We start from the raw sequence: 57671 nt of genomic DNA on the forward strand, positions 1-57671 counted from the left end.
CGGCGAGGAAACGGTCGACACGGTTGGCCGCGTAGCGGCCCGCCCAGCCCACCGCCTCGTTGACGAGCTGCTCCTTGCCGCCCGGGAAGTAGTGCTGGAGCGATCCGCGCGGCGCCTCCGCGTGCGCGGCGACCTCGCGCATCCCCGTCGAGCCGACCCCCTCGCGCCGGATGAGCTGGGCCGCGCTGAAGACCATCCGCTCCCGGGGCCCTCGTTCGGACACCGTCATTCCGACCTCCCGTGACTTCTCCGCGCCCTCAGCCTATGACCGGCGTCATAGCGGCGGCTACTATGACGGTGGTCATAGGTCCGGGTGCCGCGTGAGCGCGGCGGGAACGGTGGTGTGTCGTGCGTGTGGGCTTCATCGGACTCGGGGTCATGGGCCGGCCCATGGCGCTCAACCTCGCCCGTGCCGGAACACCCCTGGTCGTCTGGAACCGCACCCCCGCCCGGTGCGCGCCCCTGCGCGACGCCGGAGCCGAGGTCGCCGGGGGCCCGGACGAGGTGTTCGAGCGGGCCGGCACCGTGATCCTCATGCTGGCCGACGAGACGGCCGTCGACACGGTGCTGGGGCGCGGTACCCCGGACTTCGCCGCCCGCGTCGCCGGACGCACCGTCGTCCACATGGGCACGACGGCGCCGGAGTACTCCGCCGCGCTGGAGGACGCCGTCCGCGCCGCGGGCGGCGCCTACGCCGAGGTCCCGGTCTCCGGCTCCCGGGTCCCAGCGGAGCAGGGGCAACTGGTCGCGATGCTGGCGGGCGACGCCGCCGCCCTCGAGGCCGTACGGCCCCTGCTCGCCCCGATGTGCCGCCAGACGTTCGACTGCGGTGCGGTGCCCGGCGCGCTGCTGATGAAGCTCGCGGTGAACCTGTTCCTGATCACCCAGGTCACCGGACTGACCGAGGCCTTCCACTTCGCCGACCGGCACGGGCTCGACCGGCGCCGCTTCCTCGACGTCCTGGACGCGGGCCCGATGGCCAGCGCCGTCTCCCGCATGAAGGCGCCCAAACTGCTCGACCGAGACTTCGCGGTCCAGGCCGCGGCCGCGGACGTACTGAAGAACAACCGCCTGATCGCGGAGGCCGCCCGCAAGGCAGCTCTGGCCTCCCCGCTCCTCGACGTCTGCCACGCCCTCTTCGACGAGACGGTGGCCGACGGTCACGGCGGCGAGGACATGGTGGCCGTCCTGCACGCCCTGGAGGCCCGCACCGACGGCCGCTGACCCGGCGCCCTTACGCTCTCGGCGTCACCCGCACCCCCAGGAGCCGCCGAACGCCCGGCCCGCCGCCCTGACCAGGGAGAACTCCCAGCCCATCGCCTCGCGCCGCCCTTCCCGCGAACCACGGAACCCCGATGTCGGTGCCACCTGCCACACTTCTGTGGCGTGCGGGGGAGCGATTCGGGTAGTCGCGCGGTGTGATCGGTGAGTGAAGGCGGACCGGATGGAACGAGTTCCAGACGACGACGGGGGCACGGTGCCCGGCGCACCGGGGCTGCGGGCTTCGTACGCCCTGGACGACGACGGCACCTGGATAGCGCAGGCACGCCATCTCGCCGCCGCGTTCCTGACCCGGGCGCGCACGGAGGACGGCCTGCCGGTGTCGACGCGCGCGGTGGAGATCACCCAGCTCGTGGTCAGCGAGCTGGTCACCAACGCCCGCAAGTACGCTCCGGGGCCCGTCGGCCTCGATCTCCGGGTCGCCGACGACACCGTCGAGGTGATCGTCCGGGACGCCAACCCCGAGCCACCGGTGGCCAGGGACGCCGACCCGGGCCGCGTCGGCCAGCACGGCCTCGAGATCGTGATGGCCGTCGCCCAGGCCCTGGACGTACGCCAGGAACCGGCCGGCAAGAGCATCACGGCCCGCATCTCCCTCGCCTGAACCCACCCGGACCCGCGGCTCGCACCCCGCCCTCCGGCGGTGGCGGCGGGGCCGGAACAATGGTGCTCCCGGTGCGGTTCTCACTGGTGGACGCCGCAGGACACGTGGGAGAAGGGCGAGACGAGATGACGAGGAACGAGGAGAGGGCGCTGCTCGCGGGCGGCTGCTTCTGGGGCATGCAGGAGCTGATCCGCACGTTCCCGGGAGTGCTGGACACGCGCGTCGGCTACAGCGGCGGTGACGTCCCCAACGCGACCTACCGCGACCACGGCACCCACGCCGAGTCGATCGAGATCACCTTCGACCCCGCCGTCACCGACTACCGCACGATCCTGGAGTACTTCTTCCAGATCCACGACCCGACCACCAGGAACCGGCAGGGCAACGACATCGGGACGAGCTACCGCTCGGCGATCTTCTACCTCGACGACGAGCAGAAGCGCGTCGCCGAGGACACCATCGCCGATGTCGACGCCTCGGGGCTGTGGCCGGGCCCGGTGGTGACCGAGGTCTCGCCGGCCGGCCCGTTCTGGGAGGCCGAGCCGGAGCACCAGGACTACCTCCAGCGCTACCCGGACGGCTACACCTGCCACTTCGTGCGCCCCGGCTGGCGCCTGCCCAAGCGGGCGGAGGCCTGAGCCGAACGCCGGCCGCCCCGGGTGGGGCGGCCGGTCCGCGGGTCAGCCGAACTGGCCGGGCCGGTAGTCGCCGGCCGGCTGGCGGTTGATGACGTTGATGCGGTTGTAGGCGTTGATGACGGCGATCATCGAGATCAGGGCGACCAACTGCTCCTCGTCGTAGTGCTTGACGGCGTCCGCCCAGGCCGCGTCGTCGACCCCGCCCGCCGCGTCGGCGAGGCGGGTGCCCTGCTCCGTCAGCTCCAGTGCGGCGCGCTCCGCCTCGGTGAAGACCGTGGCCTCCCGCCAGGCGGCGATCAGATTGAGCCGGACCGAGGTCTCCCCGGCGGCAGCGGCGTCCTTGGTGTGCATGTCGGTGCAGAAGCCGCAGCCGTTGATCTGGCTGGCACGGATCTTCACCAGCTCCAGGGTGGCGGCCGGCAGTCCGGAGTCCGCCACCACCTTCCCCGCCGAGTTGATGTGCTTCAGCACCTTGGCCGCGAGGGGGTTGGTGAAGAAGTCGACACGCGCTTCCATGGTGATCTCCTTGGTGAGCTCTTCCCGGTTACGCAGCACTGACGGACGGGCTCCCCCCTGTGTGACCGGAACGCGAGTGTGACCTACGTCTCTCCCTCGGGCGGCCCGGCGCCGCACGCCGTCCTCGGGGCACCGGACGACCGATAGCCTGGCCCGATGAACGGGGAGCGGAGCGTCGGTGAGTGAGCGTCGGGAACGCGACTGGGCGGACATGACGCCCGGGGACTTCGACCGCGACGCTCCGCTGTGCCTCAATGTGGGAACCGGCCCCGTCGTGGTGCCGGCCGAGCCGGACGAGTACGGCACGGAGCCGCTGTTCGGCGAGGAGACCCCGGTGCGCCGCCCCGCCTCCCGCCGTGCCCCGCGCCGGACCGCCCCCGCCGAGCAGGGGCAGTTGTTCTGACTCCGGCGCGGGACACCGTCACCCTCAGGGGAACTGGGTGACCTTGGACGGGATGGTGTCCGTCCCCGACGTGGGCGAGCCCGTGTCGTTGATGACGTGGCGGTACTGGCCCTTGCCGCCGAGCGAGATCACCTGAAGGTGCCGCATCCTGATGCCGGGCTTCACCGGAACCTGGAATCCGTGGTGCTGCACGATGGTGTCGTCGGACGTGTAGTTGCAGTAGCTGCCGAGCGCCCAGGCCTCGTGCTCGTTCACCGAGTCGGCGACCTTGTAGGCCGCGTATCCGACGATGCCGTCATGGGTGATGGCGGCCTCGTTCGGGGCGTCGTACGCCTTCTCGTTCTGGAAGAAGATCGTGCGGCCGCGCTCGCCGTTCCAGACCACGTCGTACTTGTTGAAGTGCTCGACGAACAGGCCCGTGGTGAGGACGTCGTCGCCGTTGACGCGCAGTCCGTAGTCGGCGCGGTTGGTCTCCCAGCCGACGCCCTCGCCGTGGTCGGCGCGCCAGATCCAGGTGTGGTCGATCAGTACGTCGTCGCTGTTGACCACGACGGAGTCGGTGGCCCGGCCGGGACCGGCGCCGCCGATGCGGATGAACACGTCCTGCACGGTGGTCGGGTTGGCGGAGTGGTCCGCCGAGGAGCCCTCCCCGCCGATCCGCAGCAGCGCGTCCGAGTTGACCGGGCCCGCGTCGATCAGGAAGCCGGCCAGCCGGACGCCGTCGACGTCCGCCACGTGCATGGCGTCGATGCCGTTGTCCGGGATGATCGTCGCCAGGCCGAGACCGAGCACGATCGTGTTGGCGCGGTCGACCTCGATGGTCCGGTCGATGTGGTAAACGCCCGGCGTGAACAGGAGGTTGAGGCCCTGGTCGAGCGCGGCGTTGATGGTCGCGGCGGTCGCGCCGGGCTTGACCACGTAGAACCGGTCGAGCGGCAGCGAGGTGCCGCCCGCGTTGGCCGGCCAGGACACACCGCGCGCGTTGGTGCGCTTGGCGGGCACGAACACCCGGTACTCGTTGCCGTCGAGGTACAGGAACGGCTTCTCGCGGGAGATCGGAGTGGTGTCGAACGTGGTGTACGGGCCGGTCTCGAAGTTGCTCGCCGGGGCGCCCTGGACACCCGTGAACGTCATGTTCCACACGCCGTTGGTCCAGCCGCCGACGGAGCTGTCCCGCGTGTACCACTGCTGCTGGGAGTACGGTCCGACGGTGCCGTCGATCTTCGAGTCGGCGATGTAGCCGCCGGACGCCCAGCCGTAGCCGTTCGGGGCGAGGTTGAGACCGCCCTTGACGTGGATCCGGCGGAACGGCGCGGCCTGGGCGACCGCCCACCGGTTGGTGCCGTTGGCGGGGCTGATGGCGAGGTTCTCCGCCGAACGCCAGAAGTTCTGCGTGGCGTTGCCGTTGAACCAGCCGGCGTCGACGGTGATGTCGCCGTTGATCTGCACGTCGTCGGGGTTGAGGCCGAGCCCCGAGACCGAGGTGTAGAAGCCGAGTTGGGCGTTGATGTTGTTGTAGGTGCCCGGCTTCAGCAGGAACTGGTAGCGCCCGCTGCCGAACTGGCTCTCCTCCTGCTGGGCGAAGACCTGGTCGAACTTCTGCTGGAGGTTCGGCGTCGACGGGTCCACGACGATGACGTTCGGCCCCAGGTCGCCGCCGCCCTCGATCGGGCCGCCGCCGCCGTCCGAGGCGGTGTGCACGGCGACCTCCCACAGGGAGTAGCCGTAGCCGGTGGCGCGGGCGGTGCCGAGGACGCGGACATAGCGGCCGGAGCCGCTCACGTCGTAGGCGGCCCGGCCGCCGGTGGCCCCGGTGACGGACTTGAGCGTGGTCCAGTTCTGCCCGTCGGCGGAGGCCTCGATCCGGAAGTCCTTGGCGTACGCGGCCTCCCAGTTCAGGTCCACCTTGCACAGGTCGCGCACCGCGCCCAGGTCGACCCGCACCCACTGCGGGTCGGAGGCCTGGCTCGACCAGCGGGTGCCGGCGTCACCGTCGAAGGCGGCGGAGGCGGGGGTGCCCGCGTTCTCCGTGGAGGAGGCGGAAGCGGGCCTGCCCTGGGCGGCGTTGGCCGTCCCGCAGGACCCGGGCGGGGTGGTGCCGGTGGTGCCGAAGACCTGGAACTCCCACAGGGAGTAGCCCCAGGCCGTGGCCCGGTCCAGGCCCTGCATACGGACGTAGCGGGCCTGCCCCGACACATCCACGGTGTCGGTGCCGCCGTCGCCTCCGGTCACCGTCCTGACGTCGGCCCAGCTGCTGCCGTCCTGCGAGAACTGGATCTTGTAGTCCCTGCCGTAGGCGGCCTCCCAGTCGAGGACGACCCGGGTGACGGACGCCGTGGCGCCGAGGTCGACCTGGAGCCACTGGTCGTCGCTCGCGGCCGACGACCAGCGGGTGCCCGGGTCGCCGTCCACCGCGCCGCTCGCGGGCGTGCCGGCGTTCTCGGTGGAGGAGGCGGTGGCCGTCCTGCCCTGGGACAGCGGGGTCTCGGCCGCGGCGGCCGGGGTCTGGGCGGCGGGCAGCGTGAGGAGTGCCGCCGTGGCGACGAGCGCCGCACCGAGGGCTCCGCGTCTCAGGCGGCTCGGTTGCTTCATGTGTCTCATGCGTCAGCCTTCTGCTGGTGCGATGTGGGGATGCGGGCGAGCCCGCGTGCGCGCAGGCCGAGCAGTCCGGGCGGCGGATGGTGCGGTGACGCGGCTCTCGGGTGTGCGAGGGCATGCCGGAGGACGAACACGGCTGCGCGGCCGCTTAGTTCAGGGTTTGATTTAAGTGGTGAGACATCGGGCGGGCAAGACCCCGGACGCGAATTGGTGAGCGGGTGCGGACGGTTGGGCGGCACTCCGGGCCATATCCCCATGCCTTGACCTCCGGGTCGTGGGTACGCGGGCGGAGCGGTCGGATCCGGCGGGGGAGAGCGGAGAGGGGTGTACGGGTGCGGTGGGGCGGCGCCGCGAGGCGGGATGTTCACCCCATCGGCGGGTGCCCGCTGCGGCGCCGTGCCCGACGTGAGACGTTGGCGGCACCCGATGCCCTTTTCGAGCCTTTCGTCCCATCGGGTCGCCCGCAGTCGGCAACTGAACGCACGGCCACCCGTCCGTGGCCGGTCTGAAGCGGAGGAGTGTCACCCCATGAGCGAGGCCAACCCCGTCAAGCGGGCAGCGAAGAAGATCACCGACAGCCTGCTGGACGACGGATCGGCCCCGGCCGACGGGATTCCCGGACGGCCGGCCCCCCAGCCGCCGACCGTGGAGGAGCCGACCGAGCCCCGCGAGCCGCTGCCGCCGAAGCCGGACCAGAGCGGCCCGGCCACCGTCTCGCCCACCGGCCAGCCCACCGGTGCCGACCAGGCGAGGGTGGCCCAGTCCGGGAGCTATCTGACCAACGCGCAGGGCACACGGCTGTACGACACCGACCACTCGCTCAAGGCGGGCCCGCGCGGCCCCGTACTGCTCCAGGACCACCATCTGCGCGAGAAGGTCATGCACTTCGACCACGAGCGCATCCCCGAGCGCGTGGTCCACGCCCGTGGCGCCGGCGCGCACGGGGTCTTCCAGAGCTACGGCACGGCGTCCTCCGTGACCAAGGCGGGGTTCCTCGCACCGGACGTCGAGACGCCGGTGTTCGTCCGGTTCTCCACCGTGGTCGGTTCGCGGGGGTCCGCGGACACCGTGCGGGACACCCGCGGGTTCGCGACGAAGTTCTACACCAGCGAGGGCGTCTTCGACCTGGTCGGCAACAACATCCCGGTCTTCTTCATCCAGGACGCCATCAAGTTCCCCGACGTCATCCACGCCGCGAAGCCGCACCCCGACAGGGAGATCCCGCAGGCGCAGAGCGCGCACGACACCTTCTGGGACTTCGTCTCCCTGCACACCGAGGCGACCCACCACACCATCTTCTTCATGGGCGACCGCGGCATCCCGCGCTCGTTCCGGATGATGGAGGGCTTCGGCGTCCACACCTTCCGGCTGGTCGACGCCGAGGGCGGGACCACACTGGTGAAGTTCCACTGGAAGCCCAAACTGGGCGTGCACTCCCTGATGTGGGACGAGGCGCTGACCATCAACGGCGTCGACCCGGACTTCCACCGCCGGGACCTCGCCGACGCCATCGAGGCGGGCGCCTACCCGCAGTGGGAGCTGGGCATCCAGACCTTCCCCGACACCCCCGAGCAGACCTTCGAGGGCATCGACCTGCTGGACCCGACGAACATCGTTCCCGAGGAACTCGCCCCGGTGCAGCCGATCGGGCTGATGACCCTCAACCGGAACCCGTCCAACTTCTTCGCCGAGACGGAGCAGGTGGCCTTCCACGTCGGCCATCTCGTCCCCGGCATCGACATCACCGACGACCCGCTGCTCGCGGGGCGGCTGTTCTCGTACCTGGACACGCAGATCACCCGTCTGGGCGGACCCAACTTCCCGCAGCTGCCCATCAACCGGCCGCAGGCGCCGGTCAACGACATGCTGCGCGACGGCATGCACCAGACGGCCGTGCACCGGGGCGTGGCGCCCTACCGGCCCAACTCCCTCGACGGCGGCTGCCCGTTCACCGCGGGCGCGGACACTAGCGCGTTCATCGAGGCGCCGGTGCGCATCCCGGAGGCGTCCAAGGTGCGCGAGGCGCCGGAGTCGTTCGCCGACCACTTCAGCCAGCCCCGCCGGTTCTGGCTGAGCATGAGCCCCGTGGAGCGCCAGCACATCATCGGCGCCTACACCTTCGAACTGGGCAAATGCTACGAACAGGCCATCAGGGAACGAACGCTCCAGGTGCTGGCCAACATCGACCCCGACCTGTGCGCCGGTGTCGCCGACGGACTCGGCCTGCCCGCGCCCAAACCCACCGTGCCGCTCGCCGACGTCGAGCCCAGCCCGGCCCTCTCGCAGATCGGGCGGACCTGGCCCGTGGACGGCCGCGTCATCGGCATCGTCGCCGGCCCGGACGGCGACCTCGACGGTGTCCACGCGGTCCGTGACGCGGTGCTCGAGGCGGGCATGGTCCCGCTGGTCGTGGCGCCGACCGGCGGCACGCTCGGCTCGGGCGACTCGGCCCTGACGGTGCAGCGCAGCTACGTCACCGTGCGGTCCGTGGAGTTCGACGCCGTACTGCTGGCCGGGCCGCAGGCCATGGGCGACGACACGGCCGGGGCGCGCGACGGCAAGGGCGTCCCCTCCGCCGCGCGGCCGGCGACCGATCCGCGGGTCGAGCTGCTGCTGACCGAGGCGTTCCGGCACGGCAAGGCGATCGGCGCGTGGGCGGGCGGTGAAGCCGCCCTCGAAGCGGCCGGCGTCCCCACCGACGCCCCCGGCGTCGTGGTCACCGACTCCGGTACCGCCGCCCTCGGCCGGATCAGCGAACTCCTCGCCTCGCACCGGGTCTGGGAGCGCTTCATGCCCCAGAGCTGACACCCCGGCCCCAGGGAGCCCCAACTGCCGTGGAACCGTGGCCGGATATGGCGTACGCCCGCCGACGGACCAGGCCGGAGCCCGGTTCTGCCTTCACGCAGGTCACCCCCTGATAACGGGAATTAAGGGTAGGCTAACCTTGCCATGTGATCCCTGCTGAAGAGGGGCCCCTGGGCCCGCGTGGCCACCAACTCTCGGCCACCGACGTGACCGTGGCGTACGACGGCGCCGACGTCGTGCACGACGCCGCGCTGACCCTGCGGCCCGGAGAAGTGACCGCCCTGGTGGGGCCGAACGGCAGCGGCAAGTCGACCCTGCTGCGCACCGTCGCCCGGCTGCAACGGCCGCGGCGCGCGACCCTCACGCTCGACGCCGCCACCGACGCGCTGGCGCTCGGCCCCCGGGAGTTCTCCCGCCGCGTCGCCCTGCTGCTGCAAGGACGCCCCACGCCCAGCGGGCTGAGCGTGCGGGACGTCGTCGAGTTCGGCCGCTACCCGCACCGGGGCCGCTGGGGCGGCACGGACCCCGGCGGCCGCGCCGCGGTGGACCGCGCGCTCGCCCTCACCGGCGTCGCCGAACTCGCCGACCGCGGAGCCGAACACCTCTCCGGAGGACAGCTCCAGCGCGTATGGCTGGCAGGCTGCCTCGCCCAGGAGACCGGCGTCCTGCTCCTCGACGAACCCACCACCTACCTCGACCTGCGCTACCAGGTCGAACTCCTCGACCTCATGCGCGACCTGGCCGACGAGCACGGCATCGCCGTCGGCGTCGTCCTGCACGACCTCGACCAGGCCGCGGCCGTCGCCGACCGGATCGTCCTCCTCGCCGCCGGACGCGTCGTCGCCGAGGGCCGTCCCGAGGACGTCCTCACCCCGGAACGGCTGACCGAGGTCTACGGCATCCGCATCGAGGTCGACACAGACCCCCTCACCGGCCGGCTGCGCACCCGCGCCCTCGGCCGCCACCACACCCGAAGCGAAAGGCTCGGCACCACCTCATGAGACGTCTCCTGCTCACCGCGCCCCTGGCCACCGCCGCCGCGCTCCTGCTGGCCGCCTGCGGCACCACCGAACCCGCCGCCGACGACGCCAAGGAGTCCAAGGAGGCCATCACCCTCACCGACGCCTCCGGCGCGAAGGTGGAACTCGACGGCCCCGCCAAGAAGGTCGTCGGCACCGAGTGGAACGTCGTCGAGCACCTGGTCTCCCTCGGTGTCGACCCGGTGGGCGTCGCCGACGTCAAGGGCTACAAGACCTGGGACACCGCGGTGCCGCTGAAGAACGAGCCCAAGGACATCGGCACCCGGGGCGAGCCCAGCATGGACACCATCGCCTCGCTCAAGCCCGACCTCATCGTCGCCACCACCGACCTCCAGCCGAACGCGGTCAAGCAGCTGCGCAAGGTCGCCCCGGTCCTGGAGGTGAAGTCCGCCGACGCCGCCGACCCGATCGGGCAGATGCTGAAGAACCTCGACCTCATAGCCGAGGCCACCGGCACCACCGAGCGCGCCGCCACCCTGAAGAAGGACTTCGACGCCAAGCTCGCCGAGGGCGGCAAGGCCCTCGCCGACGCCGGCCTGGACGGCGCCGAGATCGCCTTCGCCGACGGCTACGTCGCCTCCAACCAGGTCTCCGTCCGCCCCTACACCTCCGGTTCGCTCATCGGCGCCGTCAACGAACGGCTCGGACTGAAGAACGCCTGGAAGCTGAAGGGCGACGAGGCCTACGGCCTGGCCGCCACCGACGTCGAGGGACTGACCGACCTGGGGAAGGTCCAGTTCGTCTACATCGGCAACGACGACGACGCCAGCAGCGACCCCTACGGCAAGGAGCTCGCCGACAACTCCGTATGGAAGTCGCTGCCGTTCGTGAAGTCCGGTGACGTCCACCGGCTGGACGACGGCATCTGGATGTTCGGCGGCACCGGCTCGATGGAGGCGTACACCGACGCCCTCGTCGCCTCGCTGACGAAGTAGCGCGATGGCCGTCACCGCCACCACTCCCACCGCCCGTCCGGCGACGGTGTCGTCCCGGACGGGCGCGGCCGCGGTGACGACCGCGCTCGTGCTCCTGGTCGCGGCCCTCGCCGTCGTCGACATCACCCAGGGCACCGCCGCGGTCGGCCCGGCCGAGGTCCTCAAGGCCCTCACCGGACGGGCCGACCCGGCCGACGCGTCCGTCGTCATCGCCTCGCGGCTGCCCCGGATGACCGCCGGGCTCCTCGTCGGCGCGGCCCTCGGCATGGCGGGCGTCGCCCTCCAGGCCGTCAGCCGCAACGTCCTGGCCTCCCCGGACACCCTCGCCGTCAACGCGGGCTCCTACTTCGCCCTCGGCCTCGCCGCCGTCACCGGGGTGTCGCTGCCGCTGCTCGCCTCCTCGGGCGTCGCCTTCGCCGGCGGTCTCGCGGCGGCGGCCGTCGTCCTCGGACTGTCGGGGCTCGGCGCGGGCACCGTACGGCTCGTGCTCGCCGGCACCGCGCTCGCCCTCGGACTCACCGCCGTCACCGAGGGGCTGCTCCTGCTGTTCCCGCAGCAGACCGAGGGCCTCTACCAGTGGAACCAGGGCAACATCGGCCAGAACGGCTTCGACGGTGTCCTTCAGATGCTGCCCGCCGCCGTCGTCGGACTCGTCGGCCTGCTGCTCATCGCCCGCCGGGTCGACGCCCTCGCCCTCGGCGACGACGCCGCCCGCGGACTCGGCGTCCCCGTGCGGACCACCCGCGTCACCGCCGTCGTACTGGCGACGCTGCTCTCCGCGGCGGCCGTCACCCTGGCCGGTCCCATCGGCTTCGTCGGCCTGTGCGCCCCGGCCCTCGCCCGTCCGCTCGCCCGCTGGTTCCGGGGGCTGCGGCGGCTGCGGACGGCCGTGCCGGTCGCGGGCCTCGTCGGCGCCGCGCTGGTGCTCGGGGCGGACGTGCTGCTGCGTGCGCTCGTCGACGCGGACACCGCGGTCGCCGTCCCCACCGGTGTCGTCACCAGCCTCGTCGGCGCGGTGTTCCTGGTCGTGATGGCGGCCCGGCTCCGCGACACCGCCGGCGCCGCCGCACCGGACAAGCTGCGCATCCGCAGCCGGGCGGTCTTCCTCACCACCGTCACCGTGCTCTCCCTCGCCCTCGTCGGCATCACCGTCGCCGCCGTGCTGCTGGGCGACAGCAAGCTCCTGCTGGGCGACGTGGTCAACTGGGCGCAGGGCAGGGCCGGTCGCACGGTCTCCTTCGTCCTGGACACCCGGACCCCCCGGGTCCTCGCCGCGCTCCTCGCCGGGGCGGCGCTCGCCCTGGCCGGAACGCTGGTGCAGGCGGTCACCCGCAATCCGCTGGCGGAGCCCGCCGTCCTGGGCGTCTCCGGCGGTGGCGCGCTCGGCGCCGTGATCCTCGTGACGACGGTCCCCGCCGCCGGGGCGTGGGGTGTGGCCGGGGCCGCCTTCGCGGGATCCGCGGTCACCGCCGTGGTCGTCTTCGGCCTCGCCGCCCGCGGGGGCTACCAGCAGAACCGGCTGGTGCTCGTCGGCATCGGTGTCGCGTCCGGTTCGACGGCCCTGATCAGCCTGCTGATCGTGCTCACCGACCCGTTCAACGCCACCAAGGCCCTCACCTGGCTGTCGGGTTCCACCTACGGCCGGACCCTGCCGGACGTCCTCCCCCTCGCCGCCGTCCTCGCCGTCGGCGTCGTGGCGGCCGGCATCCGGCACCGGGAACTCGACCTGGTCTCCCTCGACGAGGACACCCCCCGGCTGCTGGGACTCGACCTGGCACGCGGGAGGCTCGGCTTCCTCGTCCTGAGCGTGCTGCTCACGGCCACCGCCGTCGCCGCCGCGGGCACCATCGGCTTCGTCGGCCTGGTCGCCCCGCACGCGGCACGTGCCCTCGTCGGGCGGCGGCACACCCGGGTGCTCCCGGTCGCCCTGCTCCTCGGCGCCGTACTGGTGTGCACGGCCGACCTGTTGGGCCGCACCGTGATCGCTCCCGCCCAGCTGGGCGCCGGCCTGATGACGGCCGCGATCGGCACGCCGTACTTCCTGTACGTGCTGGTGCGCAGCCGCCGCTAGTCCGCGCGGACTGCCGTACGCCGTCGGCCCGTTGGGGGACCGGCGGCGTACGGCTCCTTGCGCACGGGGGTCAGCCGAAGACCCTGACGGCCTGGTAGTACGTCCACGCGGTGCTGTCGCAGGCGGTCTTCGTGGCGCCGCCGTAACGGTTGCAGACGCGCTTGAGGTCTTCGTAGAAGGCGCTGTCGAGCCGTGACTTGTTGGCGCTGAACGTGCCGGCGGCCTTGTAGTTGCGGTAGCCGAAGTCGTGGCGGGCGCAGGCGGTCGAGAACGGGAAGCCGAAGGGGTTGTCCGGGGAGGTGGAGCAGTAGTCGGTGGACCAGTCGAACTGGTAGGCGGACCAGGCGGATTGGTTGGCGCGGGCCGCGGTCCAGGAGTTGTAGCTCGTCGCGCTGGTCTGCGTCCAGCTCGCGAGGACCTGGGACTTGTCGGCGGGTACGGCGTCGGCGGCTGTCGCGGTGCCGAGGACGCCGGCCAGGGCCAGCGCCGGGGCGGCGAGTACGGCGGCCAGTCTTCGGTGCATCCCACACCTCCATGAGACTGCGGCCCGACCACCGGACCGCAGGTTCATGTCAAAGTTGCCCGGACGATCTGTCCTTTCACACCACGCGCCACGAATGAAGGGTGAACTCTCCGGGCGCCCATGACCTGCGAGGCCGCGAAGTAGAGGGGTGAAATCCTTTTCAGCGGCAGGTAGGGTGAGAGCCACACACGGTGAAAGGATGCGTACGCAGGTGGTGACGATCCATGACGTGGCGCGAGCAGCCGGAGTATCCCCGGCCACGGTCTCGCGCGTCTTCAACGGCGGCAATGTCACACCGGCACGTGCCCAGTCCGTCCAGGAGGCCGCCGCGGCCCTCGGCTTCGCGCCCAACCGGGTCGCCCGGTCGCTGCGCAAGCAGCGGTCCAGCGTGATCGCGCTGATCATCCCGGACATCGAGAACCCGTTCTTCACTTCTCTCGCCCGCGGCGTCGAGGACGCCGCGCAGCGCACCAGCCTGTCGGTCGTCCTGTGCAACTCCGACGAGGACACCGACAAGGAGCGCCGCTACCTCGAGGTCGCCCTCGGCGAGCAGATGGCCGGCGTGATCGTCGCGGCGTCCTCCCGGGACGAGACGGACCTCGGCCCGCTGACCGCCCGGGGCGTGCCCGTGGTCGCCGTCGACCGGCGGCCCCGCGACGCCGAGGTGGACGCGGTCAGGGTGGACGACCGGCACGGCGGCGAGGTGGCCACGCGCCATCTCGTCCAGGCCGGCTACCGCAGGATCGCCTGCATCACCGGTCCCGCCGGTGCCTCGACCTCCGAGGAGCGCCTGGCCGGCTACCGTGCCGCCCTCCACTCGGCGCGGGACGAGGGCGTGGTGGCCGAGGACGCCTATGTGCGGCACGCCGACTTCCGGGTCGAGGGGGGCCGGGCCGCCATGCGCGACCTGCTGGCCCTGCCCGAACCGCCCGACGCGGTGTTCGTCGCCAACAACCTCATGACCATCGGTGTCCTCGACGCCCTCGGCGAGGTCGGACGGACGCCGCCCGGCGTCGGCGTCCTGTCCTTCGGCGACGTGCCGTGGGCCTCACTGGTCCGGCCCTCGCTCACGGCGGTGGAGCTGCCGTCGTACGAGCTCGGGCGGACGGCGGCGGAGCTGCTGCTTCAGCGGATGGAGGGGAACGTGTCCTCTCCGCTGCAGACGGTGGTTCTGCGGACGACGCTGCAGGTTCGTGAGAGCACGGCGGGTCCGGTCATGGTGTGACCGGGGCTCAATTCAACGTACTGGCGCCGCATCGGACATCCGTCCGGTGCGGCGCCGGTGCGTTTGGCGGGGCTCCCGCGTGGGTGTGGGCCGGGGGTGGGTCGCGCGGCCCGGCGCTTGCGAGGTGCCGTCGCGCCCACCCGTGCCGCCCCAGCGGCACGACTGCCCGCGGAGAGCGACGGTGGCGCCGCACCCGTCAGTCGACCGGTGCGGCGCCACTTTCTTTGTGTCCGGGGCTACTTCAGGCCGGAGGTCTTGACGGACTCCACGATTTGGCGCTGGAAGATGAAGAACAGGATCAGCATCGGGAGTGCGGCGATCGTCGCCGCCGCGAGGATGTAGTTCCAATTGGACGTGTACTGCGTCTGGAACGAGGCGATACCGAGCTGGACTACCGTCAGGTCCTGGTCGCTGGTGGCGACCAGCGGCCAGACGAAGGCGTTCCAGTTGGCCAGGAAGAAGAAGATCGCCAGTGCCGAGAGGATCGGCCGGGACATCGGCAGCACGATGTTCCAGTACACCCGCCAGTGACCGCAGCCGTCGATCACCGCCGCCTCCTCCAGCTCCTTCGGCAGCCCCAGATAGAACTGGCGCAGCAGGAAGATGCCGAAGGCGTTGAAGATCGCCGGGATGATCAGGCCGGCGTAGCTGTCCAGCATGCCCAGCTCACGCACGACCAGGAACAGCGGGATCAGCACCACGGGGGCCGTGACCAGCAGGGTCGCGAAGATCGCGCCGAACACCTTCTCACGGCCCGGGAAGCGCAGCCGGGCCAGCGCGTACGCCGCCATCGAGTGGAAGAACAGCGCCACCACGGTGATCACCGCGGAGATGAAGAAGCTGTTCCACAGGTAGCGGGCGAACGGCACCTCCGTGAAGACGTACACGAAGTTGTCGAAGGTGAAGTCCGTGGGGATCAGCTTGCCGTCGGTGACGGTCTCACGCGTCTTGAAGGACGACGTGAGCATCCACAGCACCGGGAAGAGGCTGATCAGCGATACGACGACGGCGAGAACCGTCAGTCCCGTGCGGGACGAGAACGGCTTGCGCCGGCCGGCCGGTGTGGTGGCTCGGCTCGTCATGGTGTCACTCGCCATCGTCGAACCTCCCGCCCTTCGTGAGCTTGAAGATGACCGCGGAGACGGCGACCATGATCAGCACCAGGAACGAGCCCATGGCCGACGCATAGCCGTACTCGCCGAATCCGAAGGCCTGCTGGTAGATGTAGAAGATCGCCAGCGAGGTGCCGTTGGCGGGACCGCCGTTGGTCAGGACGAAGATCAGGTCGAGACCGCCGGTGATGGCGGCGACCGTCGACATCAGCAGCACGAAGAAGCTGGTCGGACGGAGCAGCGGCCAGGTGATGGTGCGGAACGTGGTCCACGGGCCCGAGCCGTCGAGCTTCGCGGCCTCGTAGTACTCCTTGGGGATCTCCTGGAGACCCGCCAGGAAGATGATCATGTAGTACCCCATCATCACCCACACCATGACGGCGATGACGCAGGCGAGGGCGAGGGACGGGCTGCCGAGCCAGGACTCGCCGTCGAGGCCGGCCGCCCGCATGGCCCGGTTGACCGCGCCGGTCTGCTCGTCGAGCAGGAACTTCCACAGCACGCCGACCACCACGAGGCTGATGACGTACGGCATGAAGAGCACGGTGCGGTACACGCCCATGCCGGGCAGCTTCTGCTTGACGAGCAGGCCCAGGGCGAGGCTCACGCAGAACAGCACGGGGACGAGGATCACCACGTACAGGCCGGTGATCTTCATGGAGTCCCAGAAGAGCGGGTCGTTCATCATCCGCTCGTAGTTGCCGAGCCCGATCCACTCGTAGCTGCCGAAGCCGCTGACCTGGAAGAAGCTCAGGGCGATGGACAGCACCATCGGGACGGCGACGAAGACCAGCAGCCCGAGGACGTCGGGGGCGAGGAACAGGCCGGCGGCCAGCCACTCGCGGTGCTTTCTGCTCAGTCCCGGCTTGGAGGAGGCGGCGGGCGCCTTCGCCGGGGCCGTTTCGGCGGACCGTCGGTCCTGTGCGGCGACGCTGCTCATATCAGGCTCGCCCCCTTGTAGCTCTTGGTGTAGGCCTCGATGGACCGGGCCGCCCGCTCCGCGGCACCTTCGACGCCGTGGCCGGCCAGCATGGTGCCCTGGATGGCGTCGGAGATCGCCTTGTAGACCACCGGGGGATAGCGCGGCTCCGCGCGGCCGCCCGGGAAGATCTCGTCCTTGAACTTCTTCATGATCTCGGAGTCGTAGCCGCCCTTGGCGGCGCCCCGCTCCAGGGCCGTGGCGCGGGGCGCCACATCGGACTTGGCGCCGGTGCACCAGTCGACCATCCGGTTGATGGAGTCGTCCTTCATGGACCCCAGCGCCCAGACGCAGAACTCGGCCGCCGCCTCGGGGTTGCGCCCCTGGGCGTTGGCGCAGAAGGACCAGCCGCCCAGCGTGGTGACGTACTCGCCGCCGTCGGGCACGGGCAGCTTGAAGACGCCGTACTCGTAGTCGGGGGCGAACGCCTTGAAGCTGGAGACCTGCCAGATGCCCTGCTGCCACATGGCGACGTTGCCGGCCTTGAACCCGCCGATCACGTCACCGGCGGCGGGCAGGGTGCGGGGCGTGATGCCGTGCCGCACCGCGTCCTGCCAGAACGCCAGGGCCTGCCGGGTGGCCTTGGAGTCGAAGGCCACGTTGCCCCGCTCGTCCAGGACGTCGCCGCCGCCCTGCCACATCCACGGGTACCAGGTGAAGTTCTGGTAGTAGCCGGGGTTGGTCTCGAAGACCAGGCCCGCCGTGGTCTTCGAGCGCAGCTTGTCGCCGATGTCGAGCATCTGGTCCCAGGTGGTGGGGATGTCCGCCTCGGACAGGCCGGCCTTCTCCCACAGGGAACGGGAGTAGAACATGGCCAGCGGCTCGATCTCCATGGGGAGGGCGTAGACCTTGCCGTCGACCCTGCGGCTGTCCAGCGCGGAGCCGAAGTCGTCGATGGCCGCCTTCTCCATGTGCGGCGTGAGGTCCTCCAGGACGCCGCCGTTGTAGTAACGCAGGAAGTCGCCGGGGGAGAGCATGAAGATGTCGGGGCCCTCGCCGGTGGCGAAGGCGGACGGCAGCTTGAACCCGTTGAGATAGGTGGGCTGCGGCAGATAGACGAGGTCGATCTGCTGCTTGTGGGTGGCGTTCCACTGGTCGACCATGTCGACGAACCACTTGGACTGCGCGTTGATCGCCGGGTCGGGCGAGCGCTGGGGTCCGTAGAAGTTCCAGAACTGGAGGTTGCCCCCCTTCGCCTGTGCGGTGCCGCAACCGGTGAGCAGCGCCGGGGACGCCACCGCGGCTCCCGCACCCGCCATGGCGGTGAGGACGCGGCGGCGCGGGACGCCGGGGGACGGGGCCGGGTGCCCGGCTTCGTTGCCGTGCTGGAGCATGCGTGCGCTCCTGTCGGAGTGGGATGGGGCCGTATGAGGAAAAGCGGATCCTGGGGGGCGGGCCGTGGGCGGCCGGCCCTCGCGTGCGGAGGGCCGGACAGCCGGCGGACGGATCCACGGTGACCGGCGGGGATGCCGGTGGTATGTGAGCGACGTGCCGTACGGAGGACGGTCAGTCGACTTCGAGGGTGAGCAGGTCCGGCGTGGCCGGGAGGGACGCGGAGCTCGGGGCGTCCAGATAGAAGAGCGAGGTGCTGGCGATGTCGTCGCTGGTGTGCCGGTAGCGGTGCGGCAGACCGTTGCCCTGCCCGGGACCGATGCCGAGGCTCTGCACGGTCACCCGCAGGTCCTCGGAGAAGCGGATCGGGTCCAGGATGTGCCAGCGGTACATCCCGAACCGCTGCTGGCTGCTGTACAGACCGTCGGGGCGCAGGATCTGGTTGAGCCCGAGGTACGGCGTGGTGTAGGCGGTGTAGCCCTGCCCGGGGACGTCGAAGTTCCAGGCGCCGCCGAAGTAGTCCTCGGTGCCGGTGCCGCAGATCGTCGGGTACTCGTCGTCGCCGTCGAGGAAGAACTTCAGCTCGCCCTCGCCCCACCAGCCCGGGCTGTTAACGCCCCACGCCATGTACGTGCCGACATAGCTGCCCGCGCCCGTCACACCGTCGAGTAGCGTGTGCACCTCGCCGAACGGTACCGGGTGGCTGCGCCGCCACTGGGCGTGGAAGTACGAGGCGTCCTCCTCGACCTCGTCCAGCTCGTAGTCCACCTGGTAGTAGAGCGTGACCTTCTCGGCGGTCAGGTTCTCCAGGGTGATGCGCGCCTTGCGGCGGAAGGGCATCGGCCAGTACGCGTTGAAGCCGCCGTTGGGGTTGGCGGCGACGGGCACGGACGAGACCTGGCTGAAGGTGTTCCAGCCGTTGCAGAAGAAGTCACCGAGCGGGACCTCGACGGCCGGGGTCTCCTCGCCCTCCCAGTACATCCGCAGCAGGGTGCCGCGCCACGCCTTGTGCGGGTCGGTGGTGCACCACAGATGGCGGATGGTGCCGGGGCCGTCGATGTCCGCGAGCACGGCCGTCTCGCCGGCGGCGATGTCGATGCTGGGGGAGATCTTCCAGCCGGGCCCCAGCCGGCTCGCCGCGACCGCTCCGGTGCCCTCGGTGGCGCGGCCGCCGCCGGACTTGACGCCGGTGAAGTTCTCGGCGCTGATGGAACGGCTCACGGCACGCGTCCTGCGCGAGATGCCGTCGAGTCCAAAGGTCGTCATCGTGTCTTGCCTTCAGTGGTGGGGTTACGGTGCGCCGGACGCCCCGGGGCGTGGTGGCGCTCTGGCGAGGTGCCGCCGGACCGGCTGGTCTCAGCACCTCTGAAATCCATTTCACCGAAACGTAGGGCGGGTCCCTGGGGGTGTCAAGAGGTGAGACAACGGGTTGCTTTCACGCGCTGCCTCGCTTGCCTGACGTGCCTTTCTCCAGGAGATCAGCCGCTTGCGCGCGGTCTCTTGACGCTGAAATCGATTTCTGCAACCGTGCGGTCATGCCTCGCAACGCAGTCATCGGTGTGGACATCGGCACCTCGAGCAGCAAGGGCGTTCTCGTCGGCCTCGACGGCACGCTGATCCGTTCCGCCGTACGGGAGCACACTCCCGACAGGCCGGGACCCGGCCGCTTCGAGATGGACGCCTCGATCTGGTGGCGCGAGTTCACCGAGCTCGCCCGGGAGCTGACCGCCGCCGATGACACCGCGGTGGTCGCCGTCGGCGTCAGCGGGATGGGCCCCTGCGTCCTGCTGACCGACGAGCACGACACCCCGCTGCGGCCGGCCGTCCTCTACGGCGTGGACACCCGCTCCGTCGCCCAGATCCACCGCCTCGAGAAGCAGTTCGGCGCCGACGAGATCATCCGCCGGAGCGGATCCGCCCTCACCACCCAGGCCGCGGGCCCCAAGATCGCCTGGATCGCCGAGGAGGAACCCGAGCTCTACGCCCGGGCCCGCCGTCTGTACATGCCCAGCTCCTGGCTGGCCAGGAAGCTCACCGGCGCGTACGTCCTCGACCACCACTCGGCCAGCCAGTGCACCCCGCTGTACGACACCCACGCGGGCGACTGGTACGGCCCCTGGGCCGCCGAGGTGGCTCCCGGCATCGACCTGCCGCCGCTGCGCTGGTCCGGCGAGGCGGCCGGCACGATCACCGCCGAGGCGGCCCGCGAAACCGGTCTGCCGGCCGGCATCCCCGTCACCACCGGCACCATCGACGCCTGGGCCGAGGCCCTCAGCGTGGGTGCTCAGCACACCGGTGACCTGATGCTCATGTATGGCACGACCATGTTCCTCATCCACACTGTGCCCGAGGCCCTCACCAGTCCCTCCCTCTGGGGCACCGTCGGCGCGCTGCCCGGCACCCGCAACCTGGCCGGCGGCATGGCCACGTCCGGCGCGGTCACCAACTGGCTGCGCGACCTGTTCTCCGGCGCCGACCACACCGAGCTCACCCGGCTCGCGACCGAGTCCGGGCCCGGCGCCAACGGTCTGCTGATGCTCCCGTACTTCTCCGGCGAACGCACCCCGATCATGGACCCGGACGCCCGCGGGGTGATCGCCGGGCTGACCCTCTCCCACACCCGCGGGGATCTGTACCGGGCCGCTCTGGAAGCCACCGGCTTCGGCATCCGCCACAACATCGAGGGGATCGAGGCGGCGGGCGGCGACATCCGCCGCGTGGTCGCCGTGGGCGGCGGCACGCAGGGATCGCTCTGGACGCAGATCGTCTCCGACATCACGGGTCGGCCGCAGGAGTTGCGTACGGTCACCATCGGGGCGAGCTACGGGGGCGCGCTGTTGGCCGGGCAGCTGGTCGCGGACGTTTCGATCGACGACTGGAACCCGGTGCGGGAGACGGTGACGCCGCGGGGGGATCACGCGGGGCGTTACGACGAGCTGTACGCCCTGTACCGCCGGCTGTATCCGGACACGATGGCGACGGTGCACGCGCTGGCCGCGTTCCAGGACCGCTGACCCGGCGTGGGTGTGGGCCGGGGGGTGTTCGCGCGGCCCGGCGCTTGCGGGGCGCCGTCGCGCCCACCCTCCCCCACTCTCGGCTTCGCTCGAGCGGGAGGTACCCCCATCGCCCCAGCGGCACGACTGCCCGCGGATGGGCGCGGCGGGCGACTGCCCGCAGGCGCCCACGGCGCGGAGGGGACGGGGTGGGGGTGGCCGCCCGCAGTGGCCGGCGCGTCCGCGCCCTCGACCTCTTCGACAAGCCGATTCCGCGCCGGTCCGAGGACGGACACCTCCACCCCGGCCCCGCCCCACCCACCACCCGTGGGCGCCCCGCCCACAACCGAGCCGTACGGCTCGCGCCGGGCGCCCCGCCCACAACCCGAGCCGCACGGCTCGCGCACGGGCGCTGAAGACCGACCGCCAGACCTCCGCCCGTACCCCGGGTCGGACGCACTACCAACGGAGACCGCATGACCGCCTACACCCTGCCCGAACTCCACCAGCCGCCGGCCGCCGAGCCGAACACCGTCTACACCGTCGCGAGCGGCGATCTCCGCCCCGCCGCCAACACCACCTGCTGGCCCACCCAGGAGAAGCTGGAGAACGACCTCGCCGCGGCCGTCACGGACCTCGGCTGGACGGTCCACCGCGGCCACCCGGTCGACGAGACCAAGGGCCACGGATTCATCGACAGCCAGCGCGCCGGCATCGAGGTGTTCAAGAACATCCCGAAGAACGCCCCGCTGATCGTCGTCGAGGCCGTCTGGCAGTACAGCCACCACGTCCTCGCCGGCCTGCGCAGCCACGAGGGCCCGATCCTGGTCGTCGCCAACTGGAGCGGTGAGTTCCCGGGCCTGGTCGGCCTGCTGAACCTGGCCGGCAGCCTCACCAAGGCCGGCCGCGACTACTCGGTCCTGTGGAGCCCCGACTTCACCGACGACTGGGCGCGCGACGGACTGCGCACCTGGCTGGAGACGGGCACCCTCAGCCACGACCAGAGCCACGTCCGGCCCCTGCCACCCCTCCCGAAGGACGCCGAGACCGACCTCGGAACGGCCCTCGCCCGGCAGCTGCGCGAGGAGAAGGCGATCATCGGCGTCTTCGACGAGGGCTGCATGGGCATGTACAACGCCATCATCGACGACGAACTCCTCAACCCCCTGGGCATATACAAGGAGCGCCTCTCGCAGAGCGCCCTCGTCGCCGAGATGAACAAGGTCCCCGACGAGGAGGCCCAGGCCGTCCGCACCTGGCTGGACGACGCCGGCATGGTCTTCCACACCGGCACCGACGAGGCGACCGAGCTCACCGACGCCCAGCTGCTCAGCCAGTTCAAGATGTACATCGCCGCGCTGCGCATCTCCGACGACTTCGGGCTCGACGCGGTGGGCATCCAGTACCAGCAGGGCCTGAAGGACACCGTCCCGGCCAGCGACCTCGCCGAGGGCCTGCTCAACAACGTCCAGCGCCCGCCCGTACGCAGCCGCGACGGCGCCCGCGAGCTCTACGCCGGCGCGCCCCTGCCGCACTTCAACGAGGTCGACGAGGGCGTCGCCGTCGACTCCCTCGTCACCAACCGCATCTGGACGGCGATGGGCCTGGACCCGGCCACCACGCTGCACGACATCCGCTGGGGCGAGGAGTACGAGGGCCGGTTCGTCTGGGTCTTCGAGATCTCCGGCTCCGTCCCCGCCTCCCACCACGGCGGCTACGACAAGTCGTACAGCATGCGCCAGCCCCCGATGTTCTTCCCGCTCGGCGGCGGCACCCTCAGCGGCGTGTCCAAGCCCGGCGAGATCGTCTGGTCCCGTGTCTTCCTCATGGACGGCCGCCTCCACGTCGACATCGGCCGCGCCAGCGCCATCGAGCTGCCGGAGGAGGAGACGCGGCGCCGGCTCGACGCCACCAACCACCAGTGGCCGATCATGCACGCGGTGCTGCACGGCGTCACCCGCGACCAGTTCATGGCCCGCCACCGCGCCAACCACCTCAACGTGGCCTACGCCCCCGACGCGGAGACCGCCGACAAGGCCCTGCGCGCCAAGGCCGCCCTCTTCGCCGAACTCGGCGTCGAGGTCCACCTGTGCGGCGACGTGACGCTCTAATCGCCCCGGCGTCACCCCCGCCGGACCCCGAAGTTTCCGCCCGCCGCCCGTGAGAGCGGCGGGCGGACCCGCACCGCACGTACCGGAATCCTCCGAGGAGTACACCGTGCGCACTTCCAGAGTTCTGATCACCCTGGTGACCGGCCTGGCCGCCGTCACCACGATGACCGCCCCCGCCGCCCCGGCCGCCTCAGCCGCCCCCGCGGACGGCCGGAAGACCCCCGCCAAAGCAAACGCCCTCGCCAACGCCCCCGAGAGCACCTACTTCTCCACCGTGGACGTGGCCCCCGGTGCCACCGTCGGCGCCCCCGCGATCGGCGACAACAAGGAACACGGCGACCTGTGGCCGTCGTGCTGGTCGGACGACGACCACGTCTACTCGGCGTACGGCGACGGCGTGGGCTTCGGCGACACCTGGCACGACATCGGCGTGACCCGCATCAGCGGCATGCCCGGCAACCTGAACGGCACCCAGAAGGCCACGAGCGACGAGGTCGGCCGGATCTGGGGCGACCCCGCCCAGTACTACCGCAAGCCCACCGGCATGGTCTGTGTGAACGGCGACCTGTACCTCGCCGTCCAGGACCTCAAGCGCGGCACCCTGGACCACGCGCCCAGCGCCACCATCGTCAAGTCGACCGACAAGGGCGCGACCTGGACGTCGGACAAGACCACGCCGATGTTCGCCGACCACAAGTTCACCACGGTGATGTTCCTGGACTACGGCAAGGACAACGCCGAAAGCCCCGACGGATACGTCTACGCCTACGGCATGGACCACAACTGGCGTGACACCTTCGACCCCGACCCGGACCCCGTCGACCTCTATCTGGCCCGGGTCCCCGCGAACTCCATCCAGGACCGCTCAACCTGGCGGTTCTACGCCGGCGACAGCGGCGGCAGGCCGCAGTGGACGTCGAGTCTCGACCAGCGGGTCCCGGTGCTCCACGACGACCGGCGCATCTACCAGAACGTGGGCACGGCCGGCCGGGTCAGGGACCTGAGCAGGATCAGCCAGGGCGGCGTCGTCTACAACAAGCCGCTCAACCGCTACATCTACACGTCCTGGACGGAGTACACCTTCGAGTTCTACGAGGCGCCCACCCCCTGGGGCCCGTGGAAGCACTTCACCCCGAAGGACTTCGGTGGCTACCCCTGGACGCACACCAAGCACGGCGGCTACGCCACCACCATTCCCTCCAAGTACATCAGCGCGGACGGCAAGTCGATGTGGCTCCAGTCCAACGTCTGCCCCTGCGGCGGCGGTTACCCGCCCGGTGACTTCTGGGCCTACACCTACTCGCTGCGCAAGCTCTCCCTCACCCCCGCCGTTCCCACCACCCCCGGCAACACGGCCGACGCGGCGCGCAACCTCGCGCGGGAACCCGGCACCGTGCCCGTCGAACGCGCCACACACTTCGGCACGGCCATCTACAACGACGGGAACAGGACCCAGAACGAGGACGACTGGAACGACGAACGCAAGACCACCAGTTGGTGGGGCTACACCTGGCCGCGCCAGTACCACGTCAACCGGGTCGCCTACACGACCGGCACGATGTTCGGCGACGGCGGCTGGTTCAGCAGCGCACCGAAGGTGCAGGTCCGGCGCGACGGCGTATGGACCGACGTCACCGGCCTCCAGGTGAGCCCGGCCTACCCGACGTCGTCGGCGGCCGGCACGAACCGTACGTACGTCTTCGACTTCGCCACCACGAGCGGTGACGGCGTACGCGTCATCGGCGGCAGCGGCGGAACACAGACCTTCACGTCGATCGCCGAACTCGAGGTGTACCACCGCTAGTTGTCGCCTGGTTGTCGCCGGCGCGCGGAAAAAGCCGGCTGACAGGTCGTGTCGCGGCGGGCTATGCTCGCCGCGATGACCACTCACTCTGTTCACAGATTGGGGGTCCCGTCCACGCAAGGTGAGTGCTGATGCACCCACACCTCGCGGACGGGGACTCCCGCCTTTCCTTCTGGCTGCGCGTGCGTGAGTACGCCGTGCCGCCCTCCATGATCGAGACCGCGACCGCCCGCCGGGCAGCCGGCGACTGGGCCGGGGCGTGCGCCGCCGCCCGGATCGACGTCGACCTCCAGTTGCGGTCCCTGGCCCGCAGCCACGGACGGGAGCTCACGGCCCGAGTCCGCTCCGACCTACGGCACCTGGCACCCGACCTGCTGCGCTGGCACCTGCCGAGGATCGCCCCGGACGGACTCCTGCGCCCCGGCCTCACCGTCGCCCTGGCCCGGTACGACCGTCCCGGCACCTCGGCGGACGACCGTCAGGACCCCGTGTACCTGGTGGCCCGGACACCGCCCGCCTGGGCGGACGGCGGGCAGCGGATCGGCCTCGCCCTGTGGGACGCCTCGCGGCCCGGCGCCGACGCCCGGCACCATCCGCATCCGCGGCCCGGGCCCCGGTTCCGCCTGGACCTGCACCGCCATCTGTGGGACGCCCGCCGGGCCGGTGAACTGCGGGTCCGGTCCGGTGCCGACCGGCCGCCGACGGATTCCGGTACGCACGCACTCGTCCCGCCCGGACACCACTGCGCCGTGGACCGCTGGGCCGACGAGGCCCGGATCGTGCTCCGCGACGCCGGGCGCGCCACCGGTTCCGTCGGCGTCCGGACCGGCGCCGGACTCCGGCTGGTCCTCACCCTTCCCGACGACGGTGACGGACCGGCTCCGCCCACGACGCGGATCACACCCGCGGCCACCGCCGGATCCGTAGCGGCACTGCCCGTACTGCCCGACGCGGCGACCCATGTGCTGCCCGACCTCCAACTGCTGCGCGCCGGCGCGATCGAGGCCGGGCGGCTGCATCCCCTGGTCGCCGCCGCGCTCGTACCGGGCCGCGCGGCGACCGGCCCACCACGGACACCGGACCCGGCAGGGCGGCACCACCCCGTGGAGTGCCGTGGAGCCCGGCACCGCATCGGCCTGGTCGACGGCGTCCTGGTCCCCCTGGACCACCACCCGGACGAGATCCGGCGGGAGGAACTGCTGGCCGCGCTGGGCGGCCCGCCCCTTCCCTGCCTCCAGGTCATCGACCGGGCACACCGCAGGCCGGACTGCCTCACCGGCGTACGCGAACGACTGGACCACGGTGACACCGCCGGGGCGCTGGCCGTCGTCGAGAGCCTCCTGGGGCCGAAGGCACGCCTGCGCGGCGGGCCCCTGCGGGACGCGCTCGAGACGGCCGCACGGCGGCGGATCGACTACGGGCTGTACCGGTCGGGACTGCGCGGACCCGCACCCGACCGTGCCCGCCCGGGCGATCCCGCTCCCGGCGACCGCCGTACCCGTCCCCGCCACGCGACCACGCACCGCTGACGCCACCCCGACCACCCACCGCTGACGCCCCCGGGGACACGCGTTCCCGCGCCCACTTGTTCACCACCCCACACATCCACAGGTGATCACCCATGCCCACACATACCGCATCCCGACTCGATGTCGCCGGCGACCTGCTCACCCTGCTCCGCGACACCACCACCGAACCGCGCCCCGACATCCAACTGGAGGCGCTCACCCTGGCCGTGGCCGCCGACCTGCCCGTCCTGCTGTGGGGCGAGCCCGGAATCGGCAAGACGGCCGCGCTCACCCAACTGGCCACCGCCCTGGACCTGCCGCTGACCACCGTGATCGCCAGCGTCCACGAGCCGTCCGACTTCTCCGGGCTGCCGATCGTCGGCGACGACCCCGCCGAACAGGGCGTCCCCATGGCCCCGCCGGACTGGGCCGTGCGCCTGGTCCGGGCCGGCCGGGGCCTGCTCTTCCTCGACGAGCTGTCCACCGCCCCGCCCGCCGTCCAGGCCGCCCTGCTGCGGCTGGTGCTGGAACGGCGGATCGGCGCCCTCCGGCTGCCGCCCGGCGTGCGGATCGTCGCCGCCGCCAACCCGCGGGCCTCGGCGGCCGACGGCTGGGAGCTCAGCCCGCCCCTGGCCAACCGGTTCGTGCACCTCCAGTGGACCCACGACCACGAGGTCGTCGTCCGCGGCCTCGGCGGGACCTGGCCCCGGGCCACCCTGCCCCGGCTCGACCCGGAGAAGCTGCCCGAGGCGGTGGCCCACGCCCGGCGTGCCGTGTGCGGATTCCTCACCGCCCGGCCCCCGTTGGTCCACCGGCTGCCCAACAGCGAGACGCGCCGGGGCGGGCCCTGGCCCTCGCCCCGCAGCTGGGACATGACCCTGAACCTGATCGCCTTCGCCACCGCGGCCGGTTCCTCCCGCGACGTGCTGTCCCTGCTGGTGCGCGGCACCGTCGGCGACGGACCGGGCCTGGAACTGCTGGCGAGCCTGGACCGCATGGACCTCCCCGACCCCGAGACGCTGCTCGCCGACCCGGCCGGCGCCGAGCTGCCCGAACGGGGCGATCTGCGCCAGGCCGTGCTCGACGCGGTGGTGGCCGCCGTACGGGCACGCCCCGAGAGGTCCCGCTGGGACGCCGCCTGGGCGCTCCTCGCCCGAGCGGCCGACACCGGGGCGCCCGATCTGGTGGTCGTCCCCGCGACCACCCTCGCCACCCTGCGCCGCGAGGACTGGGACGTACCGGTCACGATCGAACGGCTCACCTCGGCCGTTTCCCTGTCCCGGCGCGCGGACCGGGCCGCCGCGCGGGTCGCGGCGGGGACGAAATGACCACGCGCCCGCCGGAGACACCGGCCCCCGCGCTCGACCTCGGCAAGCTCCTCGCGGCCCGGCTCCAGGCGGCGCGCGCCCGGCCCTACCTCGCCACGGCGCTGTTCGCGCTGCACCCCGTGGAGTCCCGGCGCGTCCCCACGATGGCCGTCGACCGGCACTGGCGCTGCTACGTCTCACCGGCGTTCGTGGAGAGCACACCGGTGGAGGAACTGGCCGGCGTCTGGGTGCACGAGGTGTCCCACCTGCTGCGCGACCACCACGGACGCGGCGACCGCGTCGCCCGCGAACGCGGACTGCACGGGCCGGGGGAGCGGCTGCGCATGAACATCGCCGCCGACTGCGAGATCAACGACGACGTGTACGGCGACGGCCTCGCGCGACCCGACGACGTGATCCTCCCCGAGACACTGGGCCTGCCCGCGGGGGAGCTGATGGAGGACTACCTGCGCCAGTTCCGGCTGGGTCCGTACACGCAGGGCATGGTCTGGCTGGACTGCGGCAGCGGCGCCGACGGACTCGAACGGGAGTGGGACCTGGGCCCGGACGGCGCCCACGGGCTCAGCGAACAGGAACGCGACGCGGTGCGCTTCCGTGTGGCACGGGGCATCACCGCCCGGCCGGGCAGCGCGCCGAAGGGGTGGCGGCGGTGGGCGGAGGAGGCGTTCCACCCGCCGCAGCCCTGGCGGGAGTTGCTGGGCGCGGCGCTCCGCTCGGCGGTCTCCGGCTCCGGAGCGGGGGACGACTACAACTACGGCCGGCCGGCCCGGCGTTCGGCCGGGGTGCCGGGTGCCGTCCTGCCGAGTCTGCGGCGGACACCGCCCCGGGTGTCGGTCGTCATCGACACCTCGGGCTCGGTCAGCGACAGCGAACTCGGCACCGCGCTGCTGGAGGTCGCCGCGATCTCCCGGGCCGTGGGCGGCCGCCGCGACATGGTGTCCGTGGTGTCCTGCGACGCGGCCGCCGGAACGGTGCGGCGGCTGTGCCGTGCCGAGGGCATACCGCTGACCGGCGGTGGCGGCACGGACCTGCGGTCCGGCTTCGCAAGGGCCCTCGGGTCCCGGCCCCGCCCGGATGTCGTCGTCGTCCTCACCGACGGGCAGACACCCTGGCCGGACACCCGGCCGCCCTGCCGGACGGTGGTGGGCCTGTTCCCCCGGGAGTACGCGTCCTGGGACGAGGACGACCCCGACTACGTGCCGGACACCCCGCCCGACTGGGCCCGCGTGGTGACGCTCGGCGCGGGACCCGGGACCCGGTGAGCGGGGCCCGCTCAGCTCCGTGCCGTACGGGGCGGCCGGTAGCTCCACTCCCGGTCCGCGTCGGTGATCGGCCGCAGGACGCGCGCCGGGGTTCCGGCGACGACGGTCATCGGTGGCACATCGGCGGTCACCACACTGCCCGCCCCGACGACCGAGCCCCGCCCGACGGTCACGCCGGGCAGGAGCACCGCGCCCGCCCCGATCCACACGTCGTCCTCGATGCGCACCGGCGCCGAGAACTGGCTGCCGTCCCGGCGCAGTTCCGGGTGCACGGGGTGCCCGGTGGTGCTGACGGTGACATGGGGTGCGAACATCACGCGGTCGCCGACGAAGACCTCGACGTCGTCGACCAGGGTGAGGCCGAAGTTGACGTACACGTCGTCGCCCAGGTGCACATGACGGCCGTAGGCGACGTGCAACGGCGGCTCGATCCACACGCCCCGGCCCACCGAGCCGAGCAGTTCGCCCAGGAGGGCGCGGCGGGCGTCCTGGTCGCGCGGGCCGGTGGCGTTGTACTCGGCGGCGAGTTCCTTGCCGCGGAGCCTCTCCTCCTCGAGCCGTTCCAGGCCGGGCGCCGCGTCGGTGTACAGCTCGTGGGCCGCCATGCGGCGGCGTACCTCGCGCTCGGCGTCGTCGTGTGCCACTGGTTCTCCATGGTGTTGTGGAAGCGGTCCGGCCGCACCACCGGGCGGTGGTGCGGCCGGATGCGGGCGGATCGGTCAGTCCGTGACGTCCGTGACCGTCCAGCGCTGGTTGGAACCGGAGTTGGGCTGCCAGGTGGTGACCGCGGCGCCCTCGTGCGTGGCCTGTCCGCCGACCTCCAGGAGACGGCCGGTGGCCGCGTTGACCAGGGTCCAGGTGCCGTCGCCCGTGGACGACATGATCCACTCGGCGGCCGGGTCCCGCTCACCGGTGTCCGGCTCGGCCACCGGCACGTCGTCCCGCACGGTCAGCCGCCTGCCGTCCACCGGGTTGGTGAACTCGTAGCGCTGCCGCACGCCGTCGTCGGGACGCACCGCGCTCAGCCGCCACTGCTGGGAGGCCGAGTCGTCGCCGGTGCCGATGACGAGGCTCCTGCCGTCGTCGGCGACGGTGACCGCCTTGCCGCTCTGCACCCCGGTCAGGGTGTAGGTGTGGCCCTTGCGCAGCAGCGGGGCGTCCTTCGCCACGCCGGAGACACCGCTGACGACGAAGGACGTCACCGACTGGGCGGGCACGGTGAAGGTGGCCCGGCGGTCGGTGACCTGGATGGGCTCGTGCCGTTCCAGCTTGCCGTCGGCGCTGGTGACGACGGGGGTGACGGTCGCGTTCCGGCCGACGGTACGGAACTTGGACAGGTCCAGGGTGACGTCGCGGGCCCCGGTGGTGCTGTTGACGTGGACGACCGAGGCGCCCCTGCCGTTCTTCGTCACCGCCGCCGCGCTGGAGGTGTCGTCCACCTGGATCAGCCGGTCACCGGGCTTGATGAAGTGGGTGAAGTTGCGGGCGGTGTCGAACTTCGTGTTCGTGTATATGGGGCAGGTCTCGAGGGTGTCCTCGGAGGTGCAGCTGAAGGGGAGCTGGATCTCGCCCCAGTTGCCGCCCTTGGCGGACTCGCCGCCCGGCTTCATGTTGTCGTAGTCCTCGACGGGCTGCCAGAACACCCAGGCGCGCGGCTCCAGTTCGCGCAGGTCGTCGACGATGCGCTGGGCGAGGCCGAGACCGGGGCGCATGTCCGTGAAGCTCTGTCCGTCGCCCCAGTCGCCCTCGACCTCGCTCATCCACAGCCGCTTGTCCTCGGCCTTGGCGATGTCGCGCACGGTGGTGCGCTGACCGGTGCCGTAGGTGTGGACGTTCATCTGCCCGACGAGGTCACGGGCCTCGGGCGAGTAGGTGTTCCAGTTCTGGGCGAAGATGGACGGGTTGGTCTCGTCCATCGCGGCGATCTCCGCATTGGTCCCCGCCTTCCTCAGCGCCGGGTCGAGGGCGTGCAACACCTTCTCCTGGAGCCCGGGGCCGATGTGGGCGCCCTCCTGGCGTCCGCCGACGGGTTCGCCGTCCGCGCCGAGCCGTGTGCTCCAGTAGTTGGTGTTGGGCTCGTTGAAGGGGTCGACGGTGTCGACCTCGATGCCGTGCGCCTTCTCCAGCCGCTTGGTGGCGCCCGCCATGTAGGCGGCGAAGTCGTCGACCGACTCGGCCCTCAACTGGTCGGCGGTGGCGTCGAATCCGCCGGAGACATAGCCGCTGACCGTCATGAACCAGGGCGGGGAGTTGCTGAAGGTCTCCCAGTGGGTGATGTCCTGCTTGATGCGGTCCACCCACCAGCGCTGGGTGGCGTCGGCGTCCTCGTTCCAGTCGGCGGGGTCCTCGGCGTCCCACCAGTCGGTGTCCTCGCGGGTGGTGCCCGCGGGCGCCTTCCACCAGCCCTCCACGGCACCGCCGGCGCGCAGATAGTCCTTCACGTCGGGGGCGTTGCCGCCGCCGACGTTGTACCGGGCGATGTTCAGGGCGAGTCCGTCGTCGCCGAACAGCAGCCGGGCGAGCTTCTCCCGGATCTCCGGCGGGTAGTCGCCGGTGGCGTTGGCGAACCAGACGAGGCTGGTGCCCCAGCCCTCGAACTCCTCCTGCTGGTAGGAGGGGTCGGGCCGGACGGTGACGGAGGGGGTGTCCGCGGCCTGGGCGGCGGACGTCGGCCCCGGTATCAGGGCGGCCCCGGTGGCCAGGGCTGCGGTGAGCCCGGCGGCCGTGACGAGCCGTCTGTTGCGGGTGCGGCGTGCCATCGGTGTGCTCCCAACGGTGAGGTGTGGTCGCGCTTCTGTCGACCCTCCCGCCGCGGTCGCCGCCGGCGGGAGGGGACGGCCCCCGGAACGGGTGCGTGCCGTCCCGGGGAGCTGTGGGGGGTGTCAGCCGGCCGGCTGTCGCAGTACGGCGACGGCGCGGGGGCCGAGCGTGAGGGCGCCGTCGGCTCCGGTGGTGCCGACGAGTACGTCCCCGTCGAGGCCCCGCACCGGGACGGTGCCGTCAGTCCGGTTCACCAGGAACAGGAACCGGCCCTCGGCGCCCCGGCGGACGACCGGTTCGACCGATCCGCGCACCTCCGCGGGCAGTTCGCTCTCCACCCCGGCCGGCTCCAGCAGCCGCGGCAGCAGCGAGGTGAGCCCCTCGACACCGAGCCGGGTGGAGACGTACGCGGCGGAACCGGCGCCCGTGGGCCGCCGGGTGACGGCGGGCTTGCCCGCCTGCTCACCGGTGCGGTAGCGGGCCACGACCTCGGTGTCGGCGCCGGTCACGGTGATCCGGTCGGTCCACAGGGTGCCGGCCGTGCCGTCGTCGAGTTCCACTCCGGCACCGGCGAGCAGCGGGCCGAACTCCTCGATGCGGATGCCCAGCAGGTCGCGCAGGGCGCCCGGGTAGCCGCCGAGCCATACGTGGTCGTGCTCGTCGACGACACCGGAGAAGTAGGTGGTGATCAGATGGCCGCCCTGTTCGGCGTACCGGGTGAGCGTCTTGGCCAGGTCGGCGGGGACCACGTGCAGCACTGGGGCGATCAGCACCTGGTGGCGGTGCAGATCGGCCCGGGTGGTGACTAGGTCGGCGCGGATGCCGAGGGCGAGGAGCGCCGAGTACCAGTCGAGCGCCTCCTGCCGGTAGTCGAGCAGGGAGGTGGGGTGGGAGTCCTGCTCGCTCGCCCACCACGACTCCCAGTCGTAGAGGATGCCGACCCGGGCGGGCTCCCGCTCGGTCCCGGCGACCGGGGCGAGGGTCCTCAGGGTCGCGCCGAGGTCGGTCACCGCGCGGAACAGCTCGCTGTCCGCGCCGGCGTGCGGGACCATCGCCGAGTGGTACTTCTCGGCACCGGCGGCCGACTGCCGCCACTGGAAGAAGCACACCGCGTCGGCGCCGTGGGCGACGTGCAGCAGCGAGTCACGCGCCAGGTCGCCCGGGCGCTTGGCCACGTTGACGGGCTGCCAGTTGACGGCGCTGGTGGAGTGCTCCATCAGGAACCAGGGCCGCCCGCCCGCGATGCCGCTGGTGAGGTTGGCGGAGAAGGACAGCTCGTCGCGGTCCTGCGGGCCGGGGTGCACATAGTGGTCGTTGGAGACGAAGTCGATCTCCGCGGCCCAGTCGGGGTAGTTCATGCCCTTGGTGCCGCCCATCACCATGAAGTTGGTGGTGACGGGCACGTCCGGGGTGAGCTCCCGCAGGATCTCCCGCTCGGCGCGCAGATGGTCCCTGAGCGCGTCCGAGGAGAACCGCTTGAAGTCCAGCTGCTGCGTGGGGTTGGGGTGGGAGGCGGCCAGCCGGGGCGGCAGGATCTGCTCCCAGTCGGTGTACCGCTGCGACCAGAAGGCCGTGCCCCAGGCGGTGTTGAGCGCGTCCAGGGTGGTGTACCGGGCGCGCAGCCAGTCGCGGAAGGCGCGGGCCGCGTCGTCCGAGTAGTCGTAGACGTTGTGGCAGCCCAGTTCGTTGTTGACGTGCCAGGCGACGAGCGCCGGGTGACCGGCGTAGCGGGTCGCGAGCTCCCGGACCAGGCGCTGCGCGTAGCGGCGGAAGACCGGCGAGGTGGGACGCCAGTGCTGCCGCGCCCCGGGCCACAGCGTCTCGCCGGTGGCGGTGACCGGGAGGATCTCCGGGTGGGCCGTGGTGAGCCAGGGCGGCGGGGAGGCGGTGGCGGTGGCCAGGTCGACGCCGACGCCGCCCTCGTGCAGCAGGTCCATCACCTCGTCGAGCCAGGCGAAGTCCCAGGTGTCCTCGGCCGGTTGCAGACGTGCCCAGGAGAAGATCCCCACGGACACGACGTTCACCCCGGCCTCGCGCATCAGCCGGACGTCCTCCTCCCACACGGTGCGGGGCCACTGCTCGGGGTTGTAGTCGGCGCCGTAGAGGAGACGGGGGGCGGGGTCACCGTCCGTCCCGCCGGTGCGGGACAGGAGGGTGGAGATCATGGCGGTCCTTCCGGGTGGGCGTCGGGCGGCGCGCTACCGTGCGCGCCGCCCGGCGTGTGCTACTTGTCGACGGTGAAGCCCTGCTCGTTGCCGTACTGGACGGAGGCCTCCTGCCAGGTCTTCAGTCCCTCGGCCAGCGTGGTGCCGGAGACATAGGCCTTGCCGACGGTGTCGTTGAAGATCGAGTTGGCGTACACCTGGTACGGCAGGTACGACCAGTCGTCGGCGACGTTCGCGGCCGATTCGGCGAAGACCTTGTTGGCCTGCTGTCCGCCGAAGTACGGGAACTCGGTGTTCTGGAACTCCTCGGAGTTCAACTGCTTGGTGGTGGCCGGGAAGGCGCCGCCCTTCACCCGCGTGTCGACGCCCTTGCCGGCGTTGGCGTACTCGACGAAGGCGTAGGCGAGGGCCTCGTTGCCGCCGAGTTCGGGCAGAGTGAGGGCGCTGCCGCCGTTCTCCGCGCTCGCCTTGCCGCCGGCCTCCCACTGCGGGAGCGGGGCGACGCGCCAGTCACCGGCGGCGTCCTTCACCCCGGAGGCGAGGTTGGCGGGCATCCAGGCGCCGATGGCCAGCGTGGCGATGGTGCCGTCGCCGAGGCCCTTGTACCACTCGTCGGACCAGCCGGTGACGGGCGCGACGAGCTTCTCGTCGAGGAGCTTCTGCCAGGTGTCGGTGTACGTCTTGGCGCCCTGGTCGGTGAAGTCGATGCCGACCTTGGTGCCGTCCACCTTGTAGGGGCGTGAACCGGCCTGCCAGAGCAGGCTGGTGGTGAAGCCGGCGTCGCCGGCGTCGTTGGTGATGTAGACCTTCGGGTCCGCCTTGTGCAGGGCGCGGGCGGCGTCCACGTACTCGTCCCACGTCGTGGGCACCTTGATCCTGTGCTTGTCGAAGACCTTCTTGTTGTAGAAGAGCGCCATCGGGCCGGAGTCCATGGGCAGGCCGTAGATGCCCTCGCCGCCGGCCTTCACACCGTTCCACGGGCCGGGGGAGTACTGGTCGGCCAGCTTGTCGGCGCCGAAGCCCTTGAGGTCGGTGAGCTGCTTCGTGAGCGCGTACTGGCCCATGGCGTAGTACTCGACCTGGGCGACGTCCGGGACGCCCTTCTTCGCCGACATGGCGTTCTGGAGGGCCTTGTACTGGTCGTTGCCGGTGCCCGCGTTGACCAGGTTCACCTTGACGTTCGGGTGTTCCTTCTGGAAGTCGGCGGCCACCTGCTTCAGCGTGGGCTCCCACGCCCAGACGGTGAGGCTGCCGCCCTTCTCCAACGCGGCCCGGACGTCCGACTCGGAGACCGTCTTCGGGCCGGACCCCTCGTCGTCGGAGCCGCCGCAGGCGGTGGCGCCCAGGGCGAGGGCGCAGACGAGTCCTATGCCGCGCAGCAGGCGGCGGGAGTGCTTGTGCATGGACGTGCTTCCACTTCTTCGTGGCCGAAACCGTGACCGATGAGAACCGATGAGTGCCGATGGGGTGCGGGGGAGGGGCGGCGCTATTCCTTGACGCTTCCGGCGGCGAGTCCGGACTGCCAGTACTTCTGGAGCAGCAGGAACGCCGCGATCAGCGGGACGATGGTGATCAGCGAGCCGGTGACGACCAGATGGAAGACGGGCTGGCCGCCGGCGGTCGCGGCCTGGGCGTTCCAGCTGTTCAGGCCCAGGGTGAGCGGATACCAGTCGGGATCCTTGATCATGATCAGCGGCAGGAAGTAGTTGTTCCAGGTCGCGACCATGGTGAACAGCGAGACGGTGACGATGCCCGGCGCGAGCAGCGGCAGGGCGACGGTGAAGAAGGTGCGCACCTCGCCGGCGCCGTCGATCCGGGCCGCCTCCAGCAGCTCGGTCGGGATGGCCTCGCTCGCGAACACCCACATCAGATACAGGCCGAAGGGGGAGATCAGCGAGGGGATGATCACCGCCCAGGGCGTGTTGGTGAGGCCCATGTTGCTGAACATCAGGAAGGTCGGCACCGCGAGCGCCGTCCCCGGCACCGCCACCGCGCCGATGACGACGGCGAACACGGCCCGGCGCCCGGGGAATTCGAACTTGGCGAGCGCGTAACCGCCCAGCACCGCGAGGAAGGTGGCACCGCCCGCGCCCACCACCACGTACAGCAGGGTGTTGAGCAGCCAGCGGGTGAAGACGCCGTCGTCGTAGGTGAACGTCTCGGCGATGTTGTCCCAGAGGGCGAAGTCGCCGTCGAACCACAGGCCGAACGAACGGGACAGTCCCGCCTGCGTCTTGGTGGCGCTGATCAGCAGCCACACCAGCGGCACCAGGCTGTAGAGCAGCACCAGACCGGTGAGCACGGTCAGCAGGACACTCCGCCGGGGTCGGCCGGGGGAGTGCCGGCGCCGGGGCGTGCGCAGCCGCACGGCGGAGCCGCGGGGACCGGACGGGGAGGCCGCCGAACCGGCGGAGGCGGGGGTGACGGTACTGGTCATCGCTGCTTCACACTCCCTTGCGCATGCCGCGCAGCTGGACGACATAGGCGATGACCATGGTGATCAGCCCCATGACGATGGCGACCGTCGCGGAGTAGTTGTGCTGCTGGCCGGAGAAGGACAGCGAGTACGTGTAGTAGTTCGGGGTGTAGTCGGTGGTGATGGCGTTGGGCGCCAGCTTCTGCATCACGCTGGGCTCGTTGAACAGCTGGAAGCTGCCGATGATGGAGAAGATCGTCGCGATGACGAGCGCGCCCCGGATCGCGGGCAGTTTGATGGCGGTGATGACCCGGAACTGCCCGGCGCCGTCGATCTCCGCCGCCTCGTAGAGGGAGTGCGGGATGACCCGCAGCGCCGAGTAGAAGATCAGCATGTTGTAGCCGACGAACTCCCAGGTGACGATGTTGCCGATCGACGCCAGCACGAGGTCGGGGGAGAGCGGGTCGGGCAGCGAGAGGCCGAACGCGTCGTTGAGGTCGCCCACCAGGCCGAACCGGGTGCCGTACATGAAGCTCCACATGAGCGTGGCCACGACGGCCGGCACGGCGTACGGCAGGAAGATCGAGATGCGGAAGAAGTTCTTGCCGTACAGCCGCCCGCTGTCCAGGGCCAGGGCGACCAGCAGCGCGATGCCGAGCATGATCGGCACCTGGACGCACAGGAAGAGCGAGACCCGGCCGAGGGCCGCCCAGAACCGGTCGTCCCCCAGCGCCTGTTCGTAGTTGTCGAGGCCGACGAAGGTGGTCCCGCCGATGAGCTGGTCGCGGAAGAGGCTCAGATGGATCGAATACACGATCGGTGCCAGGAAGACCAGCGCGAACACGGCCACGAAGGGACCGATGAAGCCCCATCCCGTCCAGGAGCGCCGGTCCCGTCTCGCCGGAGGCGGAGCCGGCCGCGGCTCGGCGGCCACCGGCGGTTGCAGCGTCGTCATGTCGTTCCTCGCTCGTCAACATTCCGGAACCGGTGGCTCTGCCCCCTGGCGCGGAGCCGGGCGGCACAGCCCCTGGCACGAGATGTTTACGCAAACATCAGCCACCGCGAAAAGCAGCCGGAGCTGTTATGTTTACGTAAACATTCGATGGCGGCATGTCTACACTGCCCCGAGGACGACGGTCAAGGGTCCCTTGGGGAAACCGTGACGCAAGCAGCGACAGGAAGGCGGCTGACGGCGAGTGGACACGGTGGAGAGAACGCCGGCGGACCTGCCCGGCCCCGCCATCGGCGTGACCGGGAGTCCGCGGGACACGGCCGACGGCGCTCCGGCCCGGAAGCGCACCCGTGCCCGGACCACGGCGTCGATGGCCGATGTGGCCCGGCTCGCGGGAGTCTCCTCGCAGACCGTCTCCCGCGTCTCCAACGGCTACGCCGGGGTGACCGAGGAGACCCGCCGTCAGGTGCTGGCCGCCATGAAGGAGCTGGGCTACCGGCCCAACAGCGCGGCCCGCGCCCTCAAGAGCGGCGAGTTCCGCACCATCGGCGTCATCACCTTCACCCTGTCCACCACCGGCAATGTGCGCACGCTGGAGGCGATCGCCACCTCCGCCGCGCGCGAGGGATACGCGGTGACGCTGCTGCCGGTCGCCGTACCCACCCAGGACGAGGTGCGCGGGGCCTTCTCCCGGCTGGAGGAACTCGCCGTCGACGCCGTGATCGTCATCATGGAGGTGCACCTCCTGGACGCGGCGACCGTCACACTCCCCCCGCACGTCCAGGTCGTGGTCGTCGACTCCGACGCGGGCGACCACTACACGGTCGTCGACACCGACCAGCACGGCGGCACCCGCGCCGCCGTGCGGCACCTGCTCGACCTGGGCCACCGCACCGTGTGGCATCTCGGCGGTCCCGAGGGCTCCTTCGCCGCGCAGCGCCGTACGGACGCCTGGCGCGCCGCGCTCACCGAGGCCGGCCGGGTGCCGCCGCCGCTCATCCGGGGCGACTGGTCGGCGGACTCGGGCTACCGGGCCGGCCTCGAACTCGCCGCCCGGGAGGAGTGCACGGCCGTCTTCGCCGCCAACGACCAGATGGCGCTGGGCTTGTTGCGTGCCCTGCACGAACGCGGCCGGCGCGTCCCCGAGGACGTCAGCGTCATCGGCTTCGACGACATCCCCGAGGCGTCCTCCTTCCTTCCCCCGCTGACCACCGTCCACCAGGACTTCGCCGAGGTGGGCCGGCTCTGCGTCCAGGCGGTGCTGAGCAAGATGCGCCAGGTCGGCCCGGAACGGGGCACCACCCTCGTCCCGACCCGGCTGGTGCTGCGCGACAGCACCGCACCCCCGCCGGAACCCGCCTGACGATCGAACTCCTGACCGTCGTGGACCAGTTGATGTGCGAGACTTGATGATCGTCAGGCACCCCAGATCCACTCCCCGGGACGGACTCCGCCGATGGGCACACCCTCCAACCCTCCCCAGATCGACACCGGCAAGGCGCACCCGGCGCGGGTCTACGACTGGCTCCTCGGCGGCAAGGACAACTACCCGGTCGACGAGGCCGTGGGGGAGATGCTGCCGCCCCAGGCGCGGGACGCCGCCCGACAGAACCGCCGGTTCATGCACCGGGCGGCCGCCTGGCTGGCCGGTCAGGGCATCGACCAGTTCCTCGACATCGGCACCGGGATCCCCACGGAGCCGAACCTGCACCAGATCGTGCAGGGCGTCGTCCCGTCCGCGAAGGTCGTCTACACCGACAACGACCCGATCGTGCTGCGGCACGCCGAGGCCCTGCTGTTCAGCAGCCGCGAGGGCGTCACGGACTACGTCCAGGCCGATGTGCGTGAACCGGACGCCATCATCCGGCACGCCCGCGGTGTGCTCGACTTCGAGCGGCCCGTCGCGCTGTCCCTGATCGCCCTGCTGCACTTCCTCCCGGACGACCAGGATCCCCTCGGTATCGTCGGCGAGCTGCGGGCCGCGCTGCCGTCCGGCAGCTACCTGGTGCTGTCGCACGCCGCGTCGGACCTCCAGGCCGAGCTCGCGGAGCAGGTCACGGCCGAGTACGCCCGGGCCGGCATCCGCCTCGGGTTCCGCACCCGGAGCGAGGTCGCCCGGTTCTTCGACGGCCTGGACCTCGTCGACCCCGGCCTGGTGACCGCCCCGGAATGGTTCCGCACGGCCCCCGCGCCCACGCCCGAGGACAGCGGCATCTACGCCGGCGTGGCACGGCTGCCCTGACGTCCCGCGCACATCGGACGACCGGTGCGTCCGGTGGCCGTGCCGGCCCCGTTCTCCCCACGCCGCGCTCGCGCGCCCGTGACCTCGCACTCCGGGACGCCGGGGCCCTCATGGGCGTCCCCCGCACGGCCATCGCCCGCCAGTGCGCGACCCGGGCTGCCACGTGACGCCGTCCCCGGCGGGAGGAACAGCGGCGCCCCACGGCCAGGCGCCCCACGCACCGGGCCGTAGCGCGGACCCTTCGGTGATCGCCGAAATGCCCGCAGGCTAGCGTCCTCACATGAACGTTTCCTCGGATCACGGCCGGCACCAGGCGTCACCGGACGGCGGCGACACGTACGGAGCCACGCGGTGACGCCGCTGGAGATGCTCGGCGTGTTCGCCGCGGGCGCCGGCGCCGGCGCCATCAACGCGGTCGTCGGTTCGGGGACCCTGGTGACCTTCCCCGTGCTGCTCGCCACCGGGCTGTCCCCCGTCACCGCCACGGTCTCCAACGCGCTCGGTCTGATCCCCGGTTCCATCAGCGGCGCCATCGGCTACCGCAGGGAACTCGCCGGTCAGGGACGGCGCGTCCGGAAGCTGGGCGTCGGCGCCGCGCTCGGCGGGCTCTGCGGCGCCACGCTGCTGCTGGCCCTGCCCGCCGAGGCGTTCGAGACCATCGTGCCGACCCTGGTGGGTCTCGCCCTCGTCCTCGTCGCGTTCCAGCCCCTGATCTCCAAGCAGGTGCGGAGCCGCCGGGCCAAGGGCGGCCACTCCACCCGTCGCGACGGCGGATGGCCGCTCTCCGTCGGCCTGACCCTGGCCAGCGTCTACGGCGGCTACTTTTCCGCCGCCCAGGGCATCATCTACATGTCCGTGATGGGGCTGCTCCTCGACGAGCCGCTGCAACGCCTCAACGCCGTCAAGAACGTGCTCGCGGCGATCGTCAACACCGTCGCCGCGGCCTTCTTCCTCTTCGTCGCCGACTTCGACTGGACGGCCGTCGCGCTCATCGCGGCCGGGTCCGCCCTGGGTGGCCAGCTCGGGGCGAGGACCGGCCGCAAGTTCAGCCCCGCGGTGCTCCGCGCCCTCATCGTCACGATCGGCACCCTCGCCCTCGTCCAGCTGATCCGCTGACACCCCTTACGGCAGGATCGAGTCGACGTAGCCGCCGTCGACACGCAGTGCGCCACCGGTCGTGGCGGAGGCCTGGTCCGAGCCGAGGTAGACGACCATGTTGGCGATCTCCTCGGGCTCGATCAGCCGTTGCAGCAGCGACTGCGGCCGGTGCTCACGCATGAAGGCGCGCTGCGCCTCCTCCCACGGCAGCTCGCGGTCCACCAGCTCGTAGACGAAGTCCTCCACGCCGCCGGTGTGGGTGGGCCCGGCGATGACCGAGTTGACCGTGACGCCCGTGCCGGCGGCCTGTTTGGCGAAGCCGCGGCTCACGGCGAGCAGCGCCGTCTTGGACATGCCGTAGTGGATCATCTCGGCGGGAGTGACGATCGCCGAGTCGCTGGCGATGTACTGGATCCGCCCCCAGCCGCGTTCGGTCATGCCCGGCAGGAAGAGCCGGGTCAGCCGCACGGCGGCCAGGACGTTCACCTCGAAGTAGCGCCGCCACTCGTCGTCGGTGATCTCCAGCGGGTCCGCGGCGCCGAAGACGCCGAGATTGTTGACGAGGATGTCCACCCGCGGCAGCGCCCCGGCCACCCGCTCGGCGCCCGCCTCGGTGGTCACGTCCGCGGCCACCGGCACCACGTCGGCGCCGGGCACCTCCCGCTCCAGGGCGGCGGCGCCCTCCCGTACGCGCTCGGTGGAGCGCCCATTGACCGCAACGCGGGCGCCCGCCCGGGCGAGCCCGGCCGCGATCGCCGCGCCGATGCCCTGGGTGGAACCGGTGACCAGTGCGGTGCGGCCCTTCAGATCGATCTGCACGCCGTGCGTCCCCTCTGCCTGGATGCGGAACGGAAGGCACCGTCCGCGTACCGCTCGCACACGCACGCCTCCGCTGGGCTCGATCCTTCCCCGCCTCGGGTCTCGAATCACCGCGAATCGCCCAGGAGGCATACGCTGCTGGTAACGCACTCGTAAGGACGGGAGGCGACGTGACGGCCGAGCATGCGGATCCGTCCGGCGGCCGGCCGGCCGCCGGGGGCGGCGCGACCGGCGACGATCTGCTCCACGGGCTCGAGGTCGACGACCGGCGCCCGGAGCGGCCCGTGCTCCTCGACGCCGACGGCACCCCGATCGAGACCTGGCGCGAGAACCACCCCTACGACCGCAGGATCAAGAGATCCGAGTACGACAGGACGAAGCGCATCCTTCAGATCGAACTGCTGAAGATGCAGCGCTGGGTGAAGGACACCGGCCAGCGGATCGTGGTCGTCTGCGAGGGGCGGGACGCGGCCGGCAAGGGCGGCACCATCCAGCGGTTCATGGAACGCCTCAACCCGCGTGGCGCGCGTGTGGTCGCCCTGGAGAAGCCGACCGAGCGCGAGGCGGGGCAGTGGTACTTCCAGCGCTACGTGGCCCATCTGCCGTCGCGCGGCGAGATCGTCTTCTTCGACCGTTCCTGGTACAACCGCGCGGGCGTCGAGCGGGTCATGGGTTTCTGCACGGAGTCCGAGTACCGCCAGTTCCTCGAACAGACGCCGATGTTCGAGCGGCTCCTCACCGACGACGGCATCATGCTGGTGAAGTTCTGGTTCTCCGTGTCCCGGGCCGAGCAGCGGACCCGGTTCGCCATCCGCCAGGTCGACCCGGTGCGGCGCTGGAAGCTGTCGCCGATGGACCTCGCCTCGCTCGACCTCTGGGACGACTACACCACGGCCAAGATCGAGATGTTCCGGGCGACGGACACGGCCCACGCGCCGTGGACGGTGGTGAAGAACAACGACAAGCGCCGGGGCCGGCTGGAGGCCATGCGCAGTCTCCTCGACCGCTGCGACTACCCCGCGAAGGACCACGGTGCCCTGGGCAAGCCGGACCCGCTGATCGTCGGCTCGGCGGACACCCTGCTGGAGGCCGGTGAGGAACCCGTGGTCCTCTCACCGACCCCCCTCGCGGGGCCCGGTCACGGCCCGGGCAGTCACCCGAGCCCGTGACCCGTCACCCCAGCGGCAGGGTCACCTCGCCCGTGCCCCTGGCCTCCGCCCCGCCGGGCACGCGCACGGTGAACGGCCGGTCGGTGCCGGACGCCGTGACCCGCAGGACGTCCCCGTCCCGCCGGACCCGGAACGTGGCGGCCGGCAGCCCGGCCGCGTCCGGCACGGTCACCTCGGCCGCGTAGTCGCGGGCGGCCGACGGGTGCGCCAGCAGCACGGGAGCGTCCAGCCAGTCGCCGTCGGGCCGGGAGTCGTCGCCGGACAGCGGCAGCACGGCGCCCTCCCGGACGTACAGCGGCAGGCTGTCGTAGCCGTGCCGTTCGGTGCGCCAGCACGGGCCGGTGACCCGCTCGCCGCTCAGCAGATGCGTCCAGGTGCCCTCCGGCAGATACACCTCGACCTCGCCGCCCTCGTCGAAGACCGGCGCGACCAGCAGATCCCCGCCGAGCATGTACTGGCGGTCGAGCGGACGGCACGCCGGGTCGTGCGGGAACTCCAGCACCATCGGGCGCATCACCGGCACGCCCGTGCGGTGGGCCTCGGCGGCGACGCCGTACAGATACGGCATGAGGCGGTGCTTGAGCAGCGTGAACCGCCGGGCCACGTCGACCGCCTCGTCGCCGAACTCCCACGGCACCCGGTACGACGTGGAGCCGTGCAGCCGGCTGTGCGAGGACAGCAGGCCGAACGCGAGCCAGCGCTTGAAGACCTCGGGGACGGGCGTGCCCTCGAAGCCGCCGATGTCGTGGCTCCAGAAGCCGAACCCGCTCAGCGACAGCGACAGACCGCCCCGGAGCGACTCGGCCATCGCCTCGAACGACGACCAGCAGTCGCCGCCCCAGTGCACCGGGTACTGCTGGCCGCCCGCGGTCGCGGACCGGGCGAAGACCACGGCCTCGCCCTGTCCGCGCTCCTTCTCCAGGAGCTCGAACACCGTCCGGTTGTACAGGTGCGTGTAGTAGTTGTGCATGCGCTCCGGGTCGGAGCCGTCGTGCCAGACGACATCGGTGGGGATGCGCTCGCCGAAGTCCGTCTTGAAGCAGTCAACCCCCTGGTCGAGCAGCGCCTTCAGCTTCGACTGGAACCAGGCGCGGGCGTCCGGACTGGTGAAGTCGACCAGCCCCATGCCGGCCTGCCACAGGTCCCACTGCCAGACGTCGCCGTTCGGCCGGCGCACCAGGTGGCCGAGGGCGGCGGCCTCGTCGAAGAGCGGGGACTTCTGCGCGATGTACGGGTTGATCCAGAGGCTGATCCGCAGGCCCTTCTCCTTGAGCCGGGCCAGCATGCCCTCGGGGTCGGGGAAGACGTCCGGGTCCCACTGGAAGTCGCACCACTGGTACTCGCGCATCCAGAAGCAGTCGAAGTGGAACACGGACAGCGGGATGCCGCGCTCGGCCATGCCCTCGACGAAGGACGTGACCGTCCCCTCGTCGTAGGAGGTGGTGAAGGAGGTGCTGAGCCACAGGCCGAAGGACCAGGCCGGGGGCAGGGCGGGGCGCCCGGTGAGGGCGGTGTAGCGGCCGAGGACCTCCTTCGGGGTGGGCCCCGCGATGACGTAGTACTCCAGCGACTGGTCCTCGACGCTGAACTGGACCTGCCCGACGGACTCGGAGCCGACCTCGAAGGAGACCGCGCCGGGGTGGTTGACGAAGACGCCGTAGCCGCGCGAGGAGAGGTAGAACGGCACGTTCTTGTAGGCCTGCTCGCTGCTCGTGCCGCCGTCGGCCTGCCAGACGTCGACGGTCTGGCCGTTCTTGACGAACGGTGTGAAGCGCTCGCCCAGGCCGTAGATCTGCTCGCCGACGCCGAGCGACAGCCGGCTCAGCACATGGTGGGCCCCCTCGTCGGTGGTGGCGAAGGCGGTGCTCTTGGCGCCCGCGGCGGTCAGCTCGCGTCCGTCCGCGTCGAGGAAGCCGAGACCGAAGGGTCCTGCCCCGTCCAGCCGGACGGTGAGGGGACCGCTGGTCAGCTCGGTGACGGTGCCGTCCCGGCGTACCGTCCCCGCGCCGTCCGCGTCGCCGGTGAGCGCGAAGTCGGGGCCCGGCCGGTACTTGCCCGCGTGGTGGGTGACCCGGACGCCGATCACGCCCTCCGCGGGGGAGAAGCACTCGACCGTGATCAGTGGCGCGTTGAGGGTGTCGCCCCTGCGGGTCACTTTCTTCACGGCGGCGTAGCCGGTGAAGCGCTTCGATTCCGGGCGCACATCACGCACTTCCGTGGCGTACGAGATCTGGACACCGTCGCGGATGCGCCAGAAACCGTCGGTGAATTTCATGATCTTCCTCGGAGGGGGAGGGCGGCAGAGACGCGGAGGGGAGCCTCTGACCAGGAACTATGACAGGAGACACGCGAACTGTCACGCCCTGGTGCGAGCAGATCTTATCGCTGGGGGTCTAGCGCGACCCGCTTCCGCTGGCGTATTAGTAATCAGGCAAAACAAATTACACCCGGTGCAGCGCCAGGCAACACCTCGGCAGGAGCCGCCACAAGTCGAAGCGCTTCACCAGCCTCCCGAAAGTCACCGGACCGGCGCAGGCCGGTCCGGTCCCACGCAAGGGCACCCACCGTGACAGCACATCCTCCGGTTGCCGCACACCACCCGCGCGGACGCTCGCGCAGAGCCGTCACATCGCTCGCCGCCGTCTCCGTCCTCGTCTCCGGAGCGGCGCTGACCGGCTGCGCGGAGCAGCGCGACAGCGACGTCTACACCGTGATGAACTCCTCGACCGACGAGACCTACCACCGCTGGGACGCCGAGGCGATGGCCCGCTGCGGCGAGCAGCTGGGTGTCACCATCGAGCAGCAGAGCGTCCCCGCCGCGCAGGTGATGACGAAGGCGCTGCGCATGGCCTCGTCGAAGTCGCTGCCGGACATCGTGCAGTTCGACGCCTCCGAGATGCCGACCTTCGCCGAGGCCGGCGGGCTCGTCGACCTGCGCACCCTGGGTCTGCGCACCGAGGACGTCCCCGAGGGCATCGTCGACTTCGGCTCCTACGAGGGCACCTACTACGGCGCCGCACGCTCGGTGAACACGCTGGCGCTCTTCTACAACAAGGACATCCTCGACAAGGCGGGCGTGCGGGTGCCCACGACCTGGGACGAGCTGAGGGAGACGGCCAGGAGGCTCACCCAGGGCAAGCGGTACGGACTCGCCCTCAGCGCGGGCGGCGCCGAGGACGGCGTCTTCCAGTTCACGCCGTTCATGTGGTCCAACGGCGGCGACGAGACGGATCTCGGCAGCCCCGAGGTCGTCGAGGCGCTCGACTACTGGAAGGCGCTCCTCCAGGACGGGTCGCTGTCGAAGTCCACGGTCAACTGGACACAGGCCGATGTGAACGACCAGTTCATGGCGGGCAACGCGGCCATGATGATCAACGGCCCCTGGCAGGTCGAGACCCTCAACACCAAGAAGGACCTGCACTGGGAGATCGCGCGGATCCCCGTCCCCGAGGCCGGCGCCGACTCGGTGGGACCGCTCGGTGGCGCGGTGCTCACCGTGCCCAACACCGGTGACACCGAGCGCGAGAGGATGGCCGGCCGGATCGTCGGCTGCCTGGCGAGCGAGAAGGAACAGCTCACCTACGCCCTGAACAGCTGGATGGTCCCGGCCAACGAGAAGGCCGCCGCCGAGTGGCGCGAGCAGGTGCCCGAGCTGGACGCGCTGGCCGACCAGGTCGCCGCCGCCCGGTCCCGCACCGCCCAGCTGGGCGCCGGCTGGTCCGGCGTCTCGCTCGCCCTCCAGAGCGCCTTCCAGTCCGCCCTGACCGGCCAGTCCAGCGAGGCCGCCCTGAAGCGCGCCCAGCAGCGGGCCACGAGCGGGAACTGAGGTACGCGCCCATGACCACGTCCACCGTCACCGCTCCCGCGTCCGCGAAGAACTCCCGCGAGGCCGCCGCGCCGGACCCCGCCCGGCAGCGCCGACGCCGCAGGCTCACCCAGTGGGGCTTCGTCGCCCCCGCCGTCGTCTTCATGCTGCTGTTCTTCGGCTACCCGCTCGTCCGCAACATCGTGATGAGCTTCCAGCACTACACGCCGAAGACGTTCTTCACCGGCGAGGCCCCGTTCAACGGCACCGACAACTGGTCGTCCGTCTTCCAGGACGTCCTCTTCGGCAAGGCGCTGTGGCACACCCTCGTCTTCACCGCCGGCTCCCTGCTCGGCCAGTTCTGCATCGGGCTCGCGCTCGCAGTCTTCTTCAACCGCCGGTTCCCCCTGAACGGCGTCCTGCGGTCGCTGATCCTGCTGCCCTGGCTGGTGCCCATGGTGGTGTCCGGCATCGTGTGGCGCCGCATCCTCGACCAGGACACCGGCGTACTGAACACCTTCCTGGACACCCTGGGCCTCGGCGGCGACACCCCCTGGCTGACCAGCCCCGACATGGCGCTGCTCTCGGTGATCCTGGTCAACATCTGGATCGGCATCCCGTTCAACATGGTCATCCTGTACGGCGGCCTCCAGGAGATCCCGAAGGAGCTGTACGAGGCGGCCTCCCTGGACGGCGCCTCGGCCTGGCGGACCTTCCGCTCCGTCACCCTGCCGCTGCTCAAGCCGGTGATCACGGTCGTCCTGGTGCTCGGCTTCATGTCGACGGTCAAGATCCTCGACCTGATCCTCGCCCTCACCGACGGCGGACCCGCCGACGCCACCCAGACCCTGGGCACGCTCACCTACCAGAACTCCTTCGTGGAACTGGACTTCGGCGCCGGCGCGGTCGTCGGCAACGTACTCATCCTCATCTCCGCGGTGTTCGCGGTGTTCTACCTGCGGGCCAACCGCACCGAGGGGAAGTGACCGACATGGCCGCTCACACTCCCACCGCCTCGCGGCGCCGCTGGGGCTCCACCGTCGCCGGTGTGCTCGTCCTGGGCGTGATGCTCTTCCCGCTGTACTGGATGCTCAACACGGCACTCCAGCCCGAATCCGGCCTGCTCCAGGTCGACCCGGTGCCGGGCGGCCTGGACCTCTCCGGGTTCTCCAAGGCCCTCACCGACCAGGGCGGTCACCTGCTGACCTCGCTGCTGGTCTCCTTCGGCGCCGTCGCCATCTGCCTGGCCATCTCCGCCCCGGCGGCCTACGGCCTGGCCCGGTTCGGCCTGCGCGGCTCGCGCACCATCGTGTTCGGCACCCTGATCACCCAGATGGTGCCGGGCATCGTCATCGCCAACGCCCTCTACAACTCGTACGTCGACCTGGGCCTGGTGAACTCCTACTTCGGCCTGATGCTCGCGGACGCCTCGCTCGGCATCCCCTTCTCGATCGTCCTCATGCGCTCCTTCATGGTGTCCATCCCGGGCGAGGTCATCGAGGCCGCCGAGATCGACGGCGCCGGGCCGGTACGGGTCTTCCTGCGGGTGGTGCTCCCGATGAGCCGCAACTCGCTGATCACCTCCGGCCTGTTCGCGTTCCTGTTCTCGTGGAGCGACTTCATGTTCGCGCTCACCCTGAACACCACCGACGACGTCAAGCCGATCACGCTGGGCATCTACCAGTACATCGGCGCCCACGTCGGCGACTGGGGCTCCGTGATGGCCGCGTCCGTGCTCTCCGCCGTCCCGGCCGCGATCCTGCTCGTCCTGGCCCAGAAGTACATCGCCGCCGGCATCACCGGGGGCTCCGTCAAGTGATCACCGCACGTACCGAGATGGACTCGAACAGCATGAGCGACTTCCCCGGCTTCCCGCCCGGCTTCGTCTTCGGCGCCGCGACCGCCTCGTACCAGATCGAGGGCGCCGCGTACGAGGACGGCCGCGGCCCCTCGATCTGGGACACCTACAGCCACACCCCGGGCCTCGTCGCGAACGGCGACACCGGTGACGTCGCCTGCGACCACTACCACCGCTACCCCGAGGACGTGGCCCTGCTCAAGGACCTCGGCGTCGGCTCGTACCGCTTCTCCATCGCCTGGCCGCGGGTCGTGCCCGACGGCACCGGACCGGTGAACCCCAAGGGCCTGGACTTCTACTCCCGGCTGGTCGACGAACTCCTCGCCGCCGGCATCGAACCCGCCGCCACCCTGTACCACTGGGACCTCCCACAGGCCCTGGAGACTCCGTCCAACAGCGGCTCCGCCGCGGGGGGCGGCTGGCGGGTGCGCGAGACCGCCGAGCGGTTCGCCGAGTACACGGCCGTCGTCGCCGAGCGCCTGGGCGACCGGGTGCCGCGCTGGATCACCCTCAACGAGCCGTGGTGCAGCGCCTTCCTCGGCTACTCCGTCGGCCGCCACGCGCCGGGCGCACGCGAGGGCCGGGGCGCCCTGGCCGCCGCGCACCACCTGCTCGTCGGCCACGGGCTGGCCGTCCGGGCGCTGCGGGCTGCCGGTGTCGGGGAAGTGGGCATCACCCTCAACCTCGACCACCATCTGCCCGCCACCGACTCCGCCGCCGACCGGGAAGCCGTCGTACGCGCCGACACCCTGCACAACCTGGTGTGGACGGAGCCGCTCCTCGCCGGGCGCTACCCGGACACCGAGGAGGAGACCTGGGGCGAGCTGATCACCGCGCAGGACTTCCGGCACGACGGGGACCTGGAGCTGATCTCCCAGCCGCTGGACTTCCTCGGCGTCAACTACTACCGCCCGATCGTCGTCGCCGACGCCCCGTACCGCGAGAGCGACCCCGCGCTGCGGGTGGCGACGGACAACCGTTACAGCGAGACGGCGATGCCCGGTGTCCGGCACACCGCGATGGGCTGGCCGGTGGCCCCGGACACCTTCACCGACCTCCTGGTGGATCTCAAGGAGCAGTACGGCGACGCCCTGCCGCCGATCCACATCACCGAGAACGGCTCCGCCGAGGACGACGAGGTGAGCCCGGACGGCGCGGTGCACGACACCGGCCGCGTCGCCTATCTGCGGGACCACCTCACCGCGCTGCGGGCGGCCGTCGACGCCGGCGTGGACGTGCGCGGCTACTACGTGTGGTCCTTGCTGGACAACTTCGAGTGGGCCTTCGGCTACGACAAGCGGTTCGGCATCGTCCGGGTCGACTACGACACCCAGGAACGCACCCCGAAGGACAGCTACCACTGGTACCGGCGCATGATCGCCGGTCAGCGGCACTGACACCCCCTAGGCGGCGCCTTCGCGATGGCCGGAGGTGCCGCCGGCGTCCTGTTCCGGCGGTACCGCCAGCGGCCGGACGACAGAGGTGCCGGTGAGCGTGAGGCCGTCGGTGTCCTCCGCGCCGGCGGTGGGCTTGCGCAGCAGGAGCAGGGCGGCGTCGTCGTGCAGCCGGCCGCCCACATGGGTGAGCAGTTCCTGGTGCAGCGCGGAGAGCGTGCGGGCCGGCTCGTCGCACAGGTGCCGGGCCAGGCCCTCCGCCAGCGGATAGAACTCACGGCCGGCGTCGCGGGCCTCGGTGACACCGTCGGTGTAGAGCAGCAACTGGTCCCCCTCGGTGAAGGACACCACCTGGAGACCGGGCGACTCGCCCGACAGCGCGCGAAGCCCCAGGGGCGGCGCCGGGCGGTCGGGGTCCAGCACCTCGACCCGGTCGCCGCGGATCAGCAGCGGGGGCGCGTGTCCGCAGTTCACCGTCTCCAGCCGTCCCGGCTCGGGGTATCCGGCCACCACGGCCGTGACGAAGTCGTCGCACCCGAGGTTGCGGGCCAGGCTCCGTTCGATCCGGGAGACGACGTCCAGCAGATCCGGCTCGTCGTAGGCGGCCTCCCGGAAGACACCGAGGACGAGAGCGGCCGTCCCCACGGCCGGCAGCCCCTTGCCGCGCACATCGCCGACGATCATCCTGACGCCGTACGGAGTGGGGATGAGGGCGTAGAGGTCCCCGCCGATCCGGGCCTCCGCCGCGGCGGCGCTGTAATGGACCGCCACCTGGAACGGGCCGACGGTCTCCGGGACGGGCTTGAGCAGCGCGTGCTGCGCGGTCTCCGCGACGGAGCGGACGGCGGCGAGCACCCGCTCCCGGCGGGCGCGCAGGGCGCTGGCGAGCGCGCCGGCCAGGGCGACGGTCACCAGCGCGGCGAGTACGACGGCCAGCTCCGAGGGCGCCATGCCGTGACGGACGCCGATGCCCGCGCCGAGCAGGGTGGCCAGGAGACCGACCCCGAGGACGCCGACCGGCCGGCTGGTGGACGCCGCCAGCGCCGGTCCGGCGGCGAGCAGCGGCAGCCAGACCCTGCCCGTTCCGCCGACGAGGTCGACGAACACGACGAGACAGACGATCAGTACGGAGAGGGCGGGAGTGCCGGCGGCCCAGTGTCCGACGGCCCGTGCCCGGGGTGACGATGTGTGGCGGACCCCCCGCTTGTACTGCTGTATCGGCCAGTGGTCGCGTCCATGCTCACGGGCGTGACTCATCGTGTCGTCCGCTGTCCTCACCTTGGCGCGGCGTGCGCATCCGAAATGTCTGACTTAAATAGGAAAGGTGATCGTTGCGCGCGTCACAAGGGTGCGGTTTTCAGATAGTGAACGAGAGTCCTCGGGTCACCCGTCCGGCGGTCGGGAGGAGGTGTTCGCGCACCTCGTCGAGCCGGTGCGCCCGGTCCTTGGGCATGGACACGCCGAGGGATCCCAGGGTGTTCCCGCTGTAGACGGGCACCGCGACACAGACGGTGCCCAGGGAGTACTCCTCGAGATCGGTGACGGCCGGAGCCAGGGCGTTGGTCTCGAGCCGGCGGATCAGCTCCTCGGGCGTGGTGATCGTCCGGGGGGTGAGGTCGTTGAGGGGATGCCGGGAGAGGTAGTCCTTCCGGGCCTCGTCGTCGAGCTCCCGGAGCACCGACTTGCCCAGCGCGGTGGCGTGCCCGGCGTCCTCGAACCCCACCCAGAGCTCGGCCCTGGGGGACCGGGGACTGTCGACGATCTCGGCGACGCGGATCTCGCCGTCCTCGTAGAAGGTGAGATAGGCGGCGCTGGACAGCTCGTCCCGCAGCGCGGCGAGCGCCGGCCGGACCCGGCTGAGCAGCGCCTGGCCGCCGCTCGCGGTGTGCAGGGTCCGGAACCGGTCGCCCAGGACGAATCCGCCGTCGTCCAGCTTGCGCAGGTATCCCTCGTGCACCAGCGTGCGCAGCAGATGGTAGGCCGTGCCCAGCGGCAGCCCCGTCTCCCGTGCCAGCTGCTTCGCCGGCGCGCCGTTCTGATGGGCGCTCGCCGCCTCCAGCAGCCGGAAGGCACGCTGCACGGAGGAGATGAGCGTCGGGCCCGCACCCATGTGACCAGCCTGCGCCGACCGCCCGCCGCAGGCAAGAGGAGCCCCGTCCCGGCGGGACGGGGCTCCTGACCGGACGACCGTCAGTCGTCGCCGTCCGGGGCGGGCGGCACGGGCACGCCGTCCTCGGTCACGTACTTGGTGCCGTCGTCGTACTTGGTGATGGTGAACGAGTCCAGTACCTCGCCGACCTCCTTGTCCGTGGTGGAGCGGTCGTCCCACTTGGCGGCGACGACGGCCTCGTAGCGGATCGTGTCGTCGGTGACCCTGATCCCCTGGAACGTCGAGGTGTGCCCGGCGCGGACCACCTGCGTGGCTCCGTTGCGGGTCCACACGTTGTCGTCCTCGGGGGCGAGCTCGTAGTACTTCGGCCCCGAGACGGCGACCGTGTACACGGGGCCGGTGGTCATACCGGGCGTGGAGGTGGCGTCCGCGTCCACATGTCCCCGGGCGTACACATGGTCGTGCCCCATCAGCACCAGATCGATGTCGGCGCGCTGGAACACCGGGAGCCAGGCGTCACGCACGGCCTTCTCGTCGCGTCCCTCGGCACCCGAGAACACCGGCTGGTGGAACACCGCCACCGCCCACTTGTTGGGGTTCTCGGCGAGGATCCGGTCCAGCCAGCGGCCCTGAAGATCGAGCCAGAGCCGCTCCGGGTCGGGGCAGTTCTCGCTGCACTCCGGGAGATCGTCCGGTGTCATCAGCGAGCGGGCGTCACCCGTACTGGCGTTGAGGGAGATGAACCGCACCCCCTGGTAGTCGGTGTAGTACGCCGTCTCGGCGAGCGCCTTCGCCATGTGCGCCTCGTACGCCGCGCGCTGCCGCTCGGCAGGGGTGTCCCCGGCGGCCGGAGAGGCGCTCGGCCCGTTGCCCGGGTACTCGAACGTCGACTTCCACTTCTTGAGGAAGGTGTCCCCCGCGTACTCGTGGTTGCCGGGCGCGGCGATGACATTGGTGGTCTGGCTGAAGCCGTCCATCGCCCCGAACCAGTCGCGCCACTCGCTGTCGTTGCCCGAGGTGTTGACCAGATCGCCCGCGTTGACGCTGCCGACGGCGTCGGGATAGCGGGCGTAGGCCTGCTTTACTACCGGTGCCCACTTCGCCGACAGGTCGTTCTGCGCGTCGCCGAAGTAGAGGAACGTGAAGTCCTCCCCGGCGGGCCGGGCGGTGGTGAACCGGTACACGGGGCTGAACCGGTCGCCGTTGCCCACCCGGTACTCGTACTCGGTGCCGGGGGAGAGGCGGTCGACGACCGCGGAGTGCGTACGCGTCGGCTCGCCGTCCGCGGTCAGCTCCTCGTTGGCGCGGGCCGCCACGGTCCGCCACTCCTCCGTGCCGGCCGCACGGACCCGCACCTCGCCGGAGGTGAGCGCGGCGGCCGTGCGCCAGGTGACGGCCTGGGAGGACTCCGGCTTCTCGGTCGGCGTCAGGACGATCCGTTCCGGAGCCGCACCGGGAACCTCCAGCTCGGGGTTGTCGGTGAGCGCCACGTCGAAGACGTGCATGACACCGCGGTCGGTGCCCTGCGGCAGGACGACGGCGGCGACCCGCTTCGCCGGGTCCAGCAGCTGGGGACGGGTGGCGAACACCTTGGTCTGCACGGTGTCCGTGCCGCCCGCGGCCCGGTTGCGGCCCGTCGTGGTCACCAGCGGCTCGTTGCCGAACTGGTAATTGGTGCCGGGCGTCCAGTCGGTGAACCGCACCGGCACGGACTGGGTGGAGCCGTCGCTGTACTCGACCACCGCGGTGCCCTGTGCGGGCCCGTTGGTGGCCAGGCCCAGGAAGGAGATCCCGGTGGCCGGCGTCCCGTCCAGGGGAATCCGCTGACCGTGCGGGATCCAGTTGTCGGGCTCCCCGGGCCCGCTGTCCGGCCAGGTGAACTCGATACCAGTGTCGCCCAGAGCGAGCTTCGCGCCCGGCGCCGCCCCGGCCGCCGCCAGCCGCTCCCGGGACAGGGAGTTGTCACTGAGGTCGAGCGAGCCGAGGTTCCCCCGGCCGTCGGGGGTGGTGCCGATGTTGTTCCGCGCGTCCGTGCCGTCGGTGTGGGACGGGGGGACGTCGCCCGCGTGCGTGCCCCAGGTGCCGGGTGTCTCCGACATCCGGAAGTCGATCCGGCCGCCCTCGCGGGTGAGGCTCGCGGGCAGCCAGGAACGGGTGGTGGCCCGCCCGTTCACCTTCAGCGCGCTCACATACGGGGCCTCGTCGGCACGCGGCGCGTCGAGGACGATCCGCCGCCGGCTGTCCGCGCTGTCCACCACGACCCGGTCGAACATCGGGCCGCTGACCACCAGGTCGGCGGTGCCGGGCACGGCCGGGAACAGCCCGATGCTCGCCCACACGTACCAGCTGCTCAGCGAACCGAGGTCGTCGTTGCCGGGCAGCCCCGAGGGCGTGGTGTCGTACATCTCGTCCACGGCACGGCGCAGCACGTCCGCCGTACGGTGCGGCTGACGGAGCCAGTTGTAGACGAACGGCATGGTGAAGCTGGGCTGGTTGCTCAGATACGCGCCCGACGTGTTGTACACGCCGGCGTCGAGCTCACGGGTGTGGTCGTCGAGGGCCTTCGTGGTGGCCTCGGCACCGCCCCGCTTCTCGATCAGGGCGCCCACGTTGTGCGGCACCATCCAGCCGTACTGGTAGCCGGTGGCCTGTTCGAACTGGTTGCCCCGCTCACCCAGGTTGAAGCCGCGGTCGAAGCCCGCGCGGTCGCGGGGGCGGATGTGGTCACTGGCGTCGTCGAACACGTTCTGCCAGTTCTGCGCCCGGACCATGTACCGGTCGTAGGTCTCCTTGTCGCCGAGACGTCGCGCCAGTTGGGCGATGCCGAAGTCGTCGACGGCGTACTCGAGCGTCTTGGACGTCGCCGAGTCGCCCTTGCGGTTCTCGATGAATCCGACGGTCGCGTACTGGTATGCGTGCCGCCGCAGGGTCGAGTCGGCGGGCAGGTCCTGCGTCGACCTCATCGACTCCAGCGCGGCTCGCCGGTCGTAGTCCGTGCTGCCGAACGCGTCGATCGAGGCGACCACCGACTGGAGCGAGTCGCCGCTCATCTTCTGCTGCGCCTGGTTGAGGTGCGGCCAGTTGGGCCAGCTGCCGGTCTGGCGCACCATGTCGGTGATCGACTGGTTGATGTCGCTGCCGACCTCCGGGAACAGCAGCGCGATCAGCTGGGCCTGGCTGCGGTAGGTGTCCCAGCCCGCGTAGGTGACGTAGTGGTGACGGCCCTTGGCGACCCGGTGGACCTCTCCGTCGTAGCCCCGGTACTCGCCGCTCACGTCGTCGAAGACGTTCGGGTGGAGCAGCGAGTGGTAGAGCGCGGTGTAGAACTTCACGCGCTCGTCACGGGTGCCGCCGTCCGTGTCGACGGTGCCGAGCGCGTCCCGCCAGACCCGTGCGGCCTGCGCGCGGACCCGGTCGAATCCCCGTCCGCGCGTCTCGGTGGTGGCGTTGCGGGCCGCGCCCGTGACGCTCACATAGCTCAGGCCGGTCTTCGCGGTGACCTTCGCGCCCCGGTCGAAGACGAGGTAGGCGCCCGCCCCGTGCCGGGTGTCACCGCCGGTGGCGGAGTCCGCTCCCGGTCGTACGTCGGAGCCCTGCCAGGTGCCGTGGGCCTTGACGGGCCGGTCGAACGTGGTCGAGAAGTACGCCCGGTAGCGTCCGCCCTCGTCGCACACCGAGGCCGTCTCCACCCAGCCGCTGACGGTGTTGCCGTCGACCTCCACCTCGCTGCCGAAGACCCGGTTGTTGGAGCCGGCCACGTCGAACAGCAGCGTCGAACCGCCCTCGGAGGGGAAGTCGAAGCGGCTCACCGCCGTGCGCGTGGTGGCGGTCAGTTCCGTTCCGACGCCGTTGGCCAGGTCCACGGAGTAGTAGCCGGGGTCGGCCTTCTCGTCGGCGTGGTCGAAGCCGACGTAGTAGTCGGTGATCCTCTCGGCGGGGCTGGACGGCAGGGCGCCGTCGGCGAGTTCGCCGGTGAACGGCAGCACGGGGAAGTCGAAGCCGCTGTACCGGCCTTCGCAGCCGGTCCCGGAGAGCCGGGTCATACCGAAACCGCGGATCCTGTCGGCGGTGTACTCGTAGCCGCCCTTCTGGTCCCCGTCGGAGGAGCGGTACGTGGTGGGGGAGGACTGCACCATGCCGAACGGCACCGTGGCGCCCGGCCAGGTGTTGCCGTACGCGCTGTTGCCCTTGTTCTGGGAGGTGTCCAGCCGGGTGCCGATGAACGGGTCGACGGCGTCGAACGCGGCGATGTCGCGGCCCTTGGCGGCGGCCGCACCGGTAGCGGGGGTCAGCCCCGCGACGAGCGTGCCGAGGATGAGCGCGGCGGCGAGGAGTCTGCGCCGGCCGGGCGGGGGTGTCGGCGGAGGGGGTTCGGTGGCGTTCCGCATGGTGTGCGTTTCCCTGCTTCCCATGAGTGTGACAACGTTGTCCAAAAGCGGCCCTCCCGGGCCGCGTCCTACAGTTCAACCCTTCGGGCTCGACGGCGGAAGCCCTTGGGAAAGATCACATGAACTCAGGGGGAAGCCCGTCACCGCAACGCGGCCGGGGCACCCGCGTCGGGGCGCCCCGGCCGTGACTCGGACTCAGACCGTCATGGCGCGGGCACCTCGTCCACGAACGAGGTGCCCGCGGCACGGTAGGCGTCGATCTTCGCGGTCACCTGGGCCGGGGTGAGCACCTGGTCCTTGACGTGCAGCACGTAGTCGACCTGCTGGTCGTAGGCGCGGGGCGTGGTCGACGTCTGCCCGTCGAGGTCGATCAGCCACTGGTTGAAGTTGATCGACATGGGGCGCTCCGGCAGATACGCCGCGTCGTGGGTGCCGAAGTGCTGCCCGTCGACGTAGTAGGTGATGGCGCTGTTGTCGATGGTCACGACGAGGTCGTGCCACCCGGCGAAGCTCCGCCGGCTCTCGCTGTGCTGGTTGACGGCCTGCCAGGGATCGGGGTTGTAGGTCTCCCACGAGGTCGTGTACAGGATGTTGGACGGCTCGCCCCAGCCCCCGTTCGGCAGGTACTCGAAGTCGTACTCGGCGTAGTCGTCGGCCATCGGGGCCTTGAGGTCGTTGATGGTGAAGAAGGTCTGGACGACGCGGTCGCCGTCGGGACCGTACTTGGGGGCGTCGGAGAACCTGACGCGGGCGGCGTAGGTGCCGTTCCTGAACTTCATGCTCCTGGTGAGGACTTCGGTGTGCGTGGTGGAGGCGCCGGTGCCGGCGGTCGAGGTCTCCAGGTTCATCACCGAGTTGCCGCCCGAGGCGCTGAAGGTGACCTTGGACGGGTCCCAGGTCGCGCCGGGCACGCCGGGGCCACCGGAGTTGGAGCGCACGCTCCAGCCGTGTGCGGAGATCTCCGGGTCGGTGTGCGAGCCGTAGTCGAAGTCGTCGAACAGCGCCTGACCACTGCCGGGCGGGTCGGTCGGGTCCGGGGGATCGGTGGGCTCGTTGCCCTCGGGGGCCGTGCCCCACACCGTGGCACCGGCGAGCTGGGCGGTGACCCTGTTCCAGTCGGCGTACGAGGTCCCGGTGCCGTCGAAGGAGTAGTCGTCGCTCTGCCTGAGCGTCTGCCAGTCGGTCCGGTGGAAGCGCAGCTGCATGTCCCCGGTGTCGGCGCCGGGTGCCAGTGATCCGGCGGACGGGGTGAACCCGATCTCCAGATAGCGGTCGGCCGTCGCGGTCGGGCGGGCGAGCGTGCCGAACGTGCCCGTGATGGCGGAACAGCCCTTCACCGCCCAGGAGCAGGCGAAGCGGTACGTGGCGCCCGGGGTGTCGGCCTTGAAGTAGTAGCGGATCCTCACCTGGCTCAACTGGACGGTCGA

44 protein-coding genes (2 of these 44 running past the window's edge) are annotated in these 57671 nt (G+C 71.1%); 24 read left to right on the forward strand and 20 right to left on the reverse strand.

The window, feature by feature from the left end:
- A protein-coding gene (locus tag ACZ470_RS22150) for a TetR/AcrR family transcriptional regulator (protein ID WP_468429584.1) crosses the window boundary here: on the reverse strand, window positions 1-229 show its beginning. 368 nt of this gene lie to the left of the window's left edge; only the first 229 of its 597 coding nucleotides appear in the window; it begins with the start codon at window positions 227-229; its stop codon lies beyond the left edge, outside the window.
- Between the two features lie 119 nt (window positions 230-348).
- Here ACZ470_RS22150 and ACZ470_RS22155 point away from each other — a divergent pair, with 119 nt between their 5' ends.
- The 3 genes from ACZ470_RS22155 (at window position 349) to msrA (ending at window position 2523) form a co-directional block, all read left to right on the forward strand.
- The gene (locus ACZ470_RS22155) at window positions 349-1224 is read left to right on the forward strand and encodes an NAD(P)-dependent oxidoreductase (RefSeq protein ID WP_468429586.1); all 876 of its coding nucleotides are present in this window, start codon (window positions 349-351) and stop codon (window positions 1222-1224) included.
- Window positions 1225-1444: 220 nt separating this feature from the next.
- The gene (locus tag ACZ470_RS22160; RefSeq protein WP_468429588.1) at window positions 1445-1885 is read left to right on the forward strand and encodes an ATP-binding protein; all 441 of its coding nucleotides are present in this window, start codon (window positions 1445-1447) and stop codon (window positions 1883-1885) included.
- Window positions 1886-2010: 125 nt separating this feature from the next.
- Window positions 2011-2523 carry a peptide-methionine (S)-S-oxide reductase MsrA gene (gene msrA, locus ACZ470_RS22165; RefSeq protein ID WP_468429590.1) on the forward strand — a complete coding sequence of 171 codons (513 nt, stop codon included), beginning with the start codon at window positions 2011-2013 and terminating at the stop codon, window positions 2521-2523.
- A 42-nt stretch (window positions 2524-2565) separates the two neighbouring features.
- Here msrA and ACZ470_RS22170 read toward each other — a convergent pair whose 3' ends face one another.
- Window positions 2566-3039, reverse strand: a complete 474-nt coding sequence (locus ACZ470_RS22170; protein ID WP_468429592.1) for a carboxymuconolactone decarboxylase family protein — start codon at window positions 3037-3039, stop codon at window positions 2566-2568.
- 178 nt (window positions 3040-3217) lie between these two features.
- Here ACZ470_RS22170 and ACZ470_RS22175 point away from each other — a divergent pair, with 178 nt between their 5' ends.
- Complete coding sequence (locus tag ACZ470_RS22175; RefSeq protein WP_468429594.1) at window positions 3218-3442, forward strand: hypothetical protein; 225 nt, start codon at window positions 3218-3220, stop codon at window positions 3440-3442.
- Between the two features lie 24 nt (window positions 3443-3466).
- Here the strand turns inward: ACZ470_RS22175 and ACZ470_RS22180 are convergent, their stop codons facing one another.
- A complete protein-coding gene (locus tag ACZ470_RS22180; protein WP_468429595.1) occupies window positions 3467-6034 on the reverse strand; it encodes a discoidin domain-containing protein in 2568 nt (855 codons plus the stop codon).
- A gap of 534 nt (window positions 6035-6568) precedes the next feature.
- On the opposite strand from ACZ470_RS22180, the gene ACZ470_RS22185 reads away from it, so the two are divergent.
- The 4 genes from ACZ470_RS22185 to ACZ470_RS22200 all read left to right on the forward strand — a co-directional run bounded on the left by ACZ470_RS22185 (window position 6569) and on the right by ACZ470_RS22200 (window position 12891).
- Window positions 6569-8845: a catalase gene (locus tag ACZ470_RS22185; protein ID WP_468429597.1), complete on the forward strand. Its 2277-nt coding sequence runs from the start codon at window positions 6569-6571 to the stop codon at window positions 8843-8845.
- 146 nt (window positions 8846-8991) lie between these two features.
- Window positions 8992-9846, forward strand: coding sequence for an ABC transporter ATP-binding protein (locus ACZ470_RS22190; protein ID WP_468429599.1), 855 nt, complete (start codon window positions 8992-8994; stop codon window positions 9844-9846).
- Window positions 9843-10820 carry an ABC transporter substrate-binding protein gene (locus ACZ470_RS22195; RefSeq protein ID WP_468429601.1) on the forward strand — a complete coding sequence of 326 codons (978 nt, stop codon included), beginning with the start codon at window positions 9843-9845 and terminating at the stop codon, window positions 10818-10820. Before ACZ470_RS22190 ends, ACZ470_RS22195 begins: the two co-directional genes overlap by 4 nt.
- A 4-nt stretch (window positions 10821-10824) precedes the next feature.
- Window positions 10825-12891 carry an iron ABC transporter permease gene (locus tag ACZ470_RS22200; RefSeq protein WP_468429603.1) on the forward strand — a complete coding sequence of 689 codons (2067 nt, stop codon included), beginning with the start codon at window positions 10825-10827 and terminating at the stop codon, window positions 12889-12891.
- 70 nt (window positions 12892-12961) lie between these two features.
- Here ACZ470_RS22200 and ACZ470_RS22205 read toward each other — a convergent pair whose 3' ends face one another.
- Window positions 12962-13414, reverse strand: coding sequence for a phospholipase (locus ACZ470_RS22205; RefSeq protein ID WP_468429605.1), 453 nt, complete (start codon window positions 13412-13414; stop codon window positions 12962-12964).
- 199 nt (window positions 13415-13613) lie between these two features.
- On the opposite strand from ACZ470_RS22205, the gene ACZ470_RS22210 reads away from it, so the two are divergent.
- Complete coding sequence (locus ACZ470_RS22210) at window positions 13614-14639, forward strand: LacI family DNA-binding transcriptional regulator (protein WP_468429607.1); 1026 nt, start codon at window positions 13614-13616, stop codon at window positions 14637-14639.
- Window positions 14640-14875: 236 nt separating this feature from the next.
- Here the strand turns inward: ACZ470_RS22210 and ACZ470_RS22215 are convergent, their stop codons facing one another.
- The 4 genes from ACZ470_RS22215 to ACZ470_RS22230 form a co-directional block, all read right to left on the reverse strand.
- Window positions 14876-15736, reverse strand: coding sequence for a carbohydrate ABC transporter permease (locus ACZ470_RS22215; protein WP_468429608.1), 861 nt, complete (start codon window positions 15734-15736; stop codon window positions 14876-14878).
- Complete coding sequence (locus tag ACZ470_RS22220) at window positions 15726-16691, reverse strand: carbohydrate ABC transporter permease (protein ID WP_468429610.1); 966 nt, start codon at window positions 16689-16691, stop codon at window positions 15726-15728. The genes ACZ470_RS22215 and ACZ470_RS22220 overlap by 11 nt, the downstream gene beginning before the upstream one ends.
- On the reverse strand, window positions 16688-18064 hold the full coding sequence (locus ACZ470_RS22225; RefSeq protein ID WP_468429612.1) for an ABC transporter substrate-binding protein: 1377 nt from the start codon (window positions 18062-18064) through the stop codon (window positions 16688-16690). The genes ACZ470_RS22220 and ACZ470_RS22225 overlap by 4 nt, the downstream gene beginning before the upstream one ends.
- A gap of 172 nt (window positions 18065-18236) precedes the next feature.
- Window positions 18237-19328, reverse strand: coding sequence for a glycoside hydrolase family 172 protein (locus tag ACZ470_RS22230; protein WP_468429614.1), 1092 nt, complete (start codon window positions 19326-19328; stop codon window positions 18237-18239).
- 269 nt (window positions 19329-19597) lie between these two features.
- Here ACZ470_RS22230 and ACZ470_RS22235 point away from each other — a divergent pair, with 269 nt between their 5' ends.
- The 7 genes from ACZ470_RS22235 (at window position 19598) to ACZ470_RS22265 (ending at window position 29068) form a co-directional block, all read left to right on the forward strand.
- Window positions 19598-21076 (forward strand): FGGY-family carbohydrate kinase, encoded by a 1479-nt coding sequence (locus tag ACZ470_RS22235; RefSeq protein ID WP_468429615.1) that lies wholly within the window; start codon window positions 19598-19600, stop codon window positions 21074-21076.
- A gap of 194 nt (window positions 21077-21270) precedes the next feature.
- Entirely contained in the window at window positions 21271-21471 is a 201-nt protein-coding gene (locus ACZ470_RS22240; RefSeq protein WP_468429617.1) for a hypothetical protein, read from the forward strand.
- A gap of 60 nt (window positions 21472-21531) precedes the next feature.
- On the forward strand, window positions 21532-23166 hold the full coding sequence (locus ACZ470_RS22245) for a fucose isomerase (protein WP_468429619.1): 1635 nt from the start codon (window positions 21532-21534) through the stop codon (window positions 23164-23166).
- Between the two features lie 106 nt (window positions 23167-23272).
- Window positions 23273-24970 (forward strand): hypothetical protein, encoded by a 1698-nt coding sequence (locus tag ACZ470_RS22250; protein WP_468429621.1) that lies wholly within the window; start codon window positions 23273-23275, stop codon window positions 24968-24970.
- A gap of 131 nt (window positions 24971-25101) precedes the next feature.
- A complete protein-coding gene (locus ACZ470_RS22255) occupies window positions 25102-26499 on the forward strand; it encodes a hypothetical protein (RefSeq protein ID WP_468429623.1) in 1398 nt (465 codons plus the stop codon).
- 92 nt (window positions 26500-26591) lie between these two features.
- Window positions 26592-27806: an AAA family ATPase gene (locus tag ACZ470_RS22260; protein WP_468429625.1), complete on the forward strand. Its 1215-nt coding sequence runs from the start codon at window positions 26592-26594 to the stop codon at window positions 27804-27806.
- Window positions 27803-29068 (forward strand): vWA domain-containing protein, encoded by a 1266-nt coding sequence (locus ACZ470_RS22265; protein WP_468429626.1) that lies wholly within the window; start codon window positions 27803-27805, stop codon window positions 29066-29068. Before ACZ470_RS22260 ends, ACZ470_RS22265 begins: the two co-directional genes overlap by 4 nt.
- A gap of 11 nt (window positions 29069-29079) precedes the next feature.
- Here ACZ470_RS22265 and ACZ470_RS22270 read toward each other — a convergent pair whose 3' ends face one another.
- The 6 genes from ACZ470_RS22270 to ACZ470_RS22295 form a co-directional block, all read right to left on the reverse strand.
- Window positions 29080-29673 carry a sugar O-acetyltransferase gene (locus ACZ470_RS22270; protein ID WP_468429731.1) on the reverse strand — a complete coding sequence of 198 codons (594 nt, stop codon included), beginning with the start codon at window positions 29671-29673 and terminating at the stop codon, window positions 29080-29082.
- A 114-nt stretch (window positions 29674-29787) separates the two neighbouring features.
- The gene (locus ACZ470_RS22275; protein WP_468429628.1) at window positions 29788-31827 is read right to left on the reverse strand and encodes an RICIN domain-containing protein; all 2040 of its coding nucleotides are present in this window, start codon (window positions 31825-31827) and stop codon (window positions 29788-29790) included.
- Window positions 31828-31950: 123 nt separating this feature from the next.
- The gene (locus tag ACZ470_RS22280) at window positions 31951-33993 is read right to left on the reverse strand and encodes a beta-galactosidase (RefSeq protein WP_468429629.1); all 2043 of its coding nucleotides are present in this window, start codon (window positions 33991-33993) and stop codon (window positions 31951-31953) included.
- A gap of 59 nt (window positions 33994-34052) precedes the next feature.
- Window positions 34053-35396: an ABC transporter substrate-binding protein gene (locus ACZ470_RS22285; protein WP_468429631.1), complete on the reverse strand. Its 1344-nt coding sequence runs from the start codon at window positions 35394-35396 to the stop codon at window positions 34053-34055.
- Window positions 35397-35479: 83 nt separating this feature from the next.
- On the reverse strand, window positions 35480-36430 hold the full coding sequence (locus tag ACZ470_RS22290) for a carbohydrate ABC transporter permease (RefSeq protein ID WP_468429633.1): 951 nt from the start codon (window positions 36428-36430) through the stop codon (window positions 35480-35482).
- A gap of 7 nt (window positions 36431-36437) precedes the next feature.
- The gene (locus ACZ470_RS22295; RefSeq protein WP_468429635.1) at window positions 36438-37364 is read right to left on the reverse strand and encodes a carbohydrate ABC transporter permease; all 927 of its coding nucleotides are present in this window, start codon (window positions 37362-37364) and stop codon (window positions 36438-36440) included.
- A gap of 367 nt (window positions 37365-37731) precedes the next feature.
- Here ACZ470_RS22295 and ACZ470_RS22300 point away from each other — a divergent pair, with 367 nt between their 5' ends.
- From ACZ470_RS22300 to ACZ470_RS22310, 3 genes are all read left to right on the forward strand, one after another.
- Complete coding sequence (locus ACZ470_RS22300; RefSeq protein WP_468429732.1) at window positions 37732-38724, forward strand: LacI family DNA-binding transcriptional regulator; 993 nt, start codon at window positions 37732-37734, stop codon at window positions 38722-38724.
- Between the two features lie 93 nt (window positions 38725-38817).
- Complete coding sequence (locus tag ACZ470_RS22305) at window positions 38818-39603, forward strand: SAM-dependent methyltransferase (protein ID WP_468429637.1); 786 nt, start codon at window positions 38818-38820, stop codon at window positions 39601-39603.
- Between the two features lie 351 nt (window positions 39604-39954).
- Window positions 39955-40719, forward strand: coding sequence for a sulfite exporter TauE/SafE family protein (locus ACZ470_RS22310; protein ID WP_468429639.1), 765 nt, complete (start codon window positions 39955-39957; stop codon window positions 40717-40719).
- A gap of 6 nt (window positions 40720-40725) precedes the next feature.
- Here ACZ470_RS22310 and ACZ470_RS22315 read toward each other — a convergent pair whose 3' ends face one another.
- Complete coding sequence (locus tag ACZ470_RS22315; RefSeq protein WP_468429641.1) at window positions 40726-41520, reverse strand: SDR family NAD(P)-dependent oxidoreductase; 795 nt, start codon at window positions 41518-41520, stop codon at window positions 40726-40728.
- 170 nt (window positions 41521-41690) lie between these two features.
- On the opposite strand from ACZ470_RS22315, the gene ppk2 reads away from it, so the two are divergent.
- Window positions 41691-42689 (forward strand): polyphosphate kinase 2, encoded by a 999-nt coding sequence (gene ppk2 / locus ACZ470_RS22320; RefSeq protein ID WP_468429643.1) that lies wholly within the window; start codon window positions 41691-41693, stop codon window positions 42687-42689.
- Window positions 42690-42693: 4 nt separating this feature from the next.
- On the opposite strand, the gene yicI is transcribed toward ppk2, so the two are convergent.
- A complete protein-coding gene (gene yicI / locus ACZ470_RS22325) occupies window positions 42694-44964 on the reverse strand; it encodes an alpha-xylosidase (protein WP_468429645.1) in 2271 nt (756 codons plus the stop codon).
- A 291-nt stretch (window positions 44965-45255) separates the two neighbouring features.
- Between yicI and ACZ470_RS22330 the strand changes: the two genes are divergently transcribed.
- From ACZ470_RS22330 to ACZ470_RS22345, 4 genes are read left to right on the forward strand one after another with little or no spacing between them, the layout of a single operon-like run.
- Entirely contained in the window at window positions 45256-46515 is a 1260-nt protein-coding gene (locus tag ACZ470_RS22330; protein WP_468429647.1) for an ABC transporter substrate-binding protein, read from the forward strand.
- A gap of 11 nt (window positions 46516-46526) precedes the next feature.
- A complete protein-coding gene (locus ACZ470_RS22335) occupies window positions 46527-47480 on the forward strand; it encodes a carbohydrate ABC transporter permease (protein WP_468429648.1) in 954 nt (317 codons plus the stop codon).
- A gap of 5 nt (window positions 47481-47485) precedes the next feature.
- Window positions 47486-48313, forward strand: coding sequence for a carbohydrate ABC transporter permease (locus tag ACZ470_RS22340; protein ID WP_468429650.1), 828 nt, complete (start codon window positions 47486-47488; stop codon window positions 48311-48313).
- A gap of 32 nt (window positions 48314-48345) precedes the next feature.
- Window positions 48346-49749: a GH1 family beta-glucosidase gene (locus ACZ470_RS22345; protein ID WP_468429652.1), complete on the forward strand. Its 1404-nt coding sequence runs from the start codon at window positions 48346-48348 to the stop codon at window positions 49747-49749.
- Window positions 49750-49755: 6 nt separating this feature from the next.
- Here ACZ470_RS22345 and ACZ470_RS22350 read toward each other — a convergent pair whose 3' ends face one another.
- From ACZ470_RS22350 to ACZ470_RS22365, 4 genes are all read right to left on the reverse strand, one after another.
- Window positions 49756-51003 carry a PP2C family protein-serine/threonine phosphatase gene (locus tag ACZ470_RS22350; RefSeq protein WP_468429654.1) on the reverse strand — a complete coding sequence of 416 codons (1248 nt, stop codon included), beginning with the start codon at window positions 51001-51003 and terminating at the stop codon, window positions 49756-49758.
- 100 nt (window positions 51004-51103) lie between these two features.
- Window positions 51104-51856, reverse strand: a complete 753-nt coding sequence (locus tag ACZ470_RS22355) for an IclR family transcriptional regulator (protein WP_468429656.1) — start codon at window positions 51854-51856, stop codon at window positions 51104-51106.
- An 80-nt stretch (window positions 51857-51936) separates the two neighbouring features.
- Entirely contained in the window at window positions 51937-56244 is a 4308-nt protein-coding gene (locus ACZ470_RS22360; RefSeq protein ID WP_468429658.1) for a GH92 family glycosyl hydrolase, read from the reverse strand.
- Between the two features lie 203 nt (window positions 56245-56447).
- Window positions 56448-57671 carry the 3' portion of a cellulose binding domain-containing protein gene (locus tag ACZ470_RS22365; RefSeq protein ID WP_468429660.1) on the reverse strand. 201 nt of this gene lie beyond the right edge of the window, so only the last 1224 of its 1425 coding nucleotides appear in the window; the start codon falls outside the window, past its right edge; its stop codon occupies window positions 56448-56450.

Source organism: Streptomyces sp. NPDC031111, from assembly GCF_055570675.1.

Coding starts and splice junctions, on each gene's coding strand:
- ACZ470_RS22160 (WP_468429588.1), top strand. CDS start 1,445: ATGGAACGAGTTCCAGACGACGACGGGGGCACGGTGCCCGGCGCACCG.
- msrA (WP_468429590.1), top strand. CDS start 2,011: ATGACGAGGAACGAGGAGAGGGCGCTGCTCGCGGGCGGCTGCTTCTGG.
- ACZ470_RS22170 (WP_468429592.1), bottom strand. CDS start 3,039: ATGGAAGCGCGTGTCGACTTCTTCACCAACCCCCTCGCGGCCAAGGTG.
- ACZ470_RS22180 (WP_468429595.1), bottom strand. CDS start 6,034: ATGAAGCAACCGAGCCGCCTGAGACGCGGAGCCCTCGGTGCGGCGCTC.
- ACZ470_RS22185 (WP_468429597.1), top strand. CDS start 6,569: ATGAGCGAGGCCAACCCCGTCAAGCGGGCAGCGAAGAAGATCACCGAC.
- ACZ470_RS22195 (WP_468429601.1), top strand. CDS start 9,843: ATGAGACGTCTCCTGCTCACCGCGCCCCTGGCCACCGCCGCCGCGCTC.
- ACZ470_RS22200 (WP_468429603.1), top strand. CDS start 10,825: ATGGCCGTCACCGCCACCACTCCCACCGCCCGTCCGGCGACGGTGTCG.
- ACZ470_RS22205 (WP_468429605.1), bottom strand. CDS start 13,414: ATGCACCGAAGACTGGCCGCCGTACTCGCCGCCCCGGCGCTGGCCCTG.
- ACZ470_RS22210 (WP_468429607.1), top strand. CDS start 13,614: ATGCGTACGCAGGTGGTGACGATCCATGACGTGGCGCGAGCAGCCGGA.
- ACZ470_RS22215 (WP_468429608.1), bottom strand. CDS start 15,736: ATGGCGAGTGACACCATGACGAGCCGAGCCACCACACCGGCCGGCCGG.
- ACZ470_RS22220 (WP_468429610.1), bottom strand. CDS start 16,691: ATGAGCAGCGTCGCCGCACAGGACCGACGGTCCGCCGAAACGGCCCCG.
- ACZ470_RS22225 (WP_468429612.1), bottom strand. CDS start 18,064: ATGCTCCAGCACGGCAACGAAGCCGGGCACCCGGCCCCGTCCCCCGGC.
- ACZ470_RS22230 (WP_468429614.1), bottom strand. CDS start 19,328: ATGACGACCTTTGGACTCGACGGCATCTCGCGCAGGACGCGTGCCGTG.
- ACZ470_RS22235 (WP_468429615.1), top strand. CDS start 19,598: ATGCCTCGCAACGCAGTCATCGGTGTGGACATCGGCACCTCGAGCAGC.
- ACZ470_RS22245 (WP_468429619.1), top strand. CDS start 21,532: ATGACCGCCTACACCCTGCCCGAACTCCACCAGCCGCCGGCCGCCGAG.
- ACZ470_RS22255 (WP_468429623.1), top strand. CDS start 25,102: ATGCACCCACACCTCGCGGACGGGGACTCCCGCCTTTCCTTCTGGCTG.
- ACZ470_RS22260 (WP_468429625.1), top strand. CDS start 26,592: ATGCCCACACATACCGCATCCCGACTCGATGTCGCCGGCGACCTGCTC.
- ACZ470_RS22265 (WP_468429626.1), top strand. CDS start 27,803: ATGACCACGCGCCCGCCGGAGACACCGGCCCCCGCGCTCGACCTCGGC.
- ACZ470_RS22270 (WP_468429731.1), bottom strand. CDS start 29,673: ATGGCGGCCCACGAGCTGTACACCGACGCGGCGCCCGGCCTGGAACGG.
- ACZ470_RS22275 (WP_468429628.1), bottom strand. CDS start 31,827: ATGGCACGCCGCACCCGCAACAGACGGCTCGTCACGGCCGCCGGGCTC.
- ACZ470_RS22280 (WP_468429629.1), bottom strand. CDS start 33,993: ATGATCTCCACCCTCCTGTCCCGCACCGGCGGGACGGACGGTGACCCC.
- ACZ470_RS22285 (WP_468429631.1), bottom strand. CDS start 35,396: ATGCACAAGCACTCCCGCCGCCTGCTGCGCGGCATAGGACTCGTCTGC.
- ACZ470_RS22290 (WP_468429633.1), bottom strand. CDS start 36,430: ATGACCAGTACCGTCACCCCCGCCTCCGCCGGTTCGGCGGCCTCCCCG.
- ACZ470_RS22295 (WP_468429635.1), bottom strand. CDS start 37,364: ATGACGACGCTGCAACCGCCGGTGGCCGCCGAGCCGCGGCCGGCTCCG.
- ACZ470_RS22300 (WP_468429732.1), top strand. CDS start 37,732: ATGGCCGATGTGGCCCGGCTCGCGGGAGTCTCCTCGCAGACCGTCTCC.
- ACZ470_RS22305 (WP_468429637.1), top strand. CDS start 38,818: ATGGGCACACCCTCCAACCCTCCCCAGATCGACACCGGCAAGGCGCAC.
- yicI (WP_468429645.1), bottom strand. CDS start 44,964: ATGAAATTCACCGACGGTTTCTGGCGCATCCGCGACGGTGTCCAGATC.
- ACZ470_RS22335 (WP_468429648.1), top strand. CDS start 46,527: ATGACCACGTCCACCGTCACCGCTCCCGCGTCCGCGAAGAACTCCCGC.
- ACZ470_RS22340 (WP_468429650.1), top strand. CDS start 47,486: ATGGCCGCTCACACTCCCACCGCCTCGCGGCGCCGCTGGGGCTCCACC.
- ACZ470_RS22345 (WP_468429652.1), top strand. CDS start 48,346: ATGAGCGACTTCCCCGGCTTCCCGCCCGGCTTCGTCTTCGGCGCCGCG.
- ACZ470_RS22350 (WP_468429654.1), bottom strand. CDS start 51,003: ATGAGTCACGCCCGTGAGCATGGACGCGACCACTGGCCGATACAGCAG.
- ACZ470_RS22355 (WP_468429656.1), bottom strand. CDS start 51,856: ATGGGTGCGGGCCCGACGCTCATCTCCTCCGTGCAGCGTGCCTTCCGG.
- ACZ470_RS22360 (WP_468429658.1), bottom strand. CDS start 56,244: ATGCGGAACGCCACCGAACCCCCTCCGCCGACACCCCCGCCCGGCCGG.